Below are 57671 nucleotides of genomic sequence, written 5' to 3' on the forward strand. Positions count from 1 at the left end.
ACTTCAACGCGCTGGCACCAATGATGGTGGCGGCATAATCGAGGCGGAAATCCACTTAGAAAAACGCCCGAAACTGTTCAGACAAACCGAGCCACCTCTGTCGTCCAGAGCCGCGGCCAGAAGAAGTCGGGACTGGTCGACCACGAGGTTGCCGGTCGTCGCCACGACGACATCCTCGCCCCGGCGCTGAAACTCCCAGCGATAAATCGACCCGCCCGCCATGCGGAGCTGGATGCACTGGTGAAGCGAGAGATCCGACGGACTTTCGAGAAGCGGCGCATTGTCGAGATAGGCGGGCGATGCCACCACGATGTGCTGCTGGTCTGGACCGATCGGGATTGCGACCATCTCGCCGGGGACGAGTTCCGCCGCGCGGATGCCGCAGTCGAAACCTCCTTCGGCGATATCGACCAGTCGCCCTTCGGACCGGATTTCGAAGCGCATTGCCGGCTGCAGCTTCACGAAGCGCGTCAACAGCGGCATTAGCACCTGCTCGGCGGCGTTGGCGTCGCAGTTGATCCGTACAAGCCCGGACGGCGAGGCGGCTTGGTCGTGAAGCTCCTCGACCGCCATTCCGATTTCGCTAAGCGCCGGCATGAGCCGCTCCGCAAGTCTCCGCCCAGGCTCCGTCAGCGAGACGTTCCTCGTCGAACGGTGGAAGAGCTTCACTTTGAGACGTCTCTCCAGTCCGGCGACTGCGTGGCTCAACGCCGACGCCGTCTGGCCCAGAACTCGGGACGCAGCGCGAAAACCTCCGTGCTCGGCGACGGCAAGGAAGGCCGCTAGCTCGCCAGGAGGGAGCAAGCCCACTGTTCGAATTATCTCATCATTGCGTGTAACGGTGGTCATCTAGTTCATGAATGCCATGCGCTTATCTTCGGGACAAGTCGATTACTGAAGGAGTACGACCATGACTTTACCGATACCGTTCGGCTTTTCATCTACGGCCGCCGACGTTCTGAAAGGCGTCGATCTTCAAGGCCGCAACGTCATCGTTACCGGAGGAGGGGGCGGTATTGGGTTAGAGACCAGCCGCGCTCTAGCCGCCGCGGGCGCCGCCGTGACGATCGCGGCCCGGCGTCCGGGCGATGCGGAGAAGGCAGTCGCTGAGCTGAAAAAGAGTATGCCCGAGGCTCAACTGCGCGTTCGGCGCCTCGACCTCGCGGATCTGTCTTCCGTGCAGGAATTCTCGGAGAACTGGAACGAGCCTTTGCACTTTCTCGTCAACAATGCGGGCGTCATGGCCATTCCGGAAATCCAGCGGACTGCGGAAGGACGGGAGATGCAGTTCGCGACGAACTATCTGGGGCATTTCGCACTCACGCTAGCGCTGCGACGGCATCTAGCCAAGGCAAATGGTGCCCGTGTAGTTTCCGTCTCCTCGACTGGCAACCTGTTCGCGCCCGTGTTCTGGGACGATCCGGACTTCCGCTTCATTCCATACGATCCGCTGCTTGCTTATGGGCAATCGAAGACAGCCTGCATCCTGCTGTCCGTTGGGATCACCAAAAACTGGGCCAGCGACGGGATAACGTCCAACGCGCTCAATCCCGGAGCGATTGCCACGGGGCTTCAGAAGCACACCGGAGGCCTGCGAACCCCCGAGCATTTGCGCAAGACAATAGAGCAGGGGGCAGCCACGTCGGTGCTGCTGGCGGGTTCGCCGCTCGTCGAAGGCATTTCCGGTAGATATTTCGACGATTGCCAGGAGGCCTCGGTCGTTGACGAGCGGGGACCTGGGCCCTTCAAAGGCGTGGCGAGATACGCCGTTGATGAGGACAACGCGGTCCGCCTCTGGGAGATCGCGACGCGGTTGCTGGGATTGCCTCTGTGAGCAGAACACCCTGTCGACCTGTCCGGACCGGCAGGGTGCTCGTCGAGCGATGACCGGACGCTGATCAGGCCTTGGCCGCCACCGGAAGCCGGAATGGCGCGCCCAAGCGATTGAAGGCGTTCATCGCGGCGATCGTTATCGTCAGATCAACGAGATCCTTCGGTTCGAAGGCTGACGCGGCCGCGGCATAAGCCTCGTCCGAGGCGCGGGTCTGGCTGACGTTGGTCACCTCCTCGGCCCAGGCGAGAGCGGCCCGTTCCTGATCGTTGAACAGCTGGGGCACTTCGTCCCAGACCGGAACAAGCGTGATCTTATCGACGGACATCGTCTTGCGCAGATCGCGACTATGCATGTCGATACAATGGGCGCAGCCGTTGATCTGCGACACGCGCAGGAAGACGAGATGAATCAGCTCTTCAGGCAGGTTCGTCTTCTTGGTAACGTAGTGATGGACGCCGAAGAGTGCCTTTGCGCCGTCGGGGGCGACTTCGGACCAGTTCATGCGGGTCATATCGTTTTCCTTTCTCGTGGACACGGTTCTCCGTTCGCCGGGTAAACCGTCGTTGCTTGTGCAGTAGTTGAGGAGGTAGGTCTGGTAGCTAGCGCTACGGCCTGCGCGGCGTCGTCAGGGCGTCGTCATCGGTGTCGACGACGAAGACGGCGAGGAGCTTCGCCGGCTCGGTCTTGCTGGCGTTGGCGCTGACGTCGTGATGGTCGCCCGGCAGCTCGGTAAAGTTCTGACCGGCGATGAAGGTCTTCGTCTCGCCACCGTTCACGGCGCTCAGGATCGCGCCTTCGAGAACCGTCGCATAGATCAAGGCGGATTTTGCGTGCGTATGGGCGGAGCTGTAGCCGCCGGGGCCGTACTCGACGAGCACGCCCTTGACGCTCTTGCCTGGAACGTCCGGGAGGGGATGCTCGTAAACCAGCGTCACATTTGCGTCCTTCGTGTCGTACACAAGTCCAGGCTTGACGACGTCATGAGCGGAAGCTGTGGCCAGAGCGACCGCAAGTGCCGTAGCGGCATAGAAGATGGTCTTCATGATGTGCCTCTCTGCCTATGCCTTGAGCCATTCTGTGAGAGTGATCCGGCCCTTGATGTAGTCCCCGCCGGGAACCAGTGAGCCGGCGACAACGGGAGCGCCGAAGTAGTCGACGGCCTCGTCGGCTTTGACCGGACGAGCGTCGCCCCTGGCATCAAGATAAGTCCGGATGAAAGATTCGAACGGTCCCCGTTCAGGTCCGGCAAGGTCGACGGTTCCGTTCTTCGGCTCGCCGAGCGCGGCCTCCACCAGAGCAGCGGCGACGTCGTCGGCCGCGATCGGCTGGAAGTCGGTATCCGGCACTTTCACTGCGCCGTCCGCCGCATAAGCGCCGGCCAGGGTCTCGATGAACTCATGGAACTGCGTCGCGCGGACGATGGTGTACCCTTGGCCCGACGCCGCGACGGTCTCCTCCTGCGCCAGCTTGCCGGCCATGTAGGGATTGGCCGCGAGCTGGTCAGCGTTGACAATGGAAAGGACGACGTGGTGGCGTACGCCCGCGGCCTTTTCTGCGATCGTCAGGTTGCTGCTCGACGTTCCAAAGAAGTCGGTTATCACAGTCTTGTCGAACGACATCATGTTGGAAACGTCGATGACGGCGTCGGCGCCCGCTAGCGCGTCGGCCAGTCCTTCGCCTGTGTAGGCATTGATCCCGTTGCGGGAGCTTGCGACGACGGCTTCGTGGCCGGCGTCCTGTAGCAACTTCACTGCCTTCGAGCCGATCAGGCCCGTGCCGCCGATGACGACGACCTTCTTCATCTTGGTCATGGTGATTCCTCCTATGACGAGGCGCGATTGCCCGTCTTGCGTTCGTGGAGTTCAAGGTAGGCGCATCCGCGGGCGGCGATACCGCCGTCGTCGTCTGCACCGAGGTCCGCCAGAAGCTCCGCGACGGACACCTTGGCGAGTTCTGCGCGATAAGCCTTCTCGGCTTTCAGCATTGCGGCGTTGATCTGGCAGGGCTTGGTGAAGTAGCGCTGCGGCAAAGGGTTCGGCCCACGCTGGCGGATCTCGGCGCAACGAAAAGCAGGTGCCGGTCCTTCGACTGCGAGGACGATGTCGAGGAGGCTGATGTCCTTCGGCGCTTTCTCCAGCCGATAGCCACCCTTCGGTCCCGGCGTCGTCGCGACGATGCCCGCGCCGGACAGCGCCTGCAGGTGCTTCAGCAGATAGCTGGTCGAAACGCCGTGCAATTCCGCAAGGGCTGCCGCCGACAGTACGCCGTCTTCCGACAGGCCTGCCAGAAATGCCGTGCAGTGGATGGCCTGCTCAACGCCTTCGCTCAGTTTCATCTTGCATCTCCTAATCGTGGATATAAAATGTCTATGATCTGGTTGGGTGTCAATCCCCGATCACGTGGCGCGCTCGAAATTCCGAATATCAGATCAGAAAGCGGAGTTTCGACGCCTTGGTGCCTCGCCATAGTCAGGACGCTCGCAGGAGCAGAACAACAACAAAGGACAACGAATGACCACCAAGCTCGCACTCTCCTCGACGCCGGAAGGCATCGTCCCGGCGCTTCTCGCCCATCTGAACTCGCTCGACGTCGAGACCATGCTCGGCTTCTACGACCCGGAAGGTTTGATCGTTGACGCCGCGGGCGTCGCTCACGTGGGCAAAGACGCAATCGGCAAGGAGCTTGCCAAGTACTTTAGCCTCGGCCTTCAGATGTCGATCACCCAGCGCCACCTGTTCGTCGCCGGCGACGTCGCCTCTCTCATCCTCGACTGGTCGTACATCGGCACCGCGAAGGATGGGACCGAGATCAACATGGTAGCCACTGCGACGGACATCGCCCGCCGCGGGCCGGACGGCCTGTGGCGTTACCTCATCGACAACCCGTTTGGCTCGATGCAGAGGAGCGCCGGCTGATGACGGATGCCGCGGAAGTTCTGACCGAAGCGACAGCGCTCGCATTCCGCGGCGTCCTCACAACCGGCGTCTACTGCAGGGCGACCTGCATCTCCCGTCCTCCCCGGCCAGAGAACATGCGCTGGTTCGGGTGCGTCTCCGACGCACAAAGAGCAGGCTTTCGCCCGTGCCTGCGATGCCGTCCCAATGATGAGGAATTCGCAAGGAGGAATGCCGATCTGGTGGCTGAGGCGTGCAGGCTGATTGATGCCGGAGACAGCTCGCCGACCGTCGCGGCGCTCGCGCATGCGCTCGGCGTCAGTGAAGGGCACTTCCACCGAACGTTCCGTGCACACACTGGAATGACCCCGCGAGCATACATGCTCGAGAGGAGGGCTCAACTCGTCCGCGAAGGACTAAAACCGGGCAGGACCATTACATCGACGTTCTATGACGCAGGATACGGTTCCAGCGGAAGGTTCTACGCGGTATGCAGCCGCGCGCTCGGAATGGCTCCGGCAGACTACAGGGCGGGCGGGCGCAGGGAAACGCTGCACTTTGCAGTCGGCCAGACATCGCTTGGGGCGATCCTGGTTGCATCGAGCGCCAAGGGCGTTGCGGCAATTCTCCTTGGGGATGATCCTGCCGCCCTCCTGACAGATCTTCAGGATCGATTTCCAAACGCGAACTTTGTCGGAGGGGACGAACGATACGAGGATACCGTCGCCAAGGTTGTTGGAATGGTTGAGCGCCCGGAGGTCGGCTTCGACTTGCCGCTCGACCTGCGTGGGACTACCTTCCAGCGTCGCGTCTGGCTGGCGTTGCGAGATATTTCTCCGGGCGAGATCATCAGCTATGAAGATCTCGCAGCGAGGGTTGGATATCCGAAGGCCGGTAAGGCTGTGGCTAGCGCCTGCGCGAGCAATCCACTCGCCATCGCTATTCCCTGCCACCGTGTTGTGAGAAAAGATGGAGCGTCATTCCGCTATACCTGGGGAATCGAGCGGAAGGCTGAGCTACTGCGAAGAGAGGGACGACGTTAAATTGAAATCATGTTCTCGCACAACGGCGCCGCGGTGGTTGACCCGATTGTGGAGTGCTCCTGCCGAGCGAAACGGCTAATGGGTTACACCAGACCGTCTTGCTCCACCGGCTCGCCAGATTTCGATACGATTGAAGATCCGTAGGGCTCACGTGACAGGATGATGAGCGCATCGTTTGGTAGTGGGCGGGCGAGGTGCTTTGCTTCCTCCCAAGGCGCTCGCATCCAGATGTCGGTCTCTTCCTTTGTTAGCAGCAATACAGGCATGGCCTTTTCGTGGATTGGCTTCACAAGATCGTTCGGATCCGTGGTCAGGAAGCCATAGAGATCGTCCGTGGTCATTCCATCCTTCACCTTGCGGACGCTTTTCCATTGCGGCACGTGGATACCGGCGAAGAACATCAGCGATTTTGCCTCGTCGCGCGCAAACCATGCATTGGGCACATTGCCACCGTCCTCTTTGCTTGCCGGATCCGGTTCGGCAAAACTTGTGACCGGGACGAGGCACCTGTGCTCCACGCCGAACCATCGCGTCCAGTGCGGGAAATTGAGCTTGCGGACGTTCGTCGTGCCGCGGTCGGGCTCTATGCGGATCAGTTCTTCAAGATCGAAGGGCTTGCCCTTGGCTGCGAGTTTCTCGGCCTTGGCTTTGGCCGCTTTTTCCAAGGCGAAGCGAGGCGAGGGCAGGCCCCAGCGGGCGTGCACGAGCTGCTTCTTCCCGTCAGCCGTGTTACGGACTATCGGCCCCAGCTGGTCGGGGTTCATCTGATACGCCGGCATCAGGTTAATAAAGCTTTCGGCATCCTGGGCCCATTTCGAAACCCAGTCCTTGTCTTCCATGCGATAAAGATTGCACATGGCAGCAATTCCTCCGTTGCGACCGAATGCAGTTTGACGGTTGAGTTCCGCCTGAGACGCTAGTCGAGCCTGTAAACGTCGGCATTGTCCTGACGTTCCCGCAGGCCCTTGTAGGAGGCATGCCGCAATTTGCCGTCTCCGGTCCACGCCCGGAACTCGATCTCGGCGATTAAGGTCGGATCGACCCAGACAATGTCTGATTTTTCGGGAAAGGGTAAAGGCGGCTGCTTTCGTTTCCAGCGCAGCCTGTCCAGCATCTTGCGCAGTCTGGTCATCTCGGCTTCCTTGAATCCCGTGCCGACGCTCCCAACATGGACGAGATCGTGGCCGCCGTAGGCAGCAAGCACCAGTGAGCCAAACCCACCCGGCGATGCCGCCGACGGTTCATAGCCGACGACCATGAACGCTTCGCTCTCGATGCATTTGATCTTCACCCAGTCGCCGGTGCGACCGGAACGATAGGGCTGATCCAGATGCTTGCCAACGATGCCTTCCAGACCAAGGCTGCGGACATGCTCCAACAGGACGTTGGGGTCAGCGTCGAGTGTTTCCGATAGACGGACGGCGCCGTCATTCGCCTTTATCGTATCCTCGAGAAGATGCCGGCGTGATCGGTATTCCATCTCCCGCAGATCGTGGCCGTCGAGGTACATAAGATCAAAAGCGTAGAGGACGGCTTCAGATGCTCGATTTCCGGCCGCCTTGCCCGAAGCCCCCAACGACATCTGAAGCAGCCCGAAATCCGGCCGTCCTTCTTCGTCCAGCACCACCGCCTCGCCATCGATGATCATCGTTGCCGGGCCAAGCGCTCGGGCAGCCTGTTCGATCGCCGGAAACCGGTGCGTCCAGTCATGACCCCCGCGGGTAAGGATGCGCACACCTGTCGGCTCGATGTGGACCGCCAGCCGATAGCCGTCCCATTTCAGCTCCCAGCTCCATTGATCGCCTTGTGGCGGATGGGCCTTCAATTGCGCAAGCGTCGGCTCGAGGCGGTCGGGCATCGGATCGAACAGAAGCTGTGGCTGTGCAGGATTACGCTTCCGATGCGGCTTTGAGCGGATCGGGGCTTCGATATCACGAAGGAGCGGCTTTGATCTCGGTGGCTTCGTCATGGCGAGACTTCAGCACGAAAACCTTAAGAACATTGTGACGCCGCTCATATATCCCCACTATCCACCATCTGGAGCCCGACAAGAGCGAAGTGCCGCAAAAATTGTAGTGATGTCTATATCCTTGAATCCTTTCCGAATATTCGGTTTTGCTAATGCTGGGATAATATTCCTCAACCATGTGTTGCTTGACTCTTTTGCATCGTTAGAACAAACAAAGAACAAATAGCCCGTACGACATGATGTCGATCCTTTGAACACGACCTTGAAGGGAGCCGTGAACGATGACTGCTGCCCGTACCCCCGGGGTCCCTGGAGGGGTCTTAGATGTGATCTGCGACTTGCGTGACCGCATTGCCTCGATGGAGGGCGGAGCCGCGAAACGGGCCGGAACGCTCGCCTTCGGTGTTCCGGAGATCGATGCGGCCTTGCCTGGCGGGGGCCTTGCCTATGGAGCCCTGCATGAGTTTGCGGGCGGCGGTTCGGGCACCGTAGACGGCGCGGCTGCCGCGCTTTTTATCGCCGGCATAGCCGCGCGAACCAGAGGCCCCGTTATCTGGTGTCTGACGCGACCGGATCTGTTTTTTCCGGCGCTTGCCCAGGTCGGCCTTCATCCCGACCGCGTCATCTTCGTGGAGTCCGACAGGGAAGAGGATGTGCTGGCCAATATGGAGGAGGGGCTCTCGTTTGGCGGTCTCGGGGCAGTAGTCGGCGAACTTGTCCGCCTGCCGATGGTCAGTTCCCGACGCCTGCAGCTCGCCGCCGAGCGAACCGGGACCATGGCGCTTGCTGTCCGCCGATGGCGAAGGCAGACGGAGGCGAATGATTTTGGCCAGCCGACGGCGTCAACCACCAGATGGCGGGTGAGTGTGATACCGTCCGAGGAGCTGCCAGTACCGGGGGTGGGCAGGCCTCAATGGTTTCTGGAATTGATGCGCGTGAAAGCGGGTGAGTGTGCTGAGTTTCTCGTGAGAGCGTGTGATGACAAGGGTCGTATCCATTTATCTTCCGGATCTGCCGACGGATCGCATTCGTCGAGCCGATCCCTCCATTCCGCCTGAACAGCCAATCGCGGTAATCGCCAAAAGCGGTTCCAAGCGATGGGTTTCGGCTTCCGACCCGGCTGCGAGAAAGGCAGGCGTGCATGTCGGCATGGCGGCGGCGAAGGCGCAGTCGCTGTTTCGCGGCCTGATGATGGTTGAAGCAGATCCCGCAGCCGATCGCGTCGCTCTCGAACGCATCACGCTCTGGGCGCTGACGATCTATTCGCCGATCGTCGCCGTTGACGGGATCGATGGCATTGTCATGGATACCGAAGGCGCCGACCACCTGCAGGGCGGCGAGCTGCCAATGGTGACAAAGATCGCCAACCAGTTTCTGGGCAGGAAGCTGACTGCCCGTGTAGCGGTCGCCGACAGCTGGGGTGCAGCCCATGCCTGCGCTCGCGCCATCAACCGCGACACGATCATCGTTCCGTCAGGCGAGACAGTCCGGGCGGTGGAAAAACTGTCGATCTCTCTGCTGCGCCTTGCGTCCAAGATCGTAAGCGATCTTCGCATTCTCGGCTTCCAGACCATTGGCGAGCTTCTCAACACGCCACGTGCACCACTGACTTTGCGCTTTGGTCCGGAGATCGGCCGCCGTCTCGACCAGATGCTCTGCCGTATCGCCGAACCTATCGAGCCGATTCGAACGCCTGAGCTGATCGAAGTCTCGAAAGCCTTCGCTGAACCGATTGGCGCTGCCGAAACGATCAACAAATATGTCGGCCGCCTCGTCGTCCAGCTGGTCGATGAGCTTCAGAAGCGCGGCCTCGGTGTGCGCCGAGCCGACCTGATTGTCGAGAAGGTCGACGGTACCAGACAGGCAATCCGCGCAGGCACCGCCAAACCCGCCCGCGATGTCGCCTGGCTGACGAAACTGTTTCGGGACCGGACGGAAAAGATCGAGCCGGGTTTCGGGATCGAGAAGCTTACCCTTGTTGCGGTTCTGGCCGAGGCATTGGAGGAGGCGCAGAAAGCCTCTGCCCTTATTGAGGATGATATCACCGACGTGACGCCGCTGATCGACATCTATGGAAACCGAGGCCAGCGGGTCTACCGCGTCGCACCGGTCGCCTCAGATGTGCCGGAACGCTCCGTGAAGCGGATCAGCCCTGTGGCTGAACCGATCGCCATTGCCTGGGTCAGCCATTGGCGCCGGCCGGTCCGGCTCTTGCCCCGACCCGAGCTGATCGAGGCAATCGCGCTGATGCCGGACCGCCCTCCGGTCTCCATCGTCTGGCGTGGCAGACGCCGCAAAGTCAAGCGCGCCGATGGCCCGGAACGCATTTTTGGGGAGTGGTGGCAACGCGACGCGGAGATGGAAGCTGTCCGCGATTACTTTGTTATTGAGGACGAATCCGGTGAACGCCTGTGGGTGTTTCGCTCTGGCGACGGTGTTGATCCTGAGACCGGGTCCCATCGCTGGTTCTGCCACGGGATCTTCGCATGAGCTACGCCGAGCTGCAGGTCACGACCCACTTCAGCTTCCTGCGCGGCGCCTCCTCGGCACACGAACTGTTCGAGACAGCGAAACGGCTCGGTATCGATGCACTCGGCGTTGTCGATCGCAATTCGCTGGCAGGCATCGTCCGTGCGCTGGAAGCATCCCGCGCCACCGGTCTGCGCCTGGTCGTCGGCTGTCGTCTCGATCTCGCCGATGGCATGTCGCTTCTGGTCTATCCGATGGATCGATCCGCCTATTCGCGTCTGACTCGGCTGATCACGCTCGGCAAGTCGCGTGGCGGCAAGAACAACTGTATCCTGCATTGGGACGATATCGTCGCCTATTCTGAGGGTATGATCGGCATTCTGGTGCCGGATCTGCCGGATGCCACATGTGCCGCGCGGCTTCGAAAAATGGCTGAGCTGCTTGGTGATCGCGCTTACGTCTCTCTCTGTCTGCGTCGGCGACCGAACGACCAGTTGCGCCTGCATGAGATTTCCAGCATGGCGGGGCGGTTCAAGGTCAGAACCGTCGTCACCAATGACGTGCTGTTTCATGAGCCGGGCCGCCGACAATTGCAGGATATCGTCACCTGTATCAGGCACAACACCACGATTGATGATGTCGGTTTCGAGCGCGAGCGCCATGCCGACCGCTACCTCAAGCCACCGGAGGAAATGGAGCGGCTATTTCCGCGCTACCAGCAAGCCCTGGCGCGAACCCTGGAAATCGTGCGTCGCTGTAAATTCTCACTTGAGGAGCTGACCTACCAATACCCGGAGGAGGCGATTGTGCCAGGCAAGGATGCCCAAGCGTCGCTCGAGCATTATGTCTGGGAATGTGCGCCCGATCGTTATCCGGAAGGCCTGCCACCGGATGTTTTAAAGACCGTTCGCCACGAACTCGACCTCATCCGCACCATGAAATACGCGCCTTACTTCCTGACGGTGTTTTCGATCGTCCGTTTTGCCCGAAGTCAGGGCATTCTCTGCCAGGGCAGGGGGTCCGCCGCCAACAGCGCCGTCTGCTATATTCTCGGTATCACCTCGATCGATCCTTCAACCAATGACCTTCTCTTCGAGCGCTTCGTCAGCCAGGAACGCGACGAGCCTCCGGATATCGATGTCGACTTCGAGCATGAACGGCGCGAGGAGGTCATTCAGTGGATCTACAAGACCTACACCAAGGACAAGGCGGCCCTCTGCGCAACCGTCACCCGCTACCGGGCCAAGGGCGCAATCCGCGATGTCGGCAAGGCGCTCGGCCTGCCGGAGGATGTGATCAAGGCGCTATCGTCGGGCATGTGGTCCTGGTCAGAAGAGGTTCCCGACCGAAACATCAGGGAACTTAATCTCAACCCGGACGACCGGCGCTTAGCGCTTACCCTGAAACTCGCGCAGCAGCTGATGGGTGCGCCTCGGCATCTGGGGCAGCACCCCGGCGGTTTTGTCCTCACCCATGACCGGCTGGACGATCTCGTGCCGATCGAGCCGGCGACGATGAAGGACCGGCAGATCATCGAATGGGACAAGGACGACGTCGAGGCACTGAAATTCATGAAGGTGGATGTCTTGGCGCTCGGGATGCTCACCTGCATGGCCAAGGCCTTCGATCTCATCCGGGAACACAATGGCCAGACTATAGATCTGTCGTCGATCGAGCAGGAGGACGCAGCCACCTACGCAATGATCCGAAAAGCCGATACGCTCGGGACCTTCCAGATCGAAAGCCGCGCGCAGATGGCGATGTTGCCGCGTCTGAAACCTCGCACCTTCTACGATCTGGTCGTGCAGGTGGCGATCGTGCGGCCGGGCCCGATCCAGGGTGACATGGTGCATCCCTATCTCCGTCGTCGCGAAGGCAAGGAGCCTGTCGAATATCCCACACCAGAACTTGAAGCAGTCCTCGGCAAGACGCTGGGCGTGCCGCTGTTTCAGGAAAGCGCCATGCGTGTTGCCATGGTCTGTGCCGGCTTTACCGGTGGTGAGGCCGACCAGCTGCGCAAATCCATGGCCACCTTCAAGTTCACCGGCGGCGTCTCGCGCTTCAAGGACAAGCTGGTGTCCGGCATGGTCAAGAACGGATATTCGCCCGAGTTCGCCGAAAAGACCTTCTCGCAGCTGGAAGGTTTTGGCTCCTACGGCTTTCCCGAAAGCCACGCGGCCTCCTTTGCGTTGATTGCCTACGCGTCGAACTACATCAAGTGCCATTACCCTGATGTCTTTTGCGCGGCACTGCTCAACAGTCAGCCGATGGGCTTTTATGCTCCGGCGCAGATTGTCGGGGATGCGATCAAGCATGGCGTTGAAGTGAGGCCGGTTTGCGTCAACCGCTCGCGCTGGGACTGCACGCTGGAAGGGATCGGGTCTACCGATCGACATGCTGTCCGGCTGGGTTTCCGGCAGGTGAGGGGACTGGCAGTTGCGGAGGCGGCGCGGATCGTTGCAGCGCGCATGAACAATGCGTTCGCCTCAGTCGATGATATGTGGCGCCGGTCGAGTGTTCCAACCGAAGCGCTTGTCCAGCTGGCAGAGGCCGATGCCTTCCTGCCATCGCTCAAACTCGAACGACGCGATGCGCTCTGGGCGATCAAGGCGCTGCGCGACGAGCCCTTGCCGTTGTTTGCAGCCGCAGCCGAACGCGAGGCGACGGCGATTGCCGAACAGCAGGAGCCGGGGGTCGCGCTCCGGCAGATGACCGATGGCCACAACGTCATTGAAGACTACAGCCACATCGGGCTGACTTTGCGTCAGCATCCGGTCGCCTTTCTGCGCAAGGACCTGTCGGATCGCAACATCATAACCTGTGCCGAGGCGATGAATGCCCGGGATGGCCGATGGGTTTACACCGCTGGACTCGTGCTGGTGCGGCAGAAGCCGGGATCCGCCAAAGGTGTCATGTTCATCACCATCGAGGACGAGACGGGTCCTGCCAACATCGTTGTCTGGCCAACCCTGTTCGAGAAGCGCCGACGCGTCGTGCTGGGATCTTCGATGATGGCGATCAACGGGCGGATTCAGCGGGAAGGGGAGGTCGTGCATCTCGTCGCTCAGCAACTCTTCGATCTCTCAGGCGATCTGGTTGGACTTGCCGATCGGGATAGGGAGTTCAGGTTGCCGACCGGGAGAGGTGATGAATTTGCTCATGGCGGCGGGCCGGATTCACGCGACAGGCCAAAGCCGGTCGTCCCGCGGGACATGTTCACACCCGATCTTCATATCGACACGTTGAAGGTGAAAGCGCGGAATTTCCACTGAAAAATGCTCAAACAGAGCGTGTTGAGGGAGCGCAGGCACCTCCAAAAAGCTTTAATCCTCAGGCGTGGTGAATTGGGATGCGGCGGCAATAGCTTTCGGCGTTGCTTTCGGAAAAGGGTGAGCTGGGACTGGAAGCGAAGCAAGGCGCGCCTCTGTCTCCTGCGAGACATGACAACGCAGACCTGAGACTGGCCCGATGCCATACCGGGCAAAGTAGGGCATTATGAGGTCGAAGCCACGCTGGTCGCCTGACTGAAAGTGACGAAAAATCCAGTAGGCGATCAAGTCCGCCATCTGAATCAGGCGCGATGCCTTGGAATCCAGGAAAAGCGGCACTTCAGCGAAGTTGCGGAGTTGTCCACCGGCATGTCCCACGTGCTTGAACACATGAGACAGGGTTTGGATTTTCTCCTCGTAATTGCTTTTGTCGAGGATGACCAAGCCGCGCTGGGGGTTCTTTTTCTTATAAAGCGTCTTCAGATAGCCATCAAAACACGATGCCACCTCCTCGAAGCTCCGAGCCAGAATGTCGTTCGGAGAGAAGAGCTTCTTCTCGATAACGCAGGCGTAGACCTTCAGCTGCAACTGCTTGTCGGCCAGTAGCGACAAGATATCGACGACGGCTTGAACTCTGTCATTGGGAGGAACACCTTTCCATGTGCCGTTGCCCGAGCGCATTGGATTTCCGTGGAACTCGATTTCTCGAGGATTGGTTGAACTGAAGCGCGCGGCTACGGGGTCTATCTGGGCTTCCAGCCAATGCGTTTGGCGCTCGAATATGCTAAAGCCTGCAAGGACAAAGAAGTCGGAGCTTGGATCATGCGAGTGACCAGACTCGTCGAGATATAGTAGATGCAACGAATCCCCCTGAAACGAAAAAGCGGACCGCATCCGGTCCGCTCCAATTCGGTAAGCCGAGTGAAACAATCGTTCAACGCACCGACGGATCAGCGCTCTCGACTATGCTCAATATATATCGGTTGCGTGTCGGCTTTTCAAGAGGCGGCTCCGCATGGCTCACAATCGCGAAGCTCCAGCGTTCGCGGCTTCACGTCGTCTGTGATCCGCCTCCAGCAGTCATAAGCATCGACTCTGACCTGATGACCGGAGCGAAAAGAAGGAAGCGTCAGGTATCGAGGGCTACAACAAGATCGCATCAGCACGATCGTTGTTTATCGGAGGCAGGTCCATGGAGGCGTCCCAATCCCGCTCTTGATGGATGGCTTCCTGGTCCGGCCCCGGATCTCCGTCGATCAACCCGCTGACGGGGTCCGCTAGCAAGCTGCTGCCGCTTCGGCTTTGCCTTCGCGGTGATCGCGACCGGTTCCGGACACTGACGGGAGCCATCGAGCGGGAATGGCCCGCTCCAAAGATGGAGCCTCAGATGAACACCGATCTTTCTCTTGCGCAGAACCACGCCTTCCAGCTTTCCCGCACCCTCATGGTTCCGGTCACACTGTTCAGGTCCGGCGACGAGTTCGGCGTTCTGCCGAGCGACGAACTCGACGATGGAGACGATCTGGAGATCGTCCATGAATTTCATCCCTGGCCGGCTCATTGAGCCGGCATTTTCCTCTCAGAGGTGCCGCTTGCGAGCGGCAGGCGGCAAGGGAAGCTTCGCCGCGCCTTGGCACCGACGGTAGGCGCCAGGCTGCAGATCAGCAGATTGCCATGCGCGCCCTTGCCCCCTTTGCTCTTCGCGGGACGCCGGAAACGGTACCGCAAATTGCGGGGAGAATGGATCTGGAGAGAAGGGCGGCGCCAAGAGCGCCGGGAAAACAATGGAGAAACAGAAACTGGAAGAACTTCGTGACCGTGTCCCGTGCGCAGCCGTGTTGGAACAGGCGGGCTTTTCCATCGATGTCAAGGGGAGTACCCGCAAGGCAGTGAAATACCGGCGCGGTGCGGAAATCGTCATCGTCATCCATGGCGGGCGGGGATGGTTCGATCCACTGTCTGACGCCAAGGGTGACGTCTTCGGTCTTGCGGAGCATCTCGAGGGCGTCGCGTTTGTCGAGGCGCTGGACCGGGTGGCCGCTCTTGTCGGCATCGTCGCCACGGATCCCGCTTGGTCTCGTCCGGCCGGAAAGCCCGCTCACAGCAGTTCCGTCTCTGAACGCTGGGCAACACGACGCAGACCGTGGCAGGGATCAACGACCTGGCGCTATCTGCGCAGCGAGCGCTGCCTACCGGCAACGATCATCCGGGAGGCCATCCAAAGTGATGTCCTTCGGGAAGGCCCCTATGGCAGCATGTGGGCCGCGCATGTCAATGACGATGGCGTTGTTACTGGCTGGGAGGAGCGCGGTCCAGATTGGCGCGGCTTTGCGACAGGCGGTTCCAAGATTCTGTTTCGCCTTGGCTCTTCTGACGCGATGCGTCTTTGCGTCACCGAGGCGGCGATCGACGCCATGAGCCTTGCAGCATTCGAGGGCCTTCGCGAGGGCAGCCTCTATCTCAGCCCCGGCGGTGGTTGGTCGCCGGCGACAGAATCGGCAGTCCGCCAGTTGGCCGCGCGTCCCGGCGCTGTTCTGGTCGCAGCCACCGACAGCAATAGCCAGGGTGAGACCTTTTCCGGCCGCCTCCGTGCCATCGCCGTGGAAGTGGGCTGTGACTGGCTGCGATTGAAGCCGCCGGCCGAGGACTGGAATGAAGCGCTGAAAGCGCGGGAGAAAGAAAGGAGGGAGAGAAGAATGGAAACAAGCCAAGGCCTGCCGCATGCCCGCCGGCCGCGTCAAGGGTGAAGCTTCGCCCGCTTAAGAGCGGCCCTTGACCCGCCCGGACGGAGAGGCGGCTTGAGGGGAGAGGTCATGAGGGACTGAAGAGGATGGTGAACCGGCAGGGCAGCACCGCACTTCGGTCCGGACAGGGCCCGAGGAGCCGCCAATGAGCACCCCATCCGCAATCCGTAAAGTCTACCAGGGCATCACTGAGCGCCATCAGATGTTCCGAATGTTCGATCGGCATGCACAGCGTCCAAACCGTTTCGACGGTGACGCGAGCGCGCTCTATGCAGGCGAGTGGTTCGAAATCGCCGAGCGTGAGCATGATTACATGTTCGAGATCCTGCCGCCGCTGTGGATCCGGGGTTCGATGTTCGCGATGCGCGAATTCCTGACCGAATCCGTCACATCGGTATTCCTCGCGCTGCGGATCGACGGGATCATTCGTTACTTCCATGCCTATTGTGATCTCTCCGACCGTGGATCAGTGGAAGCCATGCGGCTGGCGATCATCGAGCGAGAAACGCGTCCCGTGAGGGCAATGACCCGAGCCGAGCGCCTTGAGCACATCTGGAGTGCCACGGCGGATACCTATCGTGGCTACGCCGATGAAACCACCCCGCAGTATCTGCCGTGTCAGCGTGTCATCTCTCTCTTCAGCAATGCCGGATCTGCCAGGCTGAAGCCGCTTGATGACCTGACCGACGACGAGATCGCAGCCAAACTGCCCGTTCAACTGCGCCATCTGCCCGATACGGCAGTCGCAGCGTGAGGGGATGCGTGTCATGCTTTCGTTTCCGATTGAATCCGTGCGGGCGGTGATCGCTCGCGGTCGCGCCGATGCACTAGCCAATGGCGGCTTTCGCAATCCCCACTATGGCCTTCATCCCGGCCGCGACGAGCAGCCAGGTGTCTGGTTGGTCGGTGATCACGGTGTCTACCTGTGCTCGAACGGCAAATTGCCGGATGGCGAAAAGCCGTTCGTCGCCTATGCGCTCGAATGCGATCCCCGCACCAACGACGACTGGTTCGAGGTCAAGCGCAGAACCTTCGGAGGAGACGACGGTGTCGAATTCATCGATGCCGTACAATTGGAGGCGATGATCGCCGCCACTCCGAATGCGCGGCACCTCGGCATCACCTTCGACGAGGACTCGATGGAACTCTTCATCATCGAGTGGCCGTAGCGTCTCCGCCGGAGCCGATCCCCAACGTCAATCAGCGTCTCTTCATCAGCGCGTCCCAATCGCCGGACGACGACGCGCGCCTTCACAAGGAGAATTTATCATGAGCAACGATCCCTTCACGCTCGACATGTTTGGCAACACCGCACTGTCGTCTGGCCTCGGGCTCGGCGTCACCGCCTTCGGAAGCTTCTCGCCTGAAGCCGCCAACGATGACGATCCGGATCCGACGCCGCCGGCGTCAGGGCCGGCATCCGCACCTTCGGAGGCGGCCGGACCATCCCGACCCACGAGGCTTCGGGCAAACTTCTATCTCGACGGCGATCGCGGATTACCCTCGTCCTGGAAGGATCGTGCCCGCGCCAATGTTGCGGCCATCCTCGTTGCGGACAGCATTGCCAAGCAAGACCGACCGGCGACGCCGAAGGAGCAGGCGCAACTGATCCGTTTCGCCGGCTTCGGCGCCGGTGAGCTTGCCAACGGGATGTTCCGCCGTCCCGGGGAGGTCGATTTCCGCCAAGGTTGGGACGATCTCGGCTCTTCGCTCGAAACCGCCGTTTCCGAAGTTGACTATGCGTCGCTGGCCCGCTGCACCCAGTATGCCCATTTCACGCCAGAGTTCATTGTCCGGGCGATCTGGGCCGGCATCCAGAGGTTTGGCTGGCGCGGCGGCCGCGTGCTGGAACCAGGCATCGGCACGGGCCTGTTCCCCGCGCTGATGCCAGAAGCGTATCGAAACAGCAGCTACGTCACCGGCGTCGAGCTCGATCCCGTCACCGCGCGGATCGTCAAGCTGCTGCAGCCGAAGGCCCGGATCATCGAGGGCGACTTTTCCCGCACCGACCTTGCTCCGATCTACGATCTCGCCGTCGGCAATCCGCCCTTCTCCGATCGCACCGTCCGCTCAGACCGAAACTATCGGTCGCTCGGCCTGCGCCTGCACGACTACTTCATCGCCCGGTCGATCGATCTGCTGAAGCCGGGCGCGCTGGCCGCGTTCGTTACTTCCCATGGCACGATGGACAAGGCCGATACGACGGCGCGGGGGCATATCGCCAAGTCCGCCGACCTGATCGCGGCGATCCGCCTGCCCGAGGGCAGCTTTCGCCGGGACGCCGGCACGGATGTCGTCGTCGACATCCTGTTCTTCCGCAAGCGCAAGGTCGGGGAGCCGGAAGGTGATCAGATGTGGCTGGATGTCGATGAGATCAGGCCGGCATCTGACGACGAAGGCGCGATCCGCGTCAACAGGTGGTTCGCTCGGCACCCCGGCTTTGTGCTCGGAACGCATGCGCTGACGTCTGGACCGTTCGGCGAAGTCTATACCTGCTTGCCGCGCGCTGGAGAGGATCTGGAAGCCGCCCTCGCCACTGCGATCGATCTTCTCCCGGCCGATCTCTACGACGGTGAGCCGACGCCGATCGACATCGATCTGGAGGACGAGCTCGGTGGAATCGTTGATCTGCAGCCGAGGGACAGAGCTATCCGCGAGGGCAGCTTCTTCCTCGACCGGTCGAAGGGCCTGACGCAGATGCTCGATGGAGCTGCCGTGCCTGTCACGGTGCGAAAGGGTCATACAGGGGATGGGATCTCGGAAAAGCATGTCCGGATCATTTCGAAGCTGATCCCGATCCGCGACGCGGTCCGGGAGGTGTTGAAGGCACAGGAGCAGGACCGCCCATGGCGTGACAGCCAAGTCCGGCTGCGCATCGCCTGGTCGAGTTTCGTGCGCGATTTCGGGCCGATCAACCACACTGATGTCTCCATCCAGGAGGATCCTGAAACTGGTGAGGTCAAGGAAACCCATCGCCAGCCCAACCTCGCACCCTTTCGCGACGATCCCGACTGCTGGCTGGTCGCCTCGATCGAGGACTATGATCTTGAGACCGACACGGCGAGGCCGGGTCCGATTTTTTCCGAACGTGTGATTGCGCCGCCCCCAGCGCCGACGATCACATCGGCTGCAGATGCACTCGCCGTCGTGCTGAATGAGCGTGGTCATGTCGATATCGACCACATCGCGGAGCTGCTCCACAGCGATCCCGCGACTGTGCTCGATGAGCTGGGTGGTGAAGTGTTTCGCGATCCGGCCGACGGATCCTGGCAGACAGCCGATGCCTATCTCTCCGGGGCTGTTCGCACCAAGCTGGCCGCAGCACAAGCGGCAGTCGAGCTCGATCCGGCCTATGAGCGCAGCGTGCGGGCGCTTCAGGATGTGCAGCCGGCCGATCTTCGCCCATCAGACATCACCGCCCGCCTCGGCGCACCCTGGATCCCGGCTTCCGACGTCGTGGCCTTCGTCAAAGAGAAGATGGGAGTCGACATCCGCATCCACCATATGCCGGAACTCGGCTCCTGGACGGTCGAGGCCCGACAGCTTGGTTACAGCGCCGCCGGAACCTCAGAATGGGGAACGAGCCGCCGCCATGCCGGGGACTTGCTTGCCGACGCCCTGAACAGCCGCGTCCCGCAGATCTTCGACGTCTTCAAGGATGTCGATGGCGAGCGCCGGGTCCTTAATGTCGTCGATACCGAGGCCGCGCGTGACAAGTTGCAGAGGATCAAGCAGTCCTTCCAGGATTGGGTCTGGTCCGATCCCGATCGTACCGACCGGCTGGCCCGCGATTACAATGACCGCTTCAACAATATCGCGCCGCGCAAATTCGACGGCTCGCATCTGAAGCTACCCGGCGCCTCTGGCGCCTTTAATTTGTACGGACACCAGAAACGCGGCATCTGGCGGATCATCTCCGATGGCTCGACCTATCTGGCCCACGCCGTCGGTGCCGGCAAGACCATGACTTTTGCCGCGGCGATCATGGAACAGCGCCGGCTGGGGCTGATCGCCAAGGCGATGCTGGTCGTGCCCGGCCATTGCCTGGCCCAGGCCGCACGCGAGTTCTTAGGCCTCTATCCGAATGCCCGCATTTTGGTCGCCGACGAGACGAACTTCACCAAGGACAAGCGCACCCGCTTCCTGTCGCGGGCGGCCACGGCCACCTGGGATGCGATCATCATCACGCATTCGGCCTTCCGGTTCATTGCCGTGCCCTCGGCGTTCGAGCAACAGATGATCCAGGACGAAGTGCAGCTCTACGAGGATCTGCTGACCAAGGTCGACAGCGAGGACCGCGTCTCGCGCAAGCGCCTCGAGCGGCTGAAGGAAGGATTGCAGGAGCGGCTTGAGGGTCTCGCCACACGCAAAGACGATCTTCTGACGATCTCGGAGATTGGTGTCGACCAGATCGTTGTCGACGAGGCGCAGGAATTCCGAAAACTGTCGTTTGCCACCAACATGTCGACGCTGAAGGGGATCGACCCGAACGGCTCGCAGCGCGCCTGGGATCTCTATGTGAAGTCCCGCTATATCGAGACGAAGAACCCCGGCCGCGCGCTGGTTCTGGCCTCCGGCACGCCGATCACCAACTCGCTTGGGGAAATGTTCTCCATCCAGCGCCTGCTCGGCCATGCGGCTCTCGCTGAACGCGGGCTGCACGAATTCGATGCCTGGGCATCCTGCTTCGGCGACACGACGACAGAACTCGAAATCCAGCCGTCCGGCAAATACAAGCCGGTCAGCCGCTTCGCCTCCTTCGTCAATGTGCCTGAACTCATCGCCATGTTCCGCTCGTTCGCGGATGTCGTCATGCCGGAGGATCTCCGGAAATATGTGAAGGTGCCTGATATCTCGACGGGGCGTCGGCAGATCCTGACGGCCAAACCGACTGCTCTGTTCAAGACCTATCAGCAGATGCTCGACGGCCGGATCAAGGCGATCGAGCAGCGAGAGGGACCGGCCAAGCCGGGTGACGACATCCTGCTCTCCGTCATCACCGATGGGCGCCACGCCGCCATCGACCTGCGCTTCGTCATGCCGGCGGCCGAGAACGAGCCGGACAACAAGCTCAATCTGCTTGTCCGCAATGCCCATCGGATCTGGAAGGAGACGGCCAAGGCCATCTATCGTCGCCCCGATGGCAAGGATTTTGATCTGCCGGGCGCCGCGCAGATGATCTTTTCCGATCTCGGCACGATCAATGTCGAGAAGTCGCGCGGCTTCTCCGCCTATCGCTTCATCCGCGATGAGCTGATCCGCCTCGGCGTGCCGGCATCCGAGATCGCCTTCATGCAGGACTACAAGAAGACGGAGGCCAAGCAGCGGCTGTTCGGCGATGTCCGCGCAGGCAAGGTCCGCTTTCTCATCGGTTCGTCCGAGACGATGGGCACCGGCGTTAACGCCCAGCTCCGGCTGAAAGCACTCCACCACCTCGACGTTCCATGGCTGCCGTCGCAGATCGAACAGCGCGAAGGACGGATCGTCCGCCAGGGCAACCAGCATGAGGAGGTCGATATCTACGCCTATGCCACGGAAGGCTCGCTGGACGCCTCCATGTGGCAGAACAATGAGCGCAAGGCGCGATTCATCGCTGCCGCCTTGTCGGGCGACACCTCGATCCGGCGGCTGGAGGATGTCAGCGAAGGGGCGGCTAACCAGTTCGCCATGGCCAAGGCGATCGCTTCCGGCGATGAGCGGCTGATGCAGAAGGCCGGACTGGAAGCTGACATCGCGCGGCTCGAGCGGCTGCGCGCTGCCCACGAAGACGATCAGTATGCCGTTCGTCGGCAGATGCGTGATGCCGAGCGTGAGATCGAGATATCGGCCCGGCGGATCGACGAGATCGGCCAGGACATCGCGCGCCTCCGGCCGACCGCTGGCGATGCCTTCGCCATGACGGTGCTCGGACAGGAATATGCCGAGCGCAAGGAAGCAGGCCGCGCGCTGATGAAAGAGATCCTCACGCTTCTGCAGTTGCAGCAGGAAGGCGAGGGGCATCTGGCGACGATCGGCGGCTTCGATCTCGCCTACGATGGTGAGCGGATCGGCAAGGGCGACGGTTACCGTTACGAGACGTTGCTCCAGCGCACCGGCGCAGACTACGAGATTGATCTGGCGATCACGGTCACGCCGCTCGGCGCCATATCGCGGCTCGAACACGCTCTCAGCGGCTTCGATGAGGAGCAGCGCCAGCATCGCCGGCGTCTGGAAGAGGCCGAGCGGCGATTGGTTTCCTACCGTTCCCGTGACGGAGGCGCTTTCGCGTTCGCAGACGACCTCAAGGAAAAGCGTCTGACGCTGCGAACAATCGAAGCTCAACTGGCGGCAGACCTAGACAACGAGACCGTCACGGCGGCTGCATAGCTGCGTTGCACAATAAATGTTTTCCAGCTGATCAAAACTAAGGCATAACGCCTACAGCTGATGCACATGACGGTCACCTCCCAGTTCCGTCGCAGCAGCTGTTCCCCTCTGGAGGTTTAGATCTCCACACTTCATGGGCCGCGGTTTTCCGCAGGCCCATTTTTTTTATTCTTCGTTCGCGTCGGCCAAGGAACCTAAAAGATTTTTGCCGAGGCCAGTTGTGCGTAGGCCCCTCCGGTCGGCAGCTTGAAGAGCGATTATTTCTAGGTACCGGTCGCGCATGGCCTTCATGTCCAAATCTCCCCGGACCCATTCCTCCACCGCGGCGAGGAACGCTGGATCAGCGTCGACCGGCGTACCGCGCGCTGCCGCCCGATCAATTACTCGTTGCGCGATGGTTCTCCGGGTCTCGGTATTTGTGGTCATGATGTTTGCCTGGCATTCCTGATGAGCGAAAAGATCTAACAGTTGATGTTCTGGGCTGCGACTTGAAATTGCCTTTCGCCAACAATATCTGAACATCACTTCCCGATGAGACGATGTCCTGCTCGCTGCAATCGCCGCGGCGTTTGACGTTGTCCTGGGATAGAGAAGAAGGCGCTCCCCTCACGGGTCGAGCGCCTTTTTTGTCTCGGGGCAACCGCAAATGAGGAGCTTCACCTTGACCGCAACCGCTTTGCGGATGAGATTCGCAGCAAAAGCACATCGCAGGGGCACATGCCATATTACTTGGTGACGCAAATATCACTGGTCGAAGCTCAAGATGAGCAGGAGGCCGCTCAAACAGGCGTTGACCGCCTCCGCTCCGGTGGACAGGTCACCGTTTCGGTCAAATCAGATGAAACAACGATCACGCATATCGTTGTCGCTGCAGCGGTAAAAGAGCCATCGGTTTCGAGGTCCGAAGCCGCAAATCCATCGCCTGCTACTGTTATCCCAGAGCCTGCCTTTGCCGCACCGGAGAGCAGGAAACTGATCTTGAAGCGCATGCTTGCCGATGGGCTGGCCCTTCTTGGGCGCCGAAACTAGTCCCATCCTCAAAGTATGGCGGCCGCCAGCATTCTCCGGTCGTCGAGCTTCGGCTCGAATTGGGAGATGAGGATTTGAGAAAAAGAAAATTGGAGGATGAACCGGTCGCAGATCGGTCCTCCTGCCGACGCTAGCGCTCAACCGCTGCCTGCGCCATCCCGGCTGATTGTCCTGCGCAGGGTTGTTAGCCCCGCTTGCCCTTCCCAGCAGGGATGCTCGGCCGCAGTTGCGGCAGTCCGGCCGCTCGGCGGTCCGGGGAGGTGTCTTCGAGAAAAAATGAAGACAGGAAGGGCTGGCATGGCGCCGGTCCGGAACCTCCGAAAGGATAAATCCCATGCAGATCATGAAGGTTGACCCGCGCGCGCTGAAGGAAAACCCCGACCGGATGCGCCAAACGAAGTCGTCGCCGCAGGCGGATGCACTGATGCTGGCGACGATCAAGGCCGTCGGCATCGTGCAGCCGCCGGTGGTCGCCCCGGAAACGGGTGGTGGAAACGGCTATATCATCGACGCTGGCCATCGCCGAGTGCGGCTGGCCATCGCCGCCGGACTGGAAGAAATCGAAATCCTCGTCGTCGATGCTGCCAACGACAACGGCGCCATGCGCTCGATGGTCGAAAACAGCGTCCGCGAGGCGCTCAATCCCGTGGATCAATGGCGTGGCATCGAACGTCTCGTTGCTCTGGGATGGACCGAGGAAGCCATTGCCGTCGCCCTCGCTCTTCCGGTCCGTCAGATCCGCAAGCTGCGGCTGCTCGCCAACGTCCTGCCGGCGATGCTCGAACAGATGGCACTTGGCGACATGCCGTCTGAGCAGCAGTTGCGGATCATCGCGGCCGCTGGCCAAGTGGACCAGAAGGAAGTCTGGAAGGCGCATAAGCCGAAGAAAGGCGATACCGCTCCGTGGTGGCAGATCGCAAACGCCCTGACGAAGAAGCGCATGTATGCCAGGGACGCGAGCTTTGGCGACGAACTGGCGCAGGCCTACGGTATCGAATGGGTCGAGGACCTCTTCGCACCGGCCGACCAGGACGGTCGCTACACAACGAATGTCGAGGGCTTCCTCGGCGCCCAGCATGAATGGATGACGAGTAACTTGCCGAAGCGCGGCGCTATCGTCGAGGTTAACAGTTGGGGTCAGCCGGAACTGCCGAAGAAGGCGGCGCAAGTCTACGGGAAACCCTCCAAGTCCGATCACACCGCGCTTTACCTCGACCGCGATGGCAAGGTGCAGACCGTGCATTACCGCCTGCCTGAAACGGTCAAGCCGAAGGGAGGCAGCGCTGAGGAAACTGCGGAAGGCGGCGGGGATGCCGGTGCATTTACGACGCAGAAGGCTCGGCCTGACGTGACCCAGAAAGGCCATGACATGATCGGCGATTTCCGCACCGATGCCCTGCACGATGCGCTCGGCCGCGCGCCGATCGAGGATGACATGCTGATGGCGCTGATGGTGCTGGCCTTCGCCGGGCAGAACGTCCGTGTCGACTCAGGTGCAGATGGGACCTTCTACGGCGGCAAGCGCTTCTCGCGCCACGCCGTCGCCCTGTTCGATGAGCATGGAAGGCTCGCCTTCGATCAGGACACGCTTCGGATCGCGGTTCGCTCGGTCCTGATCGATGTTCTCTCGTGCCGCCGCGGCATGTCGAACAGCGGTATGGTTTCGCGCATCGCCGGTGAGGCGATCAGCGCAGATGCCTACTTGCCCAACATGGGCTCGGAGGAGTTCCTCTTGTGCCTGTCGCGTCAGGCTCTGGAGGCCTCTTGCGCCGAGGCGTCCGTGCAGCCGCGTCCAAAGGTTCGTGAGACACGCGCAGCACTGGTCGAGCATTTCCAGAACGAGCGCTTTGTCCATACGTCAGCGCGTTTCGCACCACCAGCGAACGAGTTGCTCGACTGGATCCGGGCAAGCTCTTCCGCCGATACCATCGGCACGGTCCCGCACGACAACGACGGCGGGCAAGCCGACGACCCTGCTGAGGACCAGGACGGGCAGATCGATGAGCCTGTGGACCAGGAGGATCTACAAGATCCGGATGTGTTTGACGACGAAGAGCTCGATCAGCGAGCGGCAGCATGACCGCCGCCTGCCAGTCCAACATGGCACAAGCCACCCCTGCTTTCCCAGGGGTGGAGTTCGCTACCAACACGGACTCCTTATCTGCGGCAAGGCCGTCTTCCTTCGCCGGCACTTCGAAACCGCTGGCGAAAGCAATCGTAGCCCGGCGAGAGATCCAGCGGCATCTGGAATGTCTGACACGGCGGATTGTGTCGCGCGCCAGAAGACAGGCGACGACGGTGAATGCCCGGAGCCGGAATCGCCGAAGATCCGGCCTCCGAATTTACTATCAGGAGCTCGTCGACCGCCTTACCTTCGAGCATTGGGTCGAGCTCGACGTCATCGCCTGCAGGCTGGCGATGCAAGAATGAGTCATCGATGAGCTGAGGCATCGCGACAAGCGACCTGTGCATCATCTGGCGACATAGGCAGACCCGCGAAGAGGGTGCAGGTGCTGGACTTGCCGGGCTTCGATGTCAGCGGCATGAAGGGCTTGGCCATATCAGTTCCTTCCCGCTGGAGACAGATATCGGGCCCGTGTCGGACCGCCCTTCTTGTTCGCTGCGGTCTGAACCGGCGGCCGGGCGTTTCAAGGCCGCTGTCGCGCCGCGGAGCGGCCGATCCAGCCTCATTGCGCGAGGGCAAGCTCGCGGGCCCAAGCAGGTGGACACCTGCCGGCCCGCAAACCTGCCCTGCTGGCTCAGCCGGATCGGACCTGTGAAGCCGCCCGTCCTTTGCCGGTTCTGGTCGTCCGCATCGAAGGGCAGACCGGCACGGGCCGGAACCGCTTCGGCAGTCAAGGAAGGAACAGATATGGCCAAGCCCACAACTCCCAACCGCTCCAACGCACGGCTCTCGCAACTGCGCAAAGGCGCAACCATCGAAATGGTCCGCCTCTCGTGCCCCGATGCCGCCCAGGCGCTCAAGATCGCCGAAAGCTTCGGTACAGCGGTCGTCGACAGCGATGGTATCCGCAGCCTGCATGAGCGGCTGATCATCGAGACCGCCGACAGCCTGTCCGAAGGGCTCGGCGAGAAGGCGATGCAGATCCACCTGCAGCGCATTGTTGGAGCCTTCGTCGGCTCGGCGCACGGCGCCGGTCAGTTCTACTCCCGCGCCGTCACCGAAGCGCGCGACGCAACTGCCAAGGCATCGAACGATGCCCGAGACGAGGATCTCGATGGTCCTGTCGGCTACGACAGCGCCGCCCAGCGCAAGCGGGAATTTGCGGCCGATATGGGCGTCCAGTCCCATGCACTCCGGATGGCAGCCGAGGGCGCGGTGGCCGCCTACGAGCAGGTCGTCGGCGAGACATGGAAGCCCTTCGACCGGCCGGTCGAAAACCCAGGTGCATCGCTCGACCGCAAAGCGGCCGAGGCTCAGATGGCCGCTCTCGGATGACATACTTGGCGGGGTCGCACCCCGCCATTTCCCTCTTTTCAGGCTGGCGCCCCACAGGCGCCGGCTTTTTTCATGTTCAGAATACAGCTGGGGACACGGTGATCGCGGCCCGTCCCGCTCGGCGGTCCTGCAGGAGCCGGGCGCCCATGCAACGGCTTTGCCGTCCTCCACGATGTTACGGCCTTCGGTGCATGGCCACACCATCGGCCCCTGACTTCGGACCTCCGTGACGGACCGCGATCGGCGCGGCCTTAAGAAAAGGAGAGAGAAGTCATGACAAAGAAACCAGAAGCGGACCGATTGGACATCTACACGCGGATCACCGATCGGATCGTCGAGGATCTGGAAAAGGGAGTCCGTCCCTGGATGAAACCGTGGAGCGCCACCAACACCGCTGCCCGTATTAGCCGGCCCGTGCGCCACAATGGCCTTCCCTATTCAGGCATGAACGTGCTCCTCCTATGGTCCGAGCAGATATCGCGCGGCTTTGCCTCCTCAATGTGGATGACGTTCAAGCAGGCGCTTGAACTGGGAGGGGCTGTGCGCAAGGGCGAAACCGGCTCGACCGTCGTCTTCGCCAGCCGTTTCACCAAGTCCGAAGCGGACGGAAACGGTAACGAGGTCGACCGGGAGATCCCGTTCCTGAAAGCCTATTCGGTGTTCAATGTGGAGCAAATCGACGGTCTGCCCGACAGCTATCATGCGCCGCCCGCCAATGTCGTTGATCCGATCGAACGGATCGAGAGCGCCGATCGCTTCTTCCGCAATACCGGCGCCGTCATCCGGCACGGCGGCAACCAGGCCTACTATTCTCCGGTCATGGATTATATCCAGATGCCACCGTTCGAGGCGTTTCGCGATGCCGCCGGATACGCGGCTGTCCTCAGTCATGAGGCAACCCACTGGACGGCGGCGGAGCATCGCGTCGGACGAGACTTGTCACGCTATGCGAAAGACCGGACAGAGCGGGCACGGGAAGAACTCATTGCCGAACTTGGCAGTTGCTTCCTCTGCGCCGACCTTGGCATCGCTCCGGAGCTTGAGCCACGAGCGGATCACGCTTCCTATCTGCAGTCGTGGCTCTCTGTGCTGGCCAATGACAAGCGGGCGATTTTCCAGGCGGCTGCCCATGCGCAACGCGCTGTGAGCTTTCTGCATTCGCTGCAGCCGGAAACGGATGTGAAAGCTGCGGCCTGAGCTTCAAGCGCGGTCGTCACCACCGGTGGCGGCTGCGTGATCCGCATCATGTTGGTTCTTGAGACCTTGTGCAATGTCAGCATCCAGCCTTCCCCAGATCGACGGTTTTGCAGTGTCGGGCTTGGGTTTGCGGGACGGTTTGCGCTCGATGATGAACGGCTTGGTCTGCTGACGCATTGATCCTCCAGGCAGCGATTCGACAGCGCACGATATCGCACCGGGCGCAGTCAGCAAGCGCGCCAATGTTAGCTGAATCGATTTTCCCCTGATGAAGCAGACGATGAGAGCGGTCCCGGCGTGCGTGGCGCGGGATGTCATTCGTATCCAGGGCGAATGCGGCGGAACGCCATTGCCATATCCCTTCCCGCCAGAGTTTCCGGCAACCCATCTGCGGGCTCGATGAGGCATGTCTGACCGGAGACCGGCTGCGCCTCGATCGTCTTACCGCAACGGCCACGACCACTTTTCTTACCCCTGCCAGCTGCGCCGCCATTCCTCTCCCACTAACAAAAGTGGCAGTTGCCGCCCTCCACTGCGTTCCGGCCTAATCAGGTGCGGCCCGATCGTCACAGGTCTGTTCGACAGCCATCGAGGCCGCGATGGGCGCGGCCCGAACACCAGAAAAGGAATACGACAATGGCAACCATCGGCACCTTCACCTCCACCGAAAACGGCTTCACCGGCTCCATCCGCACTCTCGCCCTCAACGTCAAAGCCCGCATCGCCCGGGTCGAAAACCCCTCCGACAAGGGCCCACAGTTCCGCGTCTACGCCGGTAGCGTCGAGCTGGGCGCCGCCTGGCAGAAGACCTCTGAACAAGGCCGCGATTACCTCTCGGTCAAGCTCGACGATCCGAGCTTCCCGGCTCCGATCTACGCAACGCTCGCCGAGGTCGAAGGCGAAGATGGCCTCCAGCTCATCTGGTCCCGCCCGAACCGGGATTGATCGCCCTCACGAGGCTCCGCCACCGGCGGAGCCTTTTCCCATATCGGCATGAAGCAGCTTTGGAAGCCGTCATGCACTTGACTGTCGGGTTAACGCGCCGAGATTATTGGCACCTTGACGAGCGGCGCAAGATTGCCGCGTAGCTGGTGCTGGCCGAATTGGGCGTCATCATGGCCGAGCAGGACTGTTCCGTTGACGCCGTGCCGCTCTTCTGAGGGCGTCGTACAGCCACAGTGTAGCCGCCACTGCCCGATTGCCAACCAGATCACGATCAGCTTTGAGCGTGAAGGCAGGCAGTGCTGACGGCACTGCCCCGGGAGCAGCTTTGGCGGCTCTCCTTTTGGATCCGCTTGCCGCAGCGCGGCCTACTTGTTCAGCACATCTTTCAATGCTTTGGCGGGCTGGAATGTGAGCTTCTTCGCAGCGGCGACCTTAATGGTGGCGCCGGTCGCCGGATTGCGAGCCTCACGCTCCGGGGTATCCTTGATCTTGAACTTGCCAAACCCAGGGATGGATGTTTCGGCTCCCGACGTGGCGGCCGTCGTGATCGAAGCGAAGACGGTTTCGACGATCGCTTTCGCCTGGGCTTTGGTCAGGTTCTGTTCGGATGCGATCTTGTCAGCTATTTCATTGGTTGTGGTCATGACGGTTTCCTCGTTAAAGACCGAGAAACCCTTTCAGGCGATCGTTATGTTGTCATGCGGCGATGTCATCAGAGTGGCGCTCGTGCCGGGCTTTCCACAACATCTTGCCAGTTGATAGCCCCTTTTCCGCTTCTTAAGCAACAATTCGAGAAAGCGCGATATCGCGTCCTTCTCGTTGCCGAACACCTCGGTCATCTCCCCGCCCGCCTTGCCGATCCGTCCCCAGCTTCGCACCACGGCTATTTCTCCAAAAAGGGTTGGCCGGATCGCAAGCGCGTAGTATCGGGCCATGTTCCTGTTGGCATCGATCCTCTGGCAATAAAGCTGATAGCGATGTGTACCCATGCCCGCATGATCGGCGATGCTCACGATCTGGTCCAACGAGAGTTATGAATCGAAAGGTCCCCTTCGATTCATTTCTGTGATGGATGCAGGTTGCCGCGCCGGAGGTGCTCGATCATCCTGACGGGATCAAGCTAGCCTCTATATAAACATACGCCCGCGCGCGACCGTCGAGGGGAACACGGCTGATAAAGATGGCAGGCGTTTCCCGCTTCCTTTGGTCAGTCGATCCACCAGGGCGCGTTTACCGGCAACATCGTCAATATCTCGGTTCATGCCGAACCTTCAACGAGAGTAAACGACCTGATTGAGGTACGACATGCTGTCGGCGCGTCACTGGTGCTGATGAAGGAAACAAAATGGCCAACAGGAGCCGAATGCGTCCGGCAAAAAAACGCCTGAGCCGTCAAGGTCCCTGCTTGGCAAACCGGTTGGGCCTGGCCTGCATATCCATGTCCTTCCGCCTGAAATAGATCGCCCGCCCGCAGCGGAGCGGACTGTGGCCCTGGACGATAATGATCTGCTCGTCCTTGCGCATCGATTGTGTGATTTCGTGTGGCATGATCAGCGGACGGCGCTGGAAATTGATGCTTTCGGATTTGCGCGATGCGCTGTTCTTCGTACCCCAGCCGAGATTGCGAGAACTGCCTTTGACTTCGACAGTCATCTCTCCGCATTGGGCTGAGACGTTGCGGGCTGTATCCAGCGCCTTGATCGCTGCGTAGCTTACGAAAGCGCAACCGTCGATCCACGACACCGCACCGTCTTTTCCGAAGTGCCGTTCCAACTGTCCGACGGACTGGTACATCAGCATCATGCTGACGCCATACTTGCGACCGCGGTCGCGCGCCTCTTCAAGCACGCGCATGTAACCAAGCAGGTCGACCTCGTCCAATGCGAACAGCGCCCGTCTCGTGAACGCGCCATCCGCCTCGATCATCGCATTGATGAGCGAGCCGATGATCACCCGTCCAATACCAGGATAGGACCGCAGGATAGACGCCGGGATGTTTATAAAGACGTCTTTCTTTCCACCGGCGATCTCGCTCGATTTGAACGTGTTGCCGCAAACAAGTGCCGCGTAATTGTCGAGCGACAGCCATTGCGTATCTTTCGATGCCGTCGAATAGACGCCTGAAAATGTCTGCTCGGTCATGTTAACGAAGACGCCGAGCGTTTCGCGAATGAAGGCAGACCTGGAGTGTTCCTGTACATCTCGCAACATGGCAAGCACCGATGTCTCAGGTTCGGAGACGATCTGGCGAAGGCTCCGCAAGTTTCGCCGGCCAGCGAACTCCGGCGACAGCATGACATGCGCCAACAGCCCGGTCAGGAGGTTGTGCGCCTGGTTTTGGAAAAATGAACCGGTCGAGCTCTCAAAGCGCACGCTTTCCGAGAGCAACATGTGCGCGATGCCGACGATATCCTCTTCCTTTTTCAGCGAATGCTCGATGCCGTCCAGCACGTTAAATCCCATGACCGGATTTGCTGGATCGAGCACAACGACCTCTCGGTCGAGTTTATCTCTGCGGTGGTCAACGACCATCGGGGCCACCTCGGTGGACGGATCCAGACAAATGAGCGGGCCCCTATATCGGAGCGCTGTCGGCACGACATTGCTGGTGGTCTTAAAGCCCCCAGAGCCCGCGAAGAAAAGCATGTGGGTCGAATCGAAATCCTGGGCGTAGGTGAGCAGAGGTGCTCTACCGCCACGTCCCCAGGTGGCTGGATCGTTCGGATCGAACGGCAGCTCATGGACGAGCTCCTTGTCGACCCTGTAGCGCTCACCTATGACAATCTCGCCGTCATCGGGAAACAGCCTTGCCGCCGCCGACATCGGTAGCCAGTCGGCATCTCCGAACGTTCCGCGCCTGGCGCGCGGCACCCGTTCGGGCACGATGCTTGAGATACGGGCCGCGACCGCGACCACCATGAACCCCATCGCTGTGCCGACGAGCGCAATCATGTCCACGAATGACAGTGCCCGATCCCAGGTCAAGACGCCGCTTTCTACGGACGGCAGAAGCCGCCCGAACTCGCGTAGCCCGTAAAAGCCTGCCATCAGGAGAAAGCAGAGAAAGCTCGCCAATGCCACGGGCCTTCGCCGATGGAGGGGCAGCACCCAGACCGCCAGCAATCCAGCCAGCGGCCCCAACAACAGGACCGGCAACGGTGACGCGCGCAGAAACCAGTATTGCGTCTTGCCGGTGATGCCGTTCGCCAATTCAGGCCAACGCCAGTGGGAGACATAAAAGGAAAAGCCGGTGACGACGATGGGAACGATGATAAGCAACAGGCTCGGATGCAGTCTGGCCTTCCCCTTCATTCCGGCGCCTTTGCAAAGCGTTCCAAACCGCCGTTTGATGCTGCAGCTCTGAAGGCGAGCTCCCCGATATCGCACAGACGCCGATGTTCAGGTGTCCCCGGCGCGACCCGCGTCATTTCGAGAAGCCCGCCTAGAAGGAAAGCCCGATCGGCGTTCGACAGGCCCGCACGCACAACAATGCCACCAAGCAAGAACTTTTCTCTCGCCTCCCTCTTTCGATCAGCTGTCATGAGGAACCGCCGTTTCCGCTCCAGTCCCGCCACTTGCCTGTCCACGCGGCGAAGCCGGTGCGCCAGCAGATTGCGTCTTTGCGCCGTTGCGAAATCGCGACGCCATCTCCTCGACGATGCGATCGACCTCCTCGTCAGCGATCTCCATCTCTGCCAATCCCGATTTCGTCGCCGCACGCGCAAAACGATCGGCCGATTTAGCTATTAATGTTTTTCTTCTTTCCCGGAGCCTCTCGATTTGAGCATCAATATCCGTCAATGCCGTTTTTGTAGCCATAAAGACGTCCCTCTCAACCTATTGGGAAATTTCTATTTCGTCATTTAACTGACTAGAAAAAGATAGTAAAAAGCGCTATCGAACACAAGTCCCCAAAAGTCGATGTTGGGAATTCCAGCTGGGCCGTCTTCCGGACAAGCGGCATCGGTCTTGTCAGGCCGATTGATTTGAGGGCGCAATATACGTCGCTGGCGCGACGTGCCTCAAAGGGTCTGGAGACGTCATTGGCAATTATGTTCGTCAGAGCGCAGGTGATCAGCAGGGGAGGTGGACGCAGCATCGTCTCGGCCGCCGCCTATCGTCATCGGGCGCGGATGGTAGACGAACAGGCTGGAGCTTCCTTCAGTTACCGTGGCGGCGCGGCCGAACTCAAGCATGAGGAACTCGCATTGCCGGACCAGATACCGGCCTGGCTGCGCAGGGCTATCGATGGGAAGAGCGTTGCTGCGGCCAGCGAGGCTCTTTGGAACGCAGTTGACGCTTTCGAGACGCGCGCGGACGCGCAGCTTGCCCGCGAATTGATCGTTGCGCTTCCGGAAGAGCTGACCCGGTCAGAGAACATTGCCCTGGTTCGCGAGTTCGTCCGGGACAATCTGACGTCCAGGGGCATGATCGCCGACTGGGTTTATCACGATAAGGATGGTAATCCGCACATCCACCTGATGACCGCACTCCGACCTCTGGCGGACGATGGCTTCGGGCCGAAGAAAGTGCCGGTTATTGGCACCAACGGCGAGCCAATGCGGGTCGTCACGCCGGACCGACCGAAGGGCAAGATCGTCTACAAGCTCTGGGCCGGAGACAAAGAAACGATGAAGAGCTGGAAGATTGCCTGGGCGGAAACGACCAATCGGCATCTGGCGCTTGCCGGCCATGATATCCGTCTCGACGGGCGCTCCTACGCCGAACAGGGGCTCGACGGCATTGCCCAGAAACATCTTGGGCCGGAGAAGGCAGCGCTCGCCCGCAAGGGGATCGAGATGTATTTCGCACCGGCCGATCTCGCGCGCCGTCATGAAATGGCGGACCGGCTGCTGGCCGAACCAGCGCTTCTGCTGAAGCAACTTGCCAACGAGCGGTCTACCTTCGATGAGCGGGATATCGCCAGGGTACTGCACCGCTATGTCGACGATCCCACCGATTTCGCCAACATACGTGCCAAGCTTATGGCCTCCAATGATCTCGTGCTGTTGAAGCCGCAACAGGCCGACCTTCAGACCGGCGAGATGGCGGAAGCTGCGGTCTTCACCACACGCGATATCCTGCGCGCCGAATACGACATGGCGCAGTCGGCCGAAGCCCTGGCCCTGCGCAAGGGCTTAGGCGTCGCCGCAGCGAAAATTGCCGCGGCCGTCAGAACCATAGAAACCGGCGATGCGGAAAATCGCTTCAGGCTCGATCGCGAGCAGGTGGAGGCGGTCCATCATATCGCCGGCGACAATGGCATTGCGGCTGTGGTCGGGCTTGCCGGTGCCGGCAAATCGACGCTGCTTGCCGCGGCGCGCGTCGCCTGGGAGAGCGACGATCACCGCATCTTCGGGGCGGCGCTTGCCGGCAAGGCTGCCGAGGGGCTGGAGGACAGTTCAGGCATCAAATCGCGCACGCTCGCCTCGTGGGAAATGGCTTGGGAGAACGGACGCGATCTGCTGCACCGGCAAGATATCTTTGTCATCGATGAAGCCGGCATGGTCTCGTCGCACCAGATGGCGCGTGTGCTCAGGCGTGTCGAGGAGGCCGGAGCCAAGGTGGTTCTCGTTGGTGACGCGATGCAGCTTCAACCGATCCAGGCCGGTGCCGCCTTCCGGGCTATTTCCGAGCGGATTGGTTCTGCCGAACTTGCCGGTGTGCGGCGCCAGCGTGAAGACTGGGCGCGACAGGCCTCCCGTCTTTTCGCCCGCGGTCAGGTCGAGAATGGGCTGGACGCTTATGCGCAGCGGGGCCATATCGTCGAGACCGGAAGCCGGGATGAAGCTGTGGAGCGCATCGTTACCGACTGGACGAGCGCTCGCCGCGACCTCATCCAGCAAAATGCCGATAAAGAACAGCCGGCCCGCTTGCGTGGTGGCGAACTGCTTGTTCTCGCCCATACAAATGACGACGTGAGGCGGCTCAACGAAGCGCTGCGCAACGTCATGAAAGATGAGGCCGCGCTGACCGCCTCTCGTGAATTCCAGACGGCACGAGGCGTACGGGAGTTCGCCGGTGGCGACCGGATCATCTTCCTTGAAAACGCCCGCTTTCTTGAGCCGGGTGCGCGAAAGCTTGGACCCCAATATGTCAAGAACGGTATGCTCGGCACGGTCGTCTCTACCGGCGGCCTGCACAGTGGCCCGCTTTTATCGGTCCGTCTCGATAATGGCCGGGATGTGGTCATCAGCGAAAACAGCTATCGCAATGTCGATCACGGTTATGCCGCGACCATTCACAAGTCTCAAGGCGCGAGCGTGGACAGGACATTCGTGCTCGCGACCGGCATGATGGATCAGCATCTGGCCTATGTATCGATGACCCGCCATCGCGACCGGGCCGATCTTTATGCTGCTCGCGAGGACTTTAAGCCAAAGTGGGAATGGGGGATGAGGTCCCCGATCGATCACGCCGCCGGCGTGACGGGCGAGCTGGTCGGAACCGGCAATGCGATGTTCCGGCCGCAGGATGAGGGTGCCGATAAAAGTCCCTATGCTGATGTGAAGACCGACGACGGGACCGTGCATCGGCTTTGGGGCGTGAGCCTGCCGAAGGCCCTGGACGAGGCCGGCGTGTCGGAAGGGGACACGGTGACGTTGCGAAAGGACGGCGTCGAACGGGTGACGGTGACGGTGCCCGTCATCGGCGAGAAATCCGGAAAGAAGAGGTTGGAGCAACGGACGGTCGATCGAAATGTCTGGACTGCCAAACAGATCGAAACGGCGGAGGTCCGCCAGCAGCGCATCGAGCAGGAGAGCCATCGGCCGGAGCTGTTCAAGCAGTTGGTGGAACGTCTTGGGCGCTCCGGCGCCAAGACGACGACGCTTGATTTCGAGAGCGAGGCTGGCTACCAGGCACACGCTCGGGATTTTGCCCACCGTCGCGGTATCGATACGCTTTCCGGGGCCGCTGCCTGGATGGAGGCCGGGGCAGGGCGGCCGCTGGCGTGGCTGGCGCAGAAGCGCGAGCAGGTGGCGAAGCTTTGGGAGCGGGCGAGCGTGGCGCTCGGTTTTGCGATCGAACGTGAGAGGCGTTTTTCCTATAATGAAGAATGTACCGAAAACCTTGCGACCCAAGTTCCGGCTGATCGACGATATCTTATTGCGCCGACAACATTGTTTTCCCGTGGTGTCGACGAAGATGCCCGTCGCGCGCAGCTTCGCTCAGACCGCTGGAGGGAACGCGACGCGATTCTTCAGCCGGTCTTGCAAAAGATTTATCGCGATCCCGAAAGCGCGCTTGCCAGATTGAACGCGCTTGCGTCCGACGCGCGGATTGCGCCCCGCGAGCTTGCCGAGGATCTTGAGGCCTCGCCACAGCGTCTCGGCCGTCTGCGTGGATCGGATATTTTGGTCGATGGCCGTTCGGCCCGCTCCGAGCGCGATACGGCGGTGTTGGCCCTGTCCGAATTGCTGCCGCTGGCACGTGCCCATGCCACAGAGTTCCGCCGCCAGGCCGAACGTTTCGGCCTGCGCGAGGAGCAACGCCGCGCCCATATGTCGTTGTCGATCCCGGCGCTTTCAAACCAGGCCATGGGGCGCCTTGCCGAAATCGAAGCCGTACGCGAGCGCGGTGGCACGGATGCCTACAAGACCGCCTTCACCTACGCGGCGCAGGATCGTCTTCTGGTGAAGGAGGTGAGGGCGGTCAACGACGCTCTCACCGCTCGCTTCGGATGGTCCGCCTTCACCGATAAGCCAGACGCTGTTGCCGAGCGAAACATGATCGAGCGCATGCCGGAAGACCTTCACCCGGATCGGCGCGAAAAGCTCGCGCGCTTGTTTGCCGTCGTGCGCCGCTTTGCAGAAGAACAGCATCTTGCCGAAACGAAAGATCGCTCCAGGATCGTTGCAGGTGCCAGCGTCGAGCCAGGAAAAGAGACGGTAGGGGTGTTGCCAATGCTTGCAGCTGTAACGGAGTTTGAAACCGCGATCGACCAGGAAGCGCGGAAGAGGGCGCGCGCTGTTTCTCACTACGGTCAAAATCGCACCGCCCTTTTTGGCGCAGCAGAGCGCATCTGGCGCGATCCGGCAGGTGCCGTCGGGAAGATCGAGGAACTGATCCTGAAGGGCTTTGCGGGCGAACGGATCGCCGCGGCCGTCGCCAACGATCCCGCAGCCTATGGCGCGTTGCGAGGTTCCGGCCGTATCATGGACAAATTGCTCGCTGTCGGCCGGGAGCGGAAGGAAGCCTTGCAAGCCATTTCGGAGGCGGCAAGCTGCATTCGATCACTCGGCGTGTCGTGGGCCAGTGCCTTTGATGCGGAGACCCGCGCGGTCTCCGAAGAGCGCCGGTGTATGTCGGTCGCCATTCCCGGGCTGTCGCAGGCGGCCGAGGATGCGCTGTCCACGTTGGTGGCCGATATAAACAGGAGCACGGGTAGGCAAAAGAAGGCCGGACAGGATGCCGTCGCGCGCTTGCTAGATGCGCACATCGCCCGGGAGTTTGCAGAAGTCAGCCGGGCCCTCGACGAGCGTTTTGGCAGGAACGCGATTTTGCGAGGAGAGAGGGATGTTATCAAGCGCGTATCGCCTGCTCAGCGTCGTGCGTTCGAGGCAATCAAGGAGCGCCTCTTGGTCCTGCAACGGGCGGTACGGGAAGAGAGCAGCCAGAAGATTATTGCTGAACGTCAGCGTCGCTCGATCGAGCGAGGGCGGATTTTTACTCGATAGGAGCCGGCATGGCGGGACGGACCCGTTGAAGGAAAATATGAAACGTCGGTTGACGGCATGAGGCTTGTGCCGGCCCACAGAAACGCACGACGAGGTGTCGTCCAGTGCATTATAGCGAGGTGCTGGCCAATCTGATTTCGATGTCACCATCCTGCAAATCCCCTCTCGTGATCCGGCGAAGCCGGTGGTCTTCATAGGAGGGCCTGCGCTCCTAGTTAGGTCTTCGGAGAAAACGGCGCTTTGCGGCGTGGGTGTGGTAGTCTGTCGACCCGAATACCTTCTCCTTAGCACGAACCAGGACGGCAAGGGCCAGCTCCTGGCAGCCCAGCATGTAAACATATGCTGGATACTGCGCCAGCATCCGTATCCACCAAATTTCTGGGAGGTCCTGTCGGTGTTGGATCGCATGGAGATCATGTCAGCCCGAGGCGGCACCAGTCATATTGCAGCGCTGTTCGAGAAAGTGGAAGGTCGGCCGATATCGCGGCAGCAGGTAAGCGCACTGGCCCAACAACATGACTACATGAAGCTTATCCCCCGAAATGGAGGCGCGAGAGACATCCTTGCGCCAAAAGTAATTGCCCTATTTTGGGGCCATCGTGACCGAAGCTTGATTGAGCAGTTGGGCCTCGGCCCAGTCACCGCAGACGAATTCATTTCGTTTCGGCCCTTAAAGGCCGATGACGTGAGGCTTTTTCGGAACGCCGGTCACATCGACTGATAGATACTCGAGCGATCCGTTAATCTGATCGCTGGTTGACGCTTGCAAAATATAGACTGACCAGGAAAACATAAGCGCCAAGGAGACCCATCTGGCGCGGCTGAAGCTGAGTTCGACTGGCGCCATGAGATCGTTCTGATCAACGGTGTGACGACCACGGTGAAAGTTGCTCTCTGCCACAGCCGTATAGTGTTTGCACAGGCAGAGAACCTATACGCCTGTTCGCCGACCTCGGTGCTATGCTCTTGCTCGCTTGTCTTTTCCGGAAAGCTGAGAGTCTACCTGATCCGTTGCGGGCGCTCCCTCTCTGGGGGGCGATCACTCTGGTGGCTCGCCACGACAAGATTCCACTCGAGCTTCAAGATTTGATGTGCAGGAACCAGTGAAAAAGCTGCCTGCAGCACGGACTGCATCCCGAGGCGTGTTAACGGATCCTTGGCCTCCACATGAAGGTGAAGGCCACCGACTGCACGGGTGATGATGGCGCGTCCGGAGTCAAAGGCAAGAAGTCGTTCGGAATGATTGTTGGTGATTGAAAAAGACCAGCCGCGCAGGGTAGCGCACAGCAAATCGCGCGTCCGATCCGGATCCGGTATCGACACGAACGTTTCGGAAATATGTTTGGCCATTGGAAATTCTCCGCGACCGGTCAGACAAATAGGGAGGCCGGAGCAGCTGCAGCGCGTGACGCGATCATCGGTCGGCGATAAAGTGGCTCATACACATGAAGTTTTCCTCGGATGACAGGGCGGATGCTACATAAAATCTCAGACGCGACGCACAAGACGGTCAAGGGCCCGCAGACAACGGTTTCACCCTCATCATTGCTTTCAGGTATTCTTCATTGGAACTCCACCAAGGCGCGGTTAGTGAACGGCAGTGCTGCTAGCCGTCACGGCACACCATATAAAGGCAATTAGGGAAAGCGCCGAAGCGCTCTATTCTTCAGCCACGTCTTGCTCGCGAATCTCACGACCGGCATCTGCCTCAAGCGCCGATATATGGTCGCGGCATACCTCGTCCACCAGACCAAGCAGTATCGTTACTCGCTCGCCAATCCAGTCAAGCGCTTCCCGACTTATTTCGTATTGGCTGGAGTAGCGTGCCTTCACGTAGGCTTCGTTGATCGTATTGAACCACGCTCTCTCCCGATGGTGCTCGCGAGGGAAGGCCTCGATCAGTCGTTGATCCCGTTCTTCTGCGAAGGATCGCAGAACTTTGAGATTGTGAGACGCCGGCGTGTAGTTCGTCAGCGTTAGGAGAACGCTGGCATATGCCTGCTCGATCGTCTGGTGTAGCAGGAATGCTGCCTCTTTGGTATCTCCCTCCCGATTGTAGAAGTCAAAGCCCTTTTTGTATTTCGAAGCCGCGATAAACCTATGGTCAAAATGCTCTTTTGCGACTCGCAAGTGCGCTTCCGGAGTCAGCGTCTTAGGCTCTGCGAGAGGCTTGTCGTCCAGCTCGTAAAGAGCGATGCCTTCCTTACGGATGTCGGAAAAGAAATGCTGGCTCTCCTGCAAGGAGGTGTTCACCTCTCGCAGCGAATGGACGATGATCTGCACGGGTCTTTTTATCGTCTTGTCACGGATCAACCTGTCGGCAGCCTTGTACCAATATTCCGCAAAATCCGTCAGCTTGCGGTTGTTGACGATCACAAGAAGATCGAAATCAGATCGATACCCCTTGGAAGTAAACGGTTCGTCCACCTGCGTACCCCTGGCATAGGATCCGAAGAGGATGATCTTCAGGATCCGTCCACGCTTTTTGAATTTCGCCGTGCCTCCCTCCAGGGCATCCTCGAATTCTTCGTGAATAATCTCCAGCGCGCGCTGGAGTTCCTGTTGTATTTGCGGGGGAATATGGTCGAGCGATGTCTTCATGTTCGGCAAATGTCTTCTCTTTTCCGCAACAGGCTGGATTCGTCCGTCTCAATCTGTAGTTTACATCACACTTTGCTGGCAACAAATGTTGCTGTCCGAAAACCCGTCTAATCCCTTCGCAAGTCCGGCTTTCTGAGCGACTGCAGCCCGATGCTGACTTACGATACTGTCTGGTCGTCCATGATCTCTGACAGGGCTGTGCAAAGTGCTCTGATTTCCTCACATGTATGGTCCGAGGTGACACAAACGCGAATGCCGGCCTTCCCCTTCGCAACTGTCGGGAAGAAGATCGCCGAGCCGTAAATTCCTCGATCAAGGAGCGCCCGGGTCCCGTTGACGGCGCGCTCTTCGGTGCCAAGGTTCAACGTCCGAATTGGCAAGGGTGCACCTCTTTGCTCTGTCACCAGCATCGAGTCCAGAAGTTCGATATTGGAACTGAGGGCGAGCTGTCTTCGCAAAAGCTCGTCGCTGCGGTGTATTGTCAACGAACCTGAAACTGCACCGATTGCCGCAACATTCAATGACGCAGAAAAAGCGTGCGCGACGGCAAAACGCCGGAATAGTTCTTCCTGACGCGCCGTACCAAGCATCAACATTCCGCCCGAGGCGCCAAAACCCTTTCCGAGCGACGCGGCTATGATTGTTCGCTCGCCGAGTTCGTTTCCGTATTGTGACCTCGCAAATCCTTCGCCGTTCTTCCCGCAGATTGATACGCCGTGGGCGTCATCGATGTAGAGAAACAGGCCGTATCTATCCTGCAAGTAGCGCAGGTCCCGAATGGGCGCATGTCCACCCATCGAGTAGACGCCGTCGCAAACATAAGCCACGGCCCTGTTGGCCCGGCACAACTCCTCCAATGCGTCGAGATCATTATGGGCCACCGTACGAACCTGCGTTTCCAGAGCTATTGTGCCCTTGTGAAAGGCGAGTGTTGCGTGCGCGTGGCGGTCAAATGCCATCATCGGCCTGATGCCGCCAGTGAGGTGTCCGGAGGCGACGATAGGCAATGCTCCCATGTTCGCCGCCAGCACGGTTGTGTAGGTAATGACCCGCGCCTTGAAGTGATCTGAAAGAGAATTTTCCAGATCGCAGAGGATTGCAAAGTTCAGTCGGGTCCTTGCACATGACCAGTGCAGTGCCCGGTATTCCTCAATCGCCTTGACCGCGCCGTCTATGACGAGTGGATGATTGTCGAGGCCCAGATATGAACAACGCACGAAATCCGTGATGCGCTGTGATGGAAAGCCGTCAAAATCGACGTCTACCTGCCTCGCAGCCCTTGGACGCGCATATAGGGCCATCAAGCCGTGCTGATGAGCCGCGTTGAAGTAGTCTTCGGCATGATCTATCAATCCCCCGGTGTTTCGGCTTGCGTGCTGCAGCGTTTTGTCGGTCGACATTTCTCGCGTCCCCTAACCAAAAAGATGCATGCAGGATCGGCAAATTATCGCAACGATCAACAAACGCTCTCGGAAGATTTTGAGAAATCTCTGTAAACCTTTGGCGTCATAAACCAGAACGGCGCTTATATCGGCTGCGAGGCTACATCGATGGCGTAGCCGCTTGACCTCGCAGTTCTGATGACGTCGAAGCCTGCCGCTTTCTTCAGATGCCGCCTGATACGGCCAATGTGAACGTCTACCGTCCTCGGTTGCACGTAGACCTCATTCGGCCACGCCGCCGCTATCAACTCGTCCCGACTGAACACTCTGCCGGGAGCGGTAAGTAGGTGTTCGAGCAATTTGAATTCGATCGGCCCCAAGGTGAGTTCGATGCCGCTAACTGAAACGCGTTTGCGTTCCGGCCAAAGTTCGATTTCGCCCAGTTGAAGGGGGGCGTTTGGTGACTTTGTCGCGACTGGTTGTTGCCGGAAAGGGTTTATGCCTTCGAGAAAGCCCAGCAGATGTGGTGGCCAGAATGGGCGGATCAGGCACTGATCCGCGCCTGCCCGCATGAGTTCCATATAAGCTTCGGTGTCACCGTTGGGAATGATGGCAAGTACTGGCTTTTTTTCCGTCTTGTCGCACGATTTGATGCGCTGGCAGATGATGGCCGCCCCATTGTGATCGCGATCCACGTCGAGGATCAGTCCCACGATGTCCGGCTGGGCTACTTTGTCGCCGATTTCGTTTCTATCGCAGAGAACCGCCCGTGTACCCTCCGTGGAGAGAATGTGTCTGAGCATCGCAAAATAGTCCGCGTTCTCGGTAAAAATTGCGACCGCGGCTTTTGTTTCTATCTCTTGCTGCATCTCAGACCCTCAAATATACAACGACAGTTCGTAGCCGTCATATGATGTCACAAAAAATAATGCAATCACGGGTAGTCATCCATGCAAAATAGAATAATTAGGGAAATATCCCCGAATCTCCGCCATTTCGCTTGAGCTTTTAGCTCATTATGTGACATCATAAAGATGCTTTCCAAGGGCCCGGTGTTTCATGGGCGGGGAAGCCGTAACCTGATCGAGTAGCCATGGGCGAACATGCAGGCGTTGAGCTCTGCATCTCTGAAACGAGCCTGAACGCCCGGCATATTCGTCGTTCTGCGCCGGGTGGCTCGGAGGTTACATGCATAGTTTGAACAGTGCAGGCATTGCCGATAGCGCCGGCGATGACATTCTCACGTTTTGCGATGAAGCCGACGCTACGGCAGTTGCCAGAATGATCTTTGGTACGGATGCCGCGCTCGCAGTCGCCTTTAGTGCTATCGATGCCCGTCTCGACGGAAGGGATGGCGATTTTCTTTTTTGGGCCAGAGTTTTCCGGTCACTTACTGACGTATGAATTGTCAGCGCCCGATTATAATTTTGTGGCCGAATATCCTGCGGAGCGCACGGTTCTAATGACGTCGCGACCGTGACGGTTCAAGGACCGTCTTATTTTGCCGATGTGAATGTCCACTGTACGCGGTTCGACATCGGCATCCTCGGGCCAGCAATTCCGGATGAGTTCGTCACGGCTGACGACCCTGTCTGTGTTTCTTGCAAGATACAACAGGATCCGGAAATGCAGTGGCGAAAGACTGATGTGCGTCTCACCCCGCCGGACCCGCACGGATGCAACATTAATTTCCACGTCATCGAGAAAAACGTTGAGATCAGTTGGTGCGGTTGTGTTAGACGGCAAGCCATACTTGAGAAACTCAAGCAGGCTGCCTGGGTCAAAAGGGCGCCTCACCAGATAGTCAAATACGGACGATTGAACGCCGTCTAACATTTTATTGTCAAGCGGGAAGCCGACAAGTCGAATATCGGGCTGCTTTTTCTTCATAAGAACCGCTGAGCGGAGCAGATCGTCCGTTGCAAGGCAGATCAGTACTGTGCGACGCTGTGGCTCAACCTTGCTATTATCCGGTAAAAACGTGTCGAGGCTCGGCAGCAGGTCGACGTCGTGACCGGCCTGCTCGAGAATGTAACGCAAAATAAGGTACAGCTCCGGGTCAGTCGTGTGGATGATGATCGAGTAACGCAAGAGCATCTCCCTTCGCTTTGTTTTCTGCGTCTGACTATCCTTGGCTCAAGCGGGCGTGTACTCGCCGCCGTTGATGTCTATGATCGCTCCATTGATGAAGCCGGCTTCATCGGAGACTAAAAAACCGACCAGCCGTGCCACTTCTTCGGCCTCTCCTAGTCGACCGGCGGGTATTCGTTTTGCTGCGTCACGATTGACTGGCGTCTCCGCGGTTCCCGTCATTGGCGTCAAGATGCGACCCGGAGCGGCGACATTGATCGTGATCCCGTCGGCGGAAAATTCGCTGACGAGCGCGCGGGCCAGGCCAGCTAGCCCGGCTTTTGATGCTGCGTATGCCGCACCGGCGATCATCGGCCGTGTTCGCCCTGCAAGCGATCCGATCAGGACAATCCGGCCAAATCCCTTATCGACCATACCTGGTAATGCCGCCTGGCAGCAGAGCATGGCGCCGGTCAAATTCACGTCCAGGACATCATTCCACTCGCGAAGGTCAACGGAGGTAAATCGCCTGGCCGCACCGTCCGCTGCTTTCGGCGAAATGCCCGCGCAATAAACCAGTAGCGCAGTGGAGGACCACAAGGTTTCGACATCGCGAAAGAAATCGGCAACCTCGCCTCGATTTCTAACGTCGCAACAACCGACCAGTAACTGGTTAGATGCTATCTCAGCCCCGAAGGAAGAGCGCGCGGCCTTCGCCGCGCTTTCTGTCTGCCCAAAAACCGCGACCTTGTGGCCAATATCGAGTAAATGTCGTGCAACCGACATTCCGATACCGGACGTGCCTCCGGCGACCACTGCGACTCGGCTCTGACAATATCTCGTCATGCAGCACTGTCCATCTGAGCAAAGAGAGAAAGTGCCGGGTGAGCTTCAGGATCGGTCACAACCTCAATGAGCAACGGCAACTTTCTGTTCTTCACCTTTTGCATATGGCCCTTGAGGTCCTGCGGTTGCGTGACCCGGACGGCGTCGCATCCACACGCTTGTGCAATCTTGACGTGATCGACCTCTGCAAAATGGCAGGCGGTTGTGTACTTTCCGAATTTTACAGTTTCGGCATCACGCTGGAAGCCAAGAATTCCGTTGTTCAGCACGATGATCGTAATCGGAATTTGCATGCGGACCAGTGTTTCAAGCTCGGCCCAACTGTGCGCAAATCCCCCATCTCCCACCAGTGCTACAACATCGCTTGGAGGTGCCGCGACCTTGGCGCCGATTGCAAGGGGAACTCCCCACCCAAGTCCCGCAAGACCCCGGGGGGTGAGCACACGCGTCCTTTCAGAAGAAATTCTGAGTTGGCCGAGGACCCACATCGATGAATAACTAGCATCCGCCACCACAGTGGTGTTTTCATCGATTACCCCTTGAAGCTCGGCCATAATCCGTTCTGGACGAAGCGGTGAGGCCTCAGAGCTGTAATAGACCCGGCGATCGTCATTGAATTTCCGCCAGCTTTCCCGAAGACGGTCGCAGACAGCCTCGCGGGAAATGGTTCTGAGGCGTAAGTCACAAAGCCTGATCCTTTCACGTAGGCCGGCCAAGGTCTCCCGTGCATCACCAACAAGACGAATTGCCTCAAAATTCCGCCCGACTTCCTGTGGATCGGTATCTATATGAATCATCTGGGCATTGGGACTGTACTGCCGCCAGTTGTCTGTACCATTCTGGTTCGTCCTCGTGCCAATCAAGACGACAAGGTCCGCTTCGCGAACGATCTCGACCGTGTGCCGGCCCAGTGACTTCGGGCCGACAAGCGATGCCAGCACACCGCCTGAGAGAGGATGCCACTCATCAACCGAACCCTTACCCATATTCGTTGTGAAGACAGGTATCGAGCACTCGTCCTGTAGCAGTCGCAACTGCTGGGCAGCCCCGGAGGCGTGGATGCCGCCGCCTGCTATCACGACGGGTGCGCGGGCGTTTGCTATCGCTTTCGCAGCGATATCCAGATCTTTGTCGGCGGGACGTGATCTGTCGAGCGGCCAATGGCCGAGATTGTTCGCTCTTCTCCTTGTTGGGGCAGTAGACGCGGATCGCAAAAGATCCGCAGGAAGAAGCAGGACTGCGGGACCTGCTCTGCCAGACGAGGCGGCGGTGAACGCGGCATCGATGTAATCGTCTACCCGCTCTTCCACGGAAACACGACGAACCCATTTTGTGCATGACTGAAACAGGCTGATGTGATCGAGGTCCTGAAACGCGTTTCGATCAGTCTGATCACGCTCCACATCCTGGACGAGTGCAACGACCGGAACGCTCGCCTTGAGTGCTTCAGCCAGCGGAGCAACCAGCAGCGCCGCCGCAGGACCGTTCTGGGCTGCCACGACGCCGACTTTGCCAGAACGTCTGGCGTAGCCATCGGCCATGGCGCCCCCCATGTTTTCCTGGCGATAGGCAATCTGCGTTATGCCGATCTTTTCGGCCGCCAAAATGACCGCCGACGGAAGGCTTTGTCCAAAGATCACCTCCACATCATGGCGCCTCAGCGCGTGGGCAATGCGCTCAGCGACGGTTATTTCATGAACTGCAGTATCCATTATGCGGCCTCCCAAGCATGTCGATCAAGATTCACGAGGAAATCGTCAAAGACGGAAACAATGTCACCCATTTCACTGTCCGTCATGGGCGTTGATAGCGACGCAGCGGCGCCGTAGGGCATCAAAATCCCATTGTTTGCAAAGTGCCTGCGCAGTAGTTTCAGGACGGTCTCTTCCGAAGCTGTCGGAATGCTGTCCTGATAAGAAACCGGCGTCACCTTCTTGGCGTGTATTCGAAAAAGCGAAGCCGCTCCCGTCACGCTCAGATTTGCGCCGTGACGTTCGATGCGTGATCTCAAACCGTCGCGAACCAGGTTACCCAGATGTTCGAGACGTTGGAACGCATCCTCCGTCAGGGCTTCCATCGCAAGACGGCCAGCGACCATCGACACGGGATTTGCAGAAAAGGTTCCACCTTGCGTCACGGGTGCCTTACTTCCTTGCTTGCCAAAGGCCGACATGATCTCCCGACGTCCGCCGACTGCCCCTACCGGAAAGCCACCGCCGATGATCTTCCCCATTGTGACGAGGTCAGGCTCCAGACCGTAGCGCGCTGAGGCTCCAGCGAAACCCTGGCGGAGGTTCAGTACTTCATCCGCGATAATGACGATCCCATGCTGCTTCGCCACCTTGTTGATTGTTGCGATGAACTCGTGTGTCGGCTTTATGAGACCCGCCCGGCTGGGCATCGGATCGATAAGAATAGCCGCAAGGCGCCCGGCATTCATCGTTATCTGCTGCTCCACCTGCGTGGGGCAGTTAAATTGGAGGAGCACGACGTCGTCTATTACACTTGGGGGCATGCCGGGATAGGCGGCGCAGGTCGTGTTCGACGATGCGTGCTGTCCCGCCTCCGCCCAGTCATATGCGCCGTGGTACGCACCTTCCACCCGAGCGATTGCGACCCGGCCGGTCGTTGCTCTAGCGGCCTTGATGGCAAACATGACGGCTTCAGTTCCACTCGCGACGAAGCGGACCTGCTCAACAGCCGGAATCCTGCCTATTAGCAATTCGGCAAGATCAATCTCATGGTTCATCGGATTAGCAAAGCAACTGCCTGCTCTTAGTAGCCCGGCAATCGCTTCAGTTATGGGGGGATAGGCATGTCCGTGGATCAGGGTTGTGAAGTTATTATTCAGATCCAGCATACGGTGGCCGTCGACGTCGGTCACAAACGCGCCTTCCCCATAGGCAACAAAGACCGGGTGGGGATCCAGCTCAATAGTCGCGCGTGTGACGCCGCCTGGAAAAACGGAGGAGGCGCGTTCAAAGAACGCGATGGACGTTTGCCGCTCAGTGGGGCCCGGTGGCGAGGTATTCGACGATAACAGCATTGGATCATAAAACCCTTGTCCTGGAGGAAGACAGGCACACTGCGCCGGTCATTTGCAATTTTGTTGCAACAAAAATCCGATGAGTCAATATGTGACGTCAATTTAAAGTTCAGGTTATTATTCGTCCGTAGTTGATACGGCGTTGCGCAGTTTGCGGTAGCCCTCCCTGATGTCGTTCTCTATCGCCGCCCGCACGCCGGCGGGGTCATTGTCAATGAGAGCCTCAATCGCGACCATGTGATTGTGGACGCCCTGGCGATTTTGCGCGTACTCGGGGTAAAGGTTGAGAAGCGTAGGACCAATTCGCGCCCAAAGGGTTTCAATCATGCTGAGCAGGCCGGTCATTCCGGATAGATTGTAGATGGCAAAGTGGAATTCCTTGTTGTGCCAAAGAGCATCGTGATACCTGCCTTCTTCTAGATTTTTGTTTATAACCTCCTGTATATCAATGAGTTTTTTTATTGACCCTTCGTCGGGATTCCTTGCTCCGTATTCCGCGGCAGTTCCTTCCAGGGCGATCCTCGTAACGGTGATATCGCGCAGTTCCGCCCTTGTGAGCGTCGGAACGACGAGCGTCTTTGGGCCGGAAAAAACAAGTACCGATTCCGTCGTCAGGCGGTTCAATGCGTCGCGCGCAGGCGTGGTGCTTACGTTGAGTTCGCTGGCTATCCCCCGGACGGTAAACTTGTGTCCGGGAGGGTAGCTGCCGCGGATCATTCTCTCCCGTAGCACATCATAGACCATGCTTCCCATTCGCTGGCCTTGAACGCCGGCATCGCTCTCATCACGTAAAATGTCGATCATTTTCCCCTCTTGTTCCGTTGACTTACCGCATTTTTGATGTCACAAAAATGAAATGCAAAGTTTTTGCGAACGAAATGTGACAACATAAACGCTATTAGCTTCTAATCTGTTACGCGTCGCTGGCTTGGCAAGATAATCTTGAAAGCTGCTCCGAGCACCCGTTTTCACGTTCGTCGCAGCATTAAAAAGAAGGAGGGGTAAGGTATTGATAGGTGAGACTCTAAATCTTGACGGGCTTGCGAAGAGCTATGGCAACGTCGTTGCGGTCGCTGGTGTTGACGTCTGCGTGCAGCCAGGCGAATTCGTCTCAGTGCTGGGCCCTTCTGGCTCGGGCAAGACCAGCGTCCTGACGATGATTGCCGGTTTTGAGCGTCCCACTGCAGGCAGGATCGTGATCGGCGACCGTGACGTGACCGACCTTGCTCCGAATAAGCGAAATATCGGGATGGTCTTTCAGAAATACGCGCTTTTCCCCCATCTCACTGTCCGTCAGAACATTGCTTTCCCGCTAAAGCTCAGATCGCGCTGGCGCTCTGGATGGAAGCAGCGGGCGGACGACATGCTTGACCTCGTTCACCTGGCCGGTTTTGCTGACAGGTTTCCTTCTGAACTGTCGGGTGGCCAGCAGCAGCGTGTGGCGGTCGCGCGAGCGCTTGCGTTTGAGCCACCCGTTATGCTGATGGACGAGCCCCTCGGCGCGCTTGACAAGAAGTTGCGCGAAGCCATGCAGTTCGAAATCAAGCGCATCCAGAGGCAGGTGGGAGCAACCGTCCTTTATGTAACGCATGATCAGGAAGAAGCGCTGACGATGTCCGATCGCGTTGCGATAATGCAGGGCGGAAATATCGTCCAGATAGGAGCTCCCTCCAGTCTTTACCACGCGCCCGCCACCCGTTTTGTTGCTGATTTTGTCGGAAAAATGAGCTTCGTCGAAGGAGAGGTTGTTTCTTTTGAAGACGACGGGATGTTCGTGCGACTAGCCGACGACGTCTTTGTCCGGGCCGGTTCTGGCGATGCGGCACGGGGAACAATCCGGCTTGGTGACGAGGTAATCCTCGCCATGCGTCCCGAGAGGATCGCCTTGAAAAAACGAGGTCCTCAAGGCCGCGGGGTAATTCCAGCTCAGATCGAGAGTCTGGCATTCGTTGGATCATTCCATGCGTTCATCGTCCGTCTGGACCTACCTGGATCACCGCTGGTGGAGGTTCAGGTCGTGACCGGAAGTGAGGTAGATTTCCGGCCCGGTGATACAGTGGATCTCGTACCCGACCCGCATGCCGTCAGCTTTTTTTCCAAAGAGGAGAGGTCTGTGGCATGAGCGCTTCTTCACCCGCTTCCAGAGCACTCGCCAATCTGCAAAGTCTGATGTTTGCTTCGCCCTCTGCAAAAACATATTCCCATGCAGGTGCGTTGCTTTTGCTTCTTCCAGCTGCAGTCATGCTTTTGACAGGGTTCATTTATCCTCTGGCAAAACTCGTCGCGCTCAGTATGCCGGACATGAGCTTCGAGCTGTACATTCGCATCTTTCGCGAACCGCTTTATCTAAACGTCCTGCTCTCCACAACGGTCGTTGCACTGTCGGTTATGTGCTGCTGCCTCTTCCTGGGTTTTCCTGTAGCTTACGCGATGGTCCGGCTCAAACACCCTTGGGCCCTCATATTGACGGGATGCGTGCTCATTCCGCTTTGGACATCAGTCCTGGTCCGATCATATGCTTGGATTGTGCTGCTTCAGAGAACCGGTATCATCAACCAGGCACTTCTGGCGGGCAAGCTAATCGACGAGCCCCTGCGCATGATCTACACACAGGGCGCGGTCATTGTCGCAATGACTCATGTCCTTCTTCCCTTCATGATCATGCCCATCTTTGCGTCACTGCGGGCTATTCCTCCGGAGTACGTTCAGGCGGCAATGAATCTTGGATCAACCCGATTGCACGCCTTTCGCGCAATCATTGTTCCTCTGAGCCTTCCTGGGATATTTGCGGGCTGCGTAATCAGTTTCGTTCTTGCACTCGGTTTCTATGTCACCCCGGCGTTGGTAGGGGGAGCCGGATCGCTCATGATGGCAACGCTCATCGGTCAACAAACGACTGTCCTGCTCGATTGGCCTTTTGCAGCTGCGCTCTCAACCTCACTGTTGGTCGTCACGCTTGCCGTCATAATCATATTTCGAAGAACACTTTCGCTAAGCAAGGGGCTGAACAGTGGCATCTGATAGTTCAACATTTCCGGTCTGGCCTACTGTGGTACGGCCAGTGCGCAATACCATCGGACGGTATCGTAATATCCTCCGCATCTATACCGTGGGCCTCTTTGTCCTGCTGATAACGGTATTCTTGGTCTTGCCGACATTTCTCGTCATCCCCATGAGCCTGAATGACGGCAGCTATCTTGCGTTTCCACCGCAAGGCCTAACATTAAAATGGTACAGGGCGTATTTTTCGGATCCTGATTGGATGGCGGCCACATTGTTCAGCCTGCAGGTCGCACTCGCGACAGCTGTTGTGGCAACAACCATCGGCACGACAGCAGCGCTTGCGCTCGCAAAAAGCAGACTGCCTCTTAAGGGGCTTCTGCAAAGCCTCGCGCTTGGGCCTATGATCGTCCCGCACGTGGTTCTGGGTGTATCGCTTTACCTCGTGTTTTCACCGTGGAGAATAACGGGGACGTTTGCAGGCTTTGTTCTCGCGCACACAGTTTTAGCCATCCCGTATGTCATGATCGTGGTGGGTGCTGCGGTGCAGAAGTTTGATCCTTCGCTCGAACTCGCGGCCCTCAACTGCGGCGCAAATCGAATCCAGAGCTTCTTCCTTGTGATGCTGCCCAATATAGGCCCAAGCGTGGCTGCGGCTTCGGTCTTTGCATTTCTTGCGTCGTTCGATGACGCGACGGTTTCGTTCTTTATCTCTGACATTGGCGGGAAGTCGATTGGACGCAAGATGTTCGAAGATATCGATTTCAACCTCACACCAGTGATCGCCGCCGCGTCAACCGTGCTCGTCGCGATCTCGCTCGTGCTCATGACGGCGGCGCAACTTCTGACGACTCGAAGCAGACATTAACTCCACATTAACTGAAGAGGATTTGAAATGATCAGATCGGATCAGACGCCGAAGGCTTGCCTGAGGTCCGCGTTTTACATGTTCGTCGCCTTTGCTCTCATATTCGCTCTTGGGTTTCAAAAGGCGAGCGCCGAGCAACGTGTGGTCATTGCTACCACGGGAGGTACCTATGAAAAGGCCCTGCGTGATGCGTGGTTCGAACCCTTCACGAAAGCGACAGGCATAAAGGTCGTCACTGTTTCTGGAACGGATGCGGAAAAGCGGGCAAAGGTCACGGCTATGGTTCAAACAGGTAACGTCACCTGGGACCTCTATCTGGATGGTGAAATCCAAGCTGGCTCCGACGCACACTTTGCCATAACAGAAGACCTGTCCGACTTTTGCAAACAGTTCATTAACAGCCCGGACCTCCGGGCCGACTCCTGCACGCGCGGCGGGGCGAAATTGCAGTCAACCTCCACGTTATTGGCCTACAAATTGAATGAGAACGGAAGCAACCCTCAAACCTGGGCTGACATGTGGGATTTGGCGAAGTTCCCGGGTGCACGCAGTTTTCCTAGCTTTGACGATCCATGGCGAGTGTTGGCCGCAGCATTGCTGGCGGACGGAGTGCCGAGGGATAAGCTTTTCCCACTTGATGTTGATCGAGCATTTCGCAAGCTCGACGAAGTAAGGGATAGTGTACAGGTTTGGTGGAGGACAGGGGATCAAAGCGTTCAGGCGTTTCGCAATGACGAGTATCGCGTTGGACAGATCTGGTTGACGCGGGCGAAGGCCTTGAGGGCAGAGGGTTACAAGATTGGCTGGAGTTATGATGGCGCATTTCTTGTGGGCGATCGCATAGCGCTCGTGCGTGGCGCGCCAGATCGGGAAAATGCGCTGAAGCTCATTGAGTTCTGGTTGAGGAATCCTGCGGTGCAGGCCAACGCCTGCGAAACGCTTTCGTGCACTCCTCCAAGTCAGAAAGCGATTTCACAGATGTCATCGGAAGCTCGCGCCACCCTGCCATCCGCAGCAGATGTTGAGAACCGGATCATCGTCCCTGATGCACGATGGATCAACGCGAACATGGGTATGTTGGTACAGCGCTGGAACTCATGGATACGCTGAAAAAACCTAGGGAGCCAAGGCACCTTGTCGCGCGTGTGGTTTCGTACGGTACCGAAGGGCCATGACCTGTGATGGCAACAGATTGTTCGGTTTCGTCCCAGGAGGGGAAAACAGGCAATGCGGTGGATCGTGCATCTCCGATCACAGGTCGTTTCCCTTTGTGCTCAACATATCTATGACGTCTGTTGTATGCACGATCAAAAGAGCGTTCGGGCAGCCTCTGTGAGGGGCTGCCCGGGGGCATTGATGCACTACTCCCTACAGCAGAGCTGCACTCGTCGGCATTGACTGCACCACTACAGGCTGCGGCTAATCTTTCTGCGATCGGTACCCAAGCTTTTCAGAAAGCGCGTTGGCGGTGGTGCGAAGCTCCTCACCAAGGCACGCGATTTTTTCGTCGCTGGCTTCGCTGCGGATCAGACTGATTGCAATGCCGGCAGATGCGGCTCCCGAGTAATCGCGTATCGCTGCGCCAATGCAAAGCATACCTTCGCGGATCTGACCATCGTCGATGGAGTAGCCGCGAGCGCGCGTCAGAGCCAGTTCCTCTTCAAGCTGCGAAAGGCCAGCAACGCTCCTTGATGTCAGAGGCTGTGGAAACTGAGAAAACAGCATCCTCAATTCACTGGGCCCGAGATCGGACAGGAGGATCTTCCCGGTGGCCGTAAATGGCGCCGGCAGACGCATACCGATCCGAAACGTGTGTCCAAGCGGCTGGGCCGAGTTGCGACAGCCGATGTAAACGACTTCGCCACCCTCGCGGACTGTGAGGGTCACCGTGTAGGGATCGAGGTCGTGGCGCTGGGCGAGATGGTCGTTGAAAGCTGATACGATATCGAGCTGCGACAAAAAGCCGTTCGCCCATCTGAGCGAGTGGGCTCCAACACGGAGGGTTCCATCGGCGGATCGCGCGAGAAGATCAAGCTCAGTCATCACCGCCAGCAACCCATGCGCGGTGCTTTTGGGCAAGTCCAAAACGCGTGTCAGCTCGGCTGCTGTAAGGTTGCGGGGGGAACCCGAGACCAGATCCAGAATACGCACCGCGCGTCTGAGTGCTGGTACATTGTCTGAAATTTGCGACGATTGTTGATCTTCTGCCATGCGCCTTCCTTGACATCAACGGCCGCATCGGCCCATAGTTCGCTCTATTGATTCTAGTTCAATTAGTTGAACTTTAATACGGGAGGGTTCGATGATCAAGCTGAAAAATTCGGCGCTATTGCGTGATGCATGCCTGGTGAATGGCCGCTGGCTGAAAGCCGCGAATGGCAAGACGATTGCGGTTGAAAATCCCGCCAACTCGATGATCATCGGCCACGTTCCTTCATTATCTGCAGATGAGGTGGAAGCCGCGGTGGAGTCAGCAGGCTGGGCACTTTCTGATTGGAGCCGCCGTGCTGCAAAGGACCGCGCTGCCATACTGCGTCGCTGGTTTGATCTCATGGTGGCGAACGCTGACGATCTTGGCGCGTTGATGACTGCCGAGCAGGGAAAGCCGATTGCGGAAGCAAAGGGCGAGGCCCTTTATGCGGCATCTTTCGTGGAATGGTTCGCCGAAGAAGCCAAACGTGTTTATGGCGATACCATTCCGTCGCCGACCACGGACAAGCGCATTACCATCCTGAAGCAGCCTATCGGCGTCTGCGCCGCGATCACACCATGGAACTTCCCGGCCGCGATGATCACCCGCAAGGCAGCCCCGGCACTTGCCGCAGGTTGTACGATGATCGTCAAACCAGCTGAACAGACCCCTCTCACCGCACTTGCTCTGGGTGTTCTCGCCGAAGAAGCGGGTGTTCCTGCCGGTGTCTTCCAGGTGGTGACGGGCGCCGCACGCGATATCGGCGAGGTGTTTACCGAAAGCGACACGGTGCGAAAGATCTCCTTTACCGGATCGACCGAAGTCGGTCGTTTGCTGATGGCGCAATCGGCCCAGACGATCAAAAAACTGTCGCTGGAACTTGGTGGCAATGCGCCTTTCATCGTCTTTGATGATGCCGATCTGGATGCGGCCGTTGAGGGGGCGATCGTGTCGAAATACCGCAATGCCGGACAGACCTGTGTTTGCTCCAACCGGATCTATGTCCAGGACAGTGTTTACGACGCATTCGCGGAAAAGCTGGTCAAAAGGGTCGAAAGCCTGTCCGTCGGCAAAGGCACCGAACCGGGCGTTCTGATTGGACCCCTGATTGACCACGATGCCGTGGCAAAGGTCGAGGATCACATTGCTGACGCCCTTGGCAAGGGGGCAAAGATCGTGACTGGTGGTAAACGCCATAGTCTTGGAGGCACGTTTTACGAACCAACGGTTCTGACGGGTGCAACCCAGGCTATGAAGGTTGCCCGTGAGGAGACCTTTGGTCCGGTCGCCCCGCTCTTTCGGTTCGCGACAGAAGACGAAGCGGTCGCCATGGCGAACGATACCGAATTTGGTCTGGCGGCCTATTTCTACACCGAGAATGTCCGTCGGACATGGCGTGTCGCAGAAGCGCTCGAATACGGCATGGTGGGCCACAATACAGGCCTCATCTCCAACGAAGTCGCACCATTCGGTGGTGTGAAGCAGTCCGGCCTGGGCCGCGAAGGCTCTCACTACGGCATCGATGAATATCTTGAAATCAAATACGTGTGCTCGGCGATCGGCTGAGATCACGCTGGGAGGATAAGATGACCATCAACCCTTTTGAATTCCGCACCGTTCCCTCCATGCAGGTTGCCTGGAGTGGCGCCCAGCGTCTCGGAGAGATCCTTTCCGGCAGGTTTCAGACGCGCAAGGCGCTGTTGATTACCGATGCGGGCCTCATCAAGGTCGGCCTTATCAAGCCGATCGCTGACGCCCTTGTGGCCAGTGGCTTTAACGTCACGATCTTCGACAAGGTCGTCGCTGATCCGCCAGAGCACATCGTTGCCGACTGCGTTGAATCCGCAAGGCGGATTGGCGTCGATATCGTTATTGGTCTTGGCGGCGGTTCATCGCTCGACATCGCCAAGCTCGTGGCTGTCCTTCTGGTCTCCGACCAGACGCTTGCCGAAATGTACGGGATCGGCAACGTGAAGGGAACACGCCTTCCGCTTGTGCTCGTGCCGACCACGGCCGGCACCGGATCGGAAGTCACAAACATCTCGATCATCACCACGGGCGAAACCACCAAGATGGGGGTCGTTTCTCCGCAGCTTTACGCTGATTTCGTTCTTCTGGATGCTGAACTGACGGTGGGACTACCGCAGGTCCATACGGCAGCCACCGGTATCGATGCTATGGTGCATGCAATCGAGGCTTATACCAGCAAACACAAGAAGAACCCGCTGTCAGATGCTCTGGCGCGCGAGGCACTGCGTCTGCTCGGTGCAAACCTGATCGCCGCCTGCAGGAACGGCGCCGACCGGGAAGCCCGCGAAGGCATGCTGTTGGGTGCGACATTGGCAGGTCAGGCTTTCGCCAACTCACCGGTAGCCGCCGTCCACGCGCTCGCTTATCCGCTGGGCGGCCATTATCACGTGCCGCACGGGCTTTCCAACGCCCTGATGCTGGGGCCGGTTTTACGCTTTAACGCGAAGGCTGCAGCGGCGCTTTATGCGGAGCTTGCCGACGTGTTGGGTGTTCCGGGTGACGGTGATGCCGCAACCCGTTCGGATGCGTTCGTTCAGCATATGGAAACGCTGATGGACGAGAGTGGCGCGCCGCGGCGTCTGCGCGATGTCGGGGTGACGGATAACACGCTGGCCATGCTTGCGTCGGACGCAATGAAGCAGAGCCGCCTCCTGGTCAATAATCCGGTCGAAGTCCGCGAAGAGGATGCACTTGCGCTCTACCGCGAGGCATTCTGATCCATTTCTCACATCAATATCTTCAGTCCCAATGGAGGAAAACGAGTGAACGATATCAGACTTTACATGCTTCAGTCGGGTACGCTGAAATGCAAGGTACACAACATCAAGATGAACCAGGGGAATGGTGCCGACTATGAGATCCCCGTTCCATTTTTCCTGATTACCCATCCCGCCGGGCACACCGTCATCGACGGCGGCAACGCGATCGAAGTTGCAACGGATCCGCGGGGCCATTGGGGCGGCATCTGTGATGTCTATTGGCCAGTGCTGGACAAGGATCAGGGCTGCGTTGACCAGATCAAGGCGCTTGGTTTCGATCCGGCCGATGTCAAATATGTTGTGCAGTCGCACCTGCATCTCGATCACACCGGCGCCATCGGTCGCTTCCCCAACGCAACCCACATCGTGCAGCGGTCTGAATATGAGTACGCTTTCACGCCGGACTGGTTTGCTGGTGGTGGTTATATCCGCAAGGACTTCGACAAGCCGGGCCTGAAGTGGCAATTCCTCAACGGTACGCAGGACGACTATTACGACGTTTACGGTGACGGCACGCTCACCACGATCTTCACGCCCGGTCATGCGCCCGGCCACCAGTCCTTCCTGGTGCGATTGCCGAACAGCAAACCGCTTCTCCTGACGATCGATGCTGCCTACACCCTCGACCACTGGGAAGAGAAAGCTTTGCCTGGTTTTCTTGCCTCGACCGTTGACACCGTCCGCTCGGTTCAGAAGCTCCGCACCTATGCCGAAAAGCATGATGCGACGGTCGTTACCGGACATGACCCTGACGCCTGGGCGAACTTCAAGAAGGCTCCCGAATTTTACGCGTAATAACACGCGCAAGCCAACACCCAGATACGGCGAGGTTGCATGCAGCTTCGCCGATTTTTATGATATGAGCCAAGGGCCCTCAGCCGAGCAGGACCGTGTATTTCTGCGCACAGGCCTTTTCGGGATATCCGCCTCCGTTCAGGTCGATCGCGTCGTCGCCTCAAGTGCCTGAATGCTGTCCTGATG

The 57671-nt window shown here is 59.0% G+C and carries 51 protein-coding genes and 1 pseudogene; 26 read left to right on the top strand and 26 right to left on the bottom strand.

The annotated features are described in order from the left end of the window. Positions 1-3 precede the first annotated feature (3 nt). Together PL597_RS13585 and PL597_RS26330 are read right to left on the bottom strand one after the other, a co-directional pair. Positions 4-597, bottom strand: coding sequence for a LysR substrate-binding domain-containing protein (locus PL597_RS13585; protein WP_271365379.1), 594 nt, complete (start codon positions 595-597; stop codon positions 4-6). A 30-nt stretch (positions 598-627) separates the two neighbouring features. After that, positions 628-849, bottom strand: a pseudogene (locus tag PL597_RS26330) (helix-turn-helix domain-containing protein); the annotation flags it as partial. A gap of 61 nt (positions 850-910) precedes the next feature. On the opposite strand from PL597_RS26330, the gene PL597_RS13590 reads away from it, so the two are divergent. Next, a complete protein-coding gene (locus PL597_RS13590; RefSeq protein ID WP_087747391.1) occupies positions 911-1834 on the top strand; it encodes an SDR family NAD(P)-dependent oxidoreductase in 924 nt (307 codons plus the stop codon). A 64-nt stretch (positions 1835-1898) separates the two neighbouring features. Here the strand turns inward: PL597_RS13590 and PL597_RS13595 are convergent, their stop codons facing one another. The 4 genes from PL597_RS13595 to PL597_RS13610 form a co-directional block, all read right to left on the bottom strand. Then, positions 1899-2345 (bottom strand): carboxymuconolactone decarboxylase family protein, encoded by a 447-nt coding sequence (locus tag PL597_RS13595; RefSeq protein ID WP_087747393.1) that lies wholly within the window; start codon positions 2343-2345, stop codon positions 1899-1901. Positions 2346-2439: 94 nt separating this feature from the next. Then, complete coding sequence (locus PL597_RS13600) at positions 2440-2877, bottom strand: cupin domain-containing protein (protein WP_087747395.1); 438 nt, start codon at positions 2875-2877, stop codon at positions 2440-2442. Positions 2878-2892: 15 nt separating this feature from the next. Further along, positions 2893-3645 carry an SDR family oxidoreductase gene (locus PL597_RS13605; protein ID WP_087747397.1) on the bottom strand — a complete coding sequence of 251 codons (753 nt, stop codon included), beginning with the start codon at positions 3643-3645 and terminating at the stop codon, positions 2893-2895. A gap of 11 nt (positions 3646-3656) precedes the next feature. Further along, on the bottom strand, positions 3657-4169 hold the full coding sequence (locus tag PL597_RS13610) for an RrF2 family transcriptional regulator (protein ID WP_271365382.1): 513 nt from the start codon (positions 4167-4169) through the stop codon (positions 3657-3659). 175 nt (positions 4170-4344) lie between these two features. Between PL597_RS13610 and PL597_RS13615 the strand changes: the two genes are divergently transcribed. Further along, the gene (locus PL597_RS13615; protein WP_087747400.1) at positions 4345-4749 is read left to right on the top strand and encodes a YybH family protein; all 405 of its coding nucleotides are present in this window, start codon (positions 4345-4347) and stop codon (positions 4747-4749) included. Continuing rightward, complete coding sequence (gene ada, locus PL597_RS13620; protein WP_111785362.1) at positions 4749-5771, top strand: bifunctional DNA-binding transcriptional regulator/O6-methylguanine-DNA methyltransferase Ada; 1023 nt, start codon at positions 4749-4751, stop codon at positions 5769-5771. The genes PL597_RS13615 and ada overlap by 1 nt, the downstream gene beginning before the upstream one ends. A gap of 83 nt (positions 5772-5854) precedes the next feature. Here the strand turns inward: ada and PL597_RS13625 are convergent, their stop codons facing one another. Both PL597_RS13625 and ligD read right to left on the bottom strand, forming a co-directional pair. Beyond that, positions 5855-6628, bottom strand: coding sequence for an SOS response-associated peptidase family protein (locus tag PL597_RS13625; RefSeq protein WP_087747404.1), 774 nt, complete (start codon positions 6626-6628; stop codon positions 5855-5857). 59 nt (positions 6629-6687) lie between these two features. Beyond that, the gene (gene ligD / locus PL597_RS13630; RefSeq protein ID WP_271365384.1) at positions 6688-7740 is read right to left on the bottom strand and encodes a non-homologous end-joining DNA ligase; all 1053 of its coding nucleotides are present in this window, start codon (positions 7738-7740) and stop codon (positions 6688-6690) included. Between the two features lie 281 nt (positions 7741-8021). On the opposite strand from ligD, the gene PL597_RS13635 reads away from it, so the two are divergent. Genes PL597_RS13635 through PL597_RS13645 form a run of 3 tightly spaced genes read left to right on the top strand, consistent with a single transcriptional unit; the run spans position 8022 to position 13481 of the window. Further along, positions 8022-8798 carry an ImuA family protein gene (locus tag PL597_RS13635; RefSeq protein WP_416372228.1) on the top strand — a complete coding sequence of 259 codons (777 nt, stop codon included), beginning with the start codon at positions 8022-8024 and terminating at the stop codon, positions 8796-8798. After that, entirely contained in the window at positions 8719-10230 is a 1512-nt protein-coding gene (locus PL597_RS13640; protein ID WP_271365386.1) for a Y-family DNA polymerase, read from the top strand. The genes PL597_RS13635 and PL597_RS13640 overlap by 80 nt, the downstream gene beginning before the upstream one ends. Next, on the top strand, positions 10227-13481 hold the full coding sequence (locus tag PL597_RS13645; RefSeq protein WP_271365387.1) for an error-prone DNA polymerase: 3255 nt from the start codon (positions 10227-10229) through the stop codon (positions 13479-13481). The genes PL597_RS13640 and PL597_RS13645 overlap by 4 nt, the downstream gene beginning before the upstream one ends. 51 nt (positions 13482-13532) lie before the next feature. On the opposite strand, the gene PL597_RS13650 is transcribed toward PL597_RS13645, so the two are convergent. Further along, positions 13533-14372, bottom strand: coding sequence for a DUF3800 domain-containing protein (locus PL597_RS13650; RefSeq protein ID WP_271365388.1), 840 nt, complete (start codon positions 14370-14372; stop codon positions 13533-13535). 493 nt (positions 14373-14865) lie between these two features. Here PL597_RS13650 and PL597_RS13655 point away from each other — a divergent pair, with 493 nt between their 5' ends. The 5 genes from PL597_RS13655 (at position 14866) to PL597_RS13675 (ending at position 22588) form a co-directional block, all read left to right on the top strand. Then, positions 14866-15042: a hypothetical protein gene (locus PL597_RS13655; RefSeq protein WP_186439875.1), complete on the top strand. Its 177-nt coding sequence runs from the start codon at positions 14866-14868 to the stop codon at positions 15040-15042. 220 nt (positions 15043-15262) lie between these two features. Further along, complete coding sequence (locus PL597_RS13660; protein ID WP_271365391.1) at positions 15263-16225, top strand: DUF3991 and toprim domain-containing protein; 963 nt, start codon at positions 15263-15265, stop codon at positions 16223-16225. 142 nt (positions 16226-16367) lie between these two features. Beyond that, on the top strand, positions 16368-16976 hold the full coding sequence (locus tag PL597_RS13665; RefSeq protein ID WP_271365392.1) for a DUF1419 domain-containing protein: 609 nt from the start codon (positions 16368-16370) through the stop codon (positions 16974-16976). Between the two features lie 13 nt (positions 16977-16989). Beyond that, positions 16990-17391 carry a DUF3085 domain-containing protein gene (locus tag PL597_RS13670; RefSeq protein WP_271365393.1) on the top strand — a complete coding sequence of 134 codons (402 nt, stop codon included), beginning with the start codon at positions 16990-16992 and terminating at the stop codon, positions 17389-17391. A 100-nt stretch (positions 17392-17491) separates the two neighbouring features. Continuing rightward, entirely contained in the window at positions 17492-22588 is a 5097-nt protein-coding gene (locus PL597_RS13675; RefSeq protein ID WP_271365394.1) for a DEAD/DEAH box helicase family protein, read from the top strand. Between the two features lie 165 nt (positions 22589-22753). Here the strand turns inward: PL597_RS13675 and PL597_RS13680 are convergent, their stop codons facing one another. Next, complete coding sequence (locus PL597_RS13680; protein ID WP_271365395.1) at positions 22754-23014, bottom strand: hypothetical protein; 261 nt, start codon at positions 23012-23014, stop codon at positions 22754-22756. Between the two features lie 291 nt (positions 23015-23305). Here PL597_RS13680 and PL597_RS13685 point away from each other — a divergent pair, with 291 nt between their 5' ends. From PL597_RS13685 to PL597_RS13700, 4 genes are all read left to right on the top strand, one after another. Next, a complete protein-coding gene (locus PL597_RS13685) occupies positions 23306-23617 on the top strand; it encodes a hypothetical protein (protein ID WP_271365396.1) in 312 nt (103 codons plus the stop codon). A 334-nt stretch (positions 23618-23951) separates the two neighbouring features. Next, positions 23952-25697 (top strand): ParB N-terminal domain-containing protein, encoded by a 1746-nt coding sequence (locus tag PL597_RS13690; RefSeq protein ID WP_271365397.1) that lies wholly within the window; start codon positions 23952-23954, stop codon positions 25695-25697. 792 nt (positions 25698-26489) lie between these two features. Further along, positions 26490-27077, top strand: a complete 588-nt coding sequence (locus PL597_RS13695; RefSeq protein WP_271365398.1) for a hypothetical protein — start codon at positions 26490-26492, stop codon at positions 27075-27077. A gap of 273 nt (positions 27078-27350) precedes the next feature. Continuing rightward, positions 27351-28274 carry an ArdC family protein gene (locus PL597_RS13700; RefSeq protein ID WP_271365400.1) on the top strand — a complete coding sequence of 308 codons (924 nt, stop codon included), beginning with the start codon at positions 27351-27353 and terminating at the stop codon, positions 28272-28274. Between the two features lie 3 nt (positions 28275-28277). Here the strand turns inward: PL597_RS13700 and PL597_RS13705 are convergent, their stop codons facing one another. After that, the gene (locus PL597_RS13705; RefSeq protein ID WP_271365402.1) at positions 28278-28451 is read right to left on the bottom strand and encodes a hypothetical protein; all 174 of its coding nucleotides are present in this window, start codon (positions 28449-28451) and stop codon (positions 28278-28280) included. Positions 28452-28910: 459 nt separating this feature from the next. Between PL597_RS13705 and PL597_RS13710 the strand changes: the two genes are divergently transcribed. Continuing rightward, complete coding sequence (locus PL597_RS13710) at positions 28911-29219, top strand: DUF736 domain-containing protein (RefSeq protein ID WP_018326263.1); 309 nt, start codon at positions 28911-28913, stop codon at positions 29217-29219. 365 nt (positions 29220-29584) lie between these two features. Here the strand turns inward: PL597_RS13710 and PL597_RS13715 are convergent, their stop codons facing one another. The 5 genes from PL597_RS13715 to PL597_RS13735 form a co-directional block, all read right to left on the bottom strand. Beyond that, on the bottom strand, positions 29585-29863 hold the full coding sequence (locus PL597_RS13715) for an HU family DNA-binding protein (RefSeq protein ID WP_149148762.1): 279 nt from the start codon (positions 29861-29863) through the stop codon (positions 29585-29587). Between the two features lie 33 nt (positions 29864-29896). Further along, a complete protein-coding gene (locus tag PL597_RS13720; RefSeq protein ID WP_271365530.1) occupies positions 29897-30208 on the bottom strand; it encodes a WGR domain-containing protein in 312 nt (103 codons plus the stop codon). 403 nt (positions 30209-30611) lie between these two features. After that, on the bottom strand, positions 30612-32531 hold the full coding sequence (gene traG / locus PL597_RS13725; RefSeq protein ID WP_271365405.1) for a Ti-type conjugative transfer system protein TraG: 1920 nt from the start codon (positions 32529-32531) through the stop codon (positions 30612-30614). Continuing rightward, a complete protein-coding gene (locus tag PL597_RS13730) occupies positions 32528-32761 on the bottom strand; it encodes a conjugal transfer protein TraD (protein ID WP_149148760.1) in 234 nt (77 codons plus the stop codon). Before PL597_RS13730 ends, traG begins: the two co-directional genes overlap by 4 nt. Continuing rightward, the gene (locus tag PL597_RS13735; protein ID WP_149148759.1) at positions 32751-33038 is read right to left on the bottom strand and encodes a TraC family protein; all 288 of its coding nucleotides are present in this window, start codon (positions 33036-33038) and stop codon (positions 32751-32753) included. The genes PL597_RS13730 and PL597_RS13735 overlap by 11 nt, the downstream gene beginning before the upstream one ends. Before the next feature lie 224 nt (positions 33039-33262). On the opposite strand from PL597_RS13735, the gene traA reads away from it, so the two are divergent. Then, the gene (gene traA, locus PL597_RS13740) at positions 33263-37897 is read left to right on the top strand and encodes a Ti-type conjugative transfer relaxase TraA (RefSeq protein ID WP_271365406.1); all 4635 of its coding nucleotides are present in this window, start codon (positions 33263-33265) and stop codon (positions 37895-37897) included. A 184-nt stretch (positions 37898-38081) separates the two neighbouring features. Continuing rightward, positions 38082-38618: a NaeI family type II restriction endonuclease gene (locus tag PL597_RS13745; protein WP_271365407.1), complete on the top strand. Its 537-nt coding sequence runs from the start codon at positions 38082-38084 to the stop codon at positions 38616-38618. Positions 38619-38896: 278 nt separating this feature from the next. Here PL597_RS13745 and rctB read toward each other — a convergent pair whose 3' ends face one another. The 4 genes from rctB to PL597_RS13765 all read right to left on the bottom strand — a co-directional run bounded on the left by rctB (position 38897) and on the right by PL597_RS13765 (position 42749). Next, positions 38897-39247 carry an SMa0974 family conjugal transfer regulator gene (rctB, locus tag PL597_RS13750; protein WP_271365408.1) on the bottom strand — a complete coding sequence of 117 codons (351 nt, stop codon included), beginning with the start codon at positions 39245-39247 and terminating at the stop codon, positions 38897-38899. A 309-nt stretch (positions 39248-39556) separates the two neighbouring features. Then, positions 39557-40498: a nucleotidyltransferase and HEPN domain-containing protein gene (locus PL597_RS13755; RefSeq protein WP_149148753.1), complete on the bottom strand. Its 942-nt coding sequence runs from the start codon at positions 40496-40498 to the stop codon at positions 39557-39559. Between the two features lie 158 nt (positions 40499-40656). Beyond that, positions 40657-41898, bottom strand: coding sequence for an 8-amino-7-oxononanoate synthase family protein (locus PL597_RS13760; RefSeq protein WP_271365410.1), 1242 nt, complete (start codon positions 41896-41898; stop codon positions 40657-40659). A gap of 125 nt (positions 41899-42023) precedes the next feature. Continuing rightward, on the bottom strand, positions 42024-42749 hold the full coding sequence (locus tag PL597_RS13765; protein WP_271365411.1) for a winged helix-turn-helix transcriptional regulator: 726 nt from the start codon (positions 42747-42749) through the stop codon (positions 42024-42026). Positions 42750-43068: 319 nt separating this feature from the next. Between PL597_RS13765 and PL597_RS13770 the strand changes: the two genes are divergently transcribed. Further along, positions 43069-43284 (top strand): hypothetical protein, encoded by a 216-nt coding sequence (locus PL597_RS13770; protein ID WP_271365413.1) that lies wholly within the window; start codon positions 43069-43071, stop codon positions 43282-43284. 15 nt (positions 43285-43299) lie between these two features. On the opposite strand, the gene PL597_RS13775 is transcribed toward PL597_RS13770, so the two are convergent. From PL597_RS13775 to PL597_RS13795, 5 genes are all read right to left on the bottom strand, one after another. Then, positions 43300-43977, bottom strand: coding sequence for a response regulator transcription factor (locus PL597_RS13775; RefSeq protein ID WP_271365414.1), 678 nt, complete (start codon positions 43975-43977; stop codon positions 43300-43302). Between the two features lie 39 nt (positions 43978-44016). Further along, complete coding sequence (locus PL597_RS13780; protein ID WP_271365416.1) at positions 44017-44796, bottom strand: SDR family oxidoreductase; 780 nt, start codon at positions 44794-44796, stop codon at positions 44017-44019. Next, on the bottom strand, positions 44793-46508 hold the full coding sequence (locus tag PL597_RS13785; RefSeq protein WP_271365417.1) for an acetolactate synthase catalytic subunit: 1716 nt from the start codon (positions 46506-46508) through the stop codon (positions 44793-44795). Before PL597_RS13785 ends, PL597_RS13780 begins: the two co-directional genes overlap by 4 nt. Beyond that, positions 46508-47842, bottom strand: coding sequence for an aspartate aminotransferase family protein (locus PL597_RS13790; protein ID WP_271365418.1), 1335 nt, complete (start codon positions 47840-47842; stop codon positions 46508-46510). Before PL597_RS13790 ends, PL597_RS13785 begins: the two co-directional genes overlap by 1 nt. Positions 47843-47959: 117 nt before the next feature. Further along, positions 47960-48646: a GntR family transcriptional regulator gene (locus PL597_RS13795; protein WP_271365420.1), complete on the bottom strand. Its 687-nt coding sequence runs from the start codon at positions 48644-48646 to the stop codon at positions 47960-47962. Between the two features lie 205 nt (positions 48647-48851). Between PL597_RS13795 and PL597_RS13800 the strand changes: the two genes are divergently transcribed. The 4 genes from PL597_RS13800 (at position 48852) to PL597_RS13815 (ending at position 52820) form a co-directional block, all read left to right on the top strand. Further along, entirely contained in the window at positions 48852-49964 is a 1113-nt protein-coding gene (locus PL597_RS13800) for an ABC transporter ATP-binding protein (RefSeq protein ID WP_271365421.1), read from the top strand. Beyond that, positions 49961-50863, top strand: coding sequence for an ABC transporter permease (locus PL597_RS13805; protein WP_271365422.1), 903 nt, complete (start codon positions 49961-49963; stop codon positions 50861-50863). The genes PL597_RS13800 and PL597_RS13805 overlap by 4 nt, the downstream gene beginning before the upstream one ends. Positions 50864-50903: 40 nt before the next feature. Then, positions 50904-51710, top strand: coding sequence for an ABC transporter permease (locus tag PL597_RS13810; protein WP_271365423.1), 807 nt, complete (start codon positions 50904-50906; stop codon positions 51708-51710). Positions 51711-51788: 78 nt separating this feature from the next. Further along, complete coding sequence (locus tag PL597_RS13815) at positions 51789-52820, top strand: ABC transporter substrate-binding protein (RefSeq protein ID WP_271365531.1); 1032 nt, start codon at positions 51789-51791, stop codon at positions 52818-52820. Positions 52821-53129: 309 nt separating this feature from the next. On the opposite strand, the gene blcR is transcribed toward PL597_RS13815, so the two are convergent. Beyond that, positions 53130-53921 carry an IclR family transcriptional regulator BlcR gene (gene blcR, locus PL597_RS13820; RefSeq protein ID WP_271365424.1) on the bottom strand — a complete coding sequence of 264 codons (792 nt, stop codon included), beginning with the start codon at positions 53919-53921 and terminating at the stop codon, positions 53130-53132. 91 nt (positions 53922-54012) lie between these two features. Between blcR and PL597_RS13825 the strand changes: the two genes are divergently transcribed. Genes PL597_RS13825 through attM form a run of 3 tightly spaced genes read left to right on the top strand, consistent with a single transcriptional unit; the run spans position 54013 to position 57485 of the window. Further along, on the top strand, positions 54013-55467 hold the full coding sequence (locus PL597_RS13825) for an NAD-dependent succinate-semialdehyde dehydrogenase (RefSeq protein WP_271365425.1): 1455 nt from the start codon (positions 54013-54015) through the stop codon (positions 55465-55467). Between the two features lie 20 nt (positions 55468-55487). Further along, a complete protein-coding gene (locus PL597_RS13830; protein WP_271365426.1) occupies positions 55488-56648 on the top strand; it encodes an iron-containing alcohol dehydrogenase in 1161 nt (386 codons plus the stop codon). A gap of 45 nt (positions 56649-56693) precedes the next feature. Beyond that, entirely contained in the window at positions 56694-57485 is a 792-nt protein-coding gene (gene attM / locus PL597_RS13835) for an AttM family quorum-quenching N-acyl homoserine lactonase (RefSeq protein WP_217005546.1), read from the top strand. Positions 57486-57671 lie beyond the last annotated feature (186 nt).

Origin of the sequence: Agrobacterium sp. ST15.13.013, from assembly GCF_027956525.1 — a bacterium.
GTDB classification, from domain to species: domain Bacteria; phylum Pseudomonadota; class Alphaproteobacteria; order Rhizobiales; family Rhizobiaceae; genus Agrobacterium; species Agrobacterium salinitolerans.

Bases quoted from the DNA above. Each gene is read 5' to 3' on its own strand.
- PL597_RS13715 (WP_149148762.1), bottom strand. From the start codon at position 29,863: ATGACCACAACCAATGAAATAGCTGACAAGATCGCATCCGAACAGAAC.
- ada (WP_111785362.1), top strand. From the start codon at position 4,749: ATGACGGATGCCGCGGAAGTTCTGACCGAAGCGACAGCGCTCGCATTC.
- PL597_RS13695 (WP_271365398.1), top strand. From the start codon at position 26,490: ATGGCCAAGCCCACAACTCCCAACCGCTCCAACGCACGGCTCTCGCAA.
- PL597_RS13605 (WP_087747397.1), bottom strand. From the start codon at position 3,645: ATGACCAAGATGAAGAAGGTCGTCGTCATCGGCGGCACGGGCCTGATC.
- PL597_RS13655 (WP_186439875.1), top strand. From the start codon at position 14,866: ATGAACACCGATCTTTCTCTTGCGCAGAACCACGCCTTCCAGCTTTCC.
- PL597_RS13730 (WP_149148760.1), bottom strand. From the start codon at position 32,761: ATGACAGCTGATCGAAAGAGGGAGGCGAGAGAAAAGTTCTTGCTTGGT.
- PL597_RS13705 (WP_271365402.1), bottom strand. From the start codon at position 28,451: ATGCGTCAGCAGACCAAGCCGTTCATCATCGAGCGCAAACCGTCCCGC.
- blcR (WP_271365424.1), bottom strand. From the start codon at position 53,921: ATGGCAGAAGATCAACAATCGTCGCAAATTTCAGACAATGTACCAGCA.
- PL597_RS13610 (WP_271365382.1), bottom strand. From the start codon at position 4,169: ATGAAACTGAGCGAAGGCGTTGAGCAGGCCATCCACTGCACGGCATTT.
- PL597_RS13650 (WP_271365388.1), bottom strand. From the start codon at position 14,372: ATGCGGTCCGCTTTTTCGTTTCAGGGGGATTCGTTGCATCTACTATAT.
- PL597_RS13700 (WP_271365400.1), top strand. From the start codon at position 27,351: ATGACAAAGAAACCAGAAGCGGACCGATTGGACATCTACACGCGGATC.
- PL597_RS13585 (WP_271365379.1), bottom strand. From the start codon at position 597: ATGCCGGCGCTTAGCGAAATCGGAATGGCGGTCGAGGAGCTTCACGAC.
- PL597_RS13635 (WP_416372228.1), top strand. From the start codon at position 8,022: ATGACTGCTGCCCGTACCCCCGGGGTCCCTGGAGGGGTCTTAGATGTG.
- PL597_RS13770 (WP_271365413.1), top strand. From the start codon at position 43,069: ATGCATAGTTTGAACAGTGCAGGCATTGCCGATAGCGCCGGCGATGAC.
- traG (WP_271365405.1), bottom strand. From the start codon at position 32,531: ATGAAGGGGAAGGCCAGACTGCATCCGAGCCTGTTGCTTATCATCGTT.
- PL597_RS13795 (WP_271365420.1), bottom strand. From the start codon at position 48,646: ATGATCGACATTTTACGTGATGAGAGCGATGCCGGCGTTCAAGGCCAG.
- PL597_RS13660 (WP_271365391.1), top strand. From the start codon at position 15,263: ATGGAGAAACAGAAACTGGAAGAACTTCGTGACCGTGTCCCGTGCGCA.
- PL597_RS13720 (WP_271365530.1), bottom strand. From the start codon at position 30,208: ATGGGTACACATCGCTATCAGCTTTATTGCCAGAGGATCGATGCCAAC.
- PL597_RS13675 (WP_271365394.1), top strand. From the start codon at position 17,492: ATGAGCAACGATCCCTTCACGCTCGACATGTTTGGCAACACCGCACTG.
- PL597_RS13670 (WP_271365393.1), top strand. From the start codon at position 16,990: ATGCTTTCGTTTCCGATTGAATCCGTGCGGGCGGTGATCGCTCGCGGT.
- PL597_RS13775 (WP_271365414.1), bottom strand. From the start codon at position 43,977: ATGCTCTTGCGTTACTCGATCATCATCCACACGACTGACCCGGAGCTG.
- PL597_RS13760 (WP_271365410.1), bottom strand. From the start codon at position 41,898: ATGTCGACCGACAAAACGCTGCAGCACGCAAGCCGAAACACCGGGGGA.
- PL597_RS13680 (WP_271365395.1), bottom strand. From the start codon at position 23,014: ATGACCACAAATACCGAGACCCGGAGAACCATCGCGCAACGAGTAATT.
- PL597_RS13600 (WP_087747395.1), bottom strand. From the start codon at position 2,877: ATGAAGACCATCTTCTATGCCGCTACGGCACTTGCGGTCGCTCTGGCC.
- PL597_RS13625 (WP_087747404.1), bottom strand. From the start codon at position 6,628: ATGTGCAATCTTTATCGCATGGAAGACAAGGACTGGGTTTCGAAATGG.
- ligD (WP_271365384.1), bottom strand. From the start codon at position 7,740: ATGACGAAGCCACCGAGATCAAAGCCGCTCCTTCGTGATATCGAAGCC.
- PL597_RS13790 (WP_271365418.1), bottom strand. From the start codon at position 47,842: ATGCTGTTATCGTCGAATACCTCGCCACCGGGCCCCACTGAGCGGCAA.
- PL597_RS13640 (WP_271365386.1), top strand. From the start codon at position 8,719: ATGACAAGGGTCGTATCCATTTATCTTCCGGATCTGCCGACGGATCGC.
- PL597_RS13645 (WP_271365387.1), top strand. From the start codon at position 10,227: ATGAGCTACGCCGAGCTGCAGGTCACGACCCACTTCAGCTTCCTGCGC.
- PL597_RS13735 (WP_149148759.1), bottom strand. From the start codon at position 33,038: ATGGCTACAAAAACGGCATTGACGGATATTGATGCTCAAATCGAGAGG.
- PL597_RS13765 (WP_271365411.1), bottom strand. From the start codon at position 42,749: ATGCAGCAAGAGATAGAAACAAAAGCCGCGGTCGCAATTTTTACCGAG.
- PL597_RS13780 (WP_271365416.1), bottom strand. From the start codon at position 44,796: ATGACGAGATATTGTCAGAGCCGAGTCGCAGTGGTCGCCGGAGGCACG.
- PL597_RS13830 (WP_271365426.1), top strand. From the start codon at position 55,488: ATGACCATCAACCCTTTTGAATTCCGCACCGTTCCCTCCATGCAGGTT.
- PL597_RS13755 (WP_149148753.1), bottom strand. From the start codon at position 40,498: ATGAAGACATCGCTCGACCATATTCCCCCGCAAATACAACAGGAACTC.
- PL597_RS13595 (WP_087747393.1), bottom strand. From the start codon at position 2,345: ATGACCCGCATGAACTGGTCCGAAGTCGCCCCCGACGGCGCAAAGGCA.
- rctB (WP_271365408.1), bottom strand. From the start codon at position 39,247: ATGGCCAAACATATTTCCGAAACGTTCGTGTCGATACCGGATCCGGAT.
- PL597_RS13805 (WP_271365422.1), top strand. From the start codon at position 49,961: ATGAGCGCTTCTTCACCCGCTTCCAGAGCACTCGCCAATCTGCAAAGT.
- PL597_RS13690 (WP_271365397.1), top strand. From the start codon at position 23,952: ATGCAGATCATGAAGGTTGACCCGCGCGCGCTGAAGGAAAACCCCGAC.
- PL597_RS13815 (WP_271365531.1), top strand. From the start codon at position 51,789: ATGTTCGTCGCCTTTGCTCTCATATTCGCTCTTGGGTTTCAAAAGGCG.
- PL597_RS13590 (WP_087747391.1), top strand. From the start codon at position 911: ATGACTTTACCGATACCGTTCGGCTTTTCATCTACGGCCGCCGACGTT.
- PL597_RS13825 (WP_271365425.1), top strand. From the start codon at position 54,013: ATGATCAAGCTGAAAAATTCGGCGCTATTGCGTGATGCATGCCTGGTG.
- PL597_RS13685 (WP_271365396.1), top strand. From the start codon at position 23,306: ATGCCATATTACTTGGTGACGCAAATATCACTGGTCGAAGCTCAAGAT.
- PL597_RS13665 (WP_271365392.1), top strand. From the start codon at position 16,368: ATGAGCACCCCATCCGCAATCCGTAAAGTCTACCAGGGCATCACTGAG.
- PL597_RS13785 (WP_271365417.1), bottom strand. From the start codon at position 46,508: ATGGATACTGCAGTTCATGAAATAACCGTCGCTGAGCGCATTGCCCAC.
- PL597_RS13710 (WP_018326263.1), top strand. From the start codon at position 28,911: ATGGCAACCATCGGCACCTTCACCTCCACCGAAAACGGCTTCACCGGC.
- PL597_RS13615 (WP_087747400.1), top strand. From the start codon at position 4,345: ATGACCACCAAGCTCGCACTCTCCTCGACGCCGGAAGGCATCGTCCCG.